Genomic DNA, 55,270 nt, shown 5'->3' with positions numbered 1-55,270 from the left:
GTGCCTGCTGGGACCTCCTGCGTACGGTTTCGGTTGGCCACCTCGCCGTGCTGGTGGACGGCCGTCCGGAAATCTTCCCCGTGAACTATAAGGTGGACCATGAATCGGTGGTCTTCCGCACCGGAGAAGGAACGAAACTTCACGCGGCCGCCGGGCCCGCCGCCGTCGCCCTGGAAGCCGACGGCACCGGCCAGGGAACGCGGACCGCGTGGAGCGTCGAGGTGAAGGGTCACGCGGAGGTCCTTGAACCGTCCCCGGACCTGATGACTGGCGTTGGCCTCACCCTTTTTCCCTGGCAGGCCGGGCACAAGGACTACTTCGTGCGGATTACTCCGACGGCGGTGACCGGCCGGCGCTTCAAGATCACCTCACCGCTGACGTGGTGGAGCCACCTGGATGACCCGGCGCGGGCGGGTCTTGCCTGAGGGAACGCCGGCCGCCGCGCCCGGCATGTCGCTGGGGTTTCGGCAGGCGACGGACCCCGAGGAGCCCCGCACGTCCCCGGCGGGCAGGGGCATCGGGTTTATCCGGCTGTACCCGCTTGTGGCACTGACGTGCTTGATGCTCGCTGTGACGGCGGTGCTGCTGCAGTCCGGCCTGGAGCAGCCGGCCCGGCTCGGTGCGTCAGCCTATGCCGCCGTCGTCGCCGCAGGCCGTGCAGTGTCAATGTTCCGGTCCCTGCGGGAGGGCCGCTGGGGAATCGACGTTCTTGCGCTGATGGCCATCGCCAGCACCGTGTGGGTTGGCGAGTATCTCGCCGCGCTGGTTGTTATCCTCATGCTTTCGGGCGGGGAAGCACTGGAAAGCTTCGCCCAGGGGCGCGCTGTGCGCGAACTGAGGTCCCTGCTGGACAGGGCTCCCCAATCCGCGCACCGGGAGGCCACCGGATCGGTTCTCGAGGACATTCCGGTTGGCGAGGTGGTACCGGGGGACGTGCTGGTGGTGCGCCCCTCCGAGCTGGTCCCCGTGGACGGGGAGCTCCTGTCCACTGCTGCCAGCATGGATGAGTCCTCACTGACGGGCGAGAGCCTGCCGGTGGAGCGGGTCCGGGGCGACCTCCTGCTCAGCGGCTCCGTCAACGGCGAGTCGGCCATCAGGATGCGGGCCTCCGCCACCGCAGGCGATTCACAGTACAGCCGCATCATCGCCCTGGTGGAGGAGGCGGCGTCCAGCCGTGCCCCGGTGGTCCGCCTGGCGGACCGCTACGCCGTACCGTTTACCGCGCTCGCGGTCCTCATGGCCGCAACCGCGTGGCTCCTTTCAGGGGATCCCGTGCGGATCGCCCAGGTCCTGGTGGTGGCAACTCCGTGCCCGCTCCTGATCGCCGCGCCGGTGGCCTTCCTGGCCGGTACCAGCCAGGCCGCCCACAAGGGCATCATCATCAAGAACAGCGGGACCCTCGAGCAGCTGGCCAAGGCCAGGACCGCGGTGTTCGACAAGACAGGGACGCTGACATCCGGACGCCCCGTCCTGGACACGGTCCAGGCTGCACCGGGAGGGGAGGAGGGCGGGCCGATGAATCCTGCCCGGATCCTGCAGCTCGCCGCTTCGGCTGAGCAATACTCTTCCCATGTCCTGGCGGCCTCCGTCATAGAGGCTGCCGCCCTGCGCGGCCTTGACCTTCTGCCGGTTTCCCAGGCCACGGAACATGCCACCCAGGGCGTGGAAGCCCTCTGCGGCGGGGACAAGGTGGTGGTGGGAAAAGCGGGATTGGTCAGGAGTTCATCCACGGGCTTCCGGGAAGCCGTCCTGCGCAGCGGCCAACTGGCGGTCTACGTGGGTGTCAATGGCACCTACGCAGGCGCCCTCATCATGAAGGACCCGCTGCGCGCCGACGCGGGTGAGACGCTTGCCCGGCTGCACCGCCTGGGAATCCGGCACACCATGCTGCTGACCGGTGATGCCCGGGGGACCGCGGCGCACATTGCCGAGGAGGCAGGCATCCGGCACGTGCAGGCCGACTGCCTCCCCGAGGACAAGGTCAACGCGGTGGCCCGCGTGCGCGAGCGTCCGGTGCTGATGGTGGGCGACGGCGTCAATGACGCCCCTGTGCTCGCGGCGGCGGACGTCGGGATAGCCATGGGAGCCAAAGGCGCTACAGCCGCGAGTGAGTCGGCGGATGTCGTGATCATGCTGGACGACCTGTCCAAAGTTGCAGCGGCAGTCGACATCGGGAAGCGCACCGTAGCTGTTGCCTTGGTGAGTATCTGGACAGGAATCGGCCTCAGCATCGGGCTCATGGCTGTTGCCATGACCGGGTACATCCCGGCCGTCACCGGAGCCCTGCTGCAGGAACTCGTGGACCTGGCCACGATCTTGAACGGGCTAAGGGCGCTGCACGGACCTAAACCGAAAAGCCCATGGCCGAGGCTGATAGCGCAAAGGGCGGCGTGACCTTCGGCCCTTCCCACGGCCTGCACCAGTAGGGAACGTGGTGGATATGAAAGCAGAAACAGTGTCCAAGCCCGTGATTGTGGGTGTCGACGGATCGGAATTCTCTTCGGCTGCCCTGAGATACGCGGGTACCCTCGCGGCACGCCTGGGCGCCCGGCTGGAGGTCATCACCTGCATCGGCATGCCGGACTACCTGGTGCTGCCCCATCTTGAAGGCGCCGACCGCCAGTTTACGGCGAGGCTGGAGGATGCTGCCCGCCGCCTGGTGGAGGAAGCCCTTGGACGGGCATTCTCCGGCGACCGGCCCGAAGATATCGAGGTAACAGTGAAGTTTGGGCCGCCGGGCAAGGTCCTCGTGGAGGAGAGCCGGCGGGCACAACTGCTGGTGATCGGCCGGCACGGGGAGGGAGGATTCCTCGGAACCGCCATGGGCTCGGTCAGTAAGGCGTGCGCCGCGCGCTCCGTGTGCCCGGTGGTCCTGGTGGGCCAGGAGGCGGACGTCGTGTGATGACCGCGGCTGGCCTGACCTCGGTCCAGGCCGCGGACCTCCTGAAGCAGGCAGGACCCAACCTCCTTCCGACCGAAAAACCCGTACCGCAGTGGCGGAAACTCTGGGGGGAGCTGACCCACTTCTTCGCCATCATGCTGTGGTGCGCGGCGGCCCTGGCCTTCTTCGCGGACATGCCGCAACTGGGCGTGGCGATTATCGTCGTCGTGATTGTCAACGGCGTTTTCGCCCACATCCAGCAGGAACGCGCCCAGCACGCGGCGGCAAAACTGCGGGCGCTGCTCCCGGCCGACGTACTGGTGCGGCGGGACGGACGTGTCCGGAAAGTCCATGCCAGTGAACTGGTGGTCAACGACGTCGTGCTGCTGGCCGCCGGAGACCGCGTTCCCGCCGACGTCGTGCTGGTCACAGCAGCGTCCTGCACCGTGGACGAATCGATGCTGACGGGGGAAAGCGAGCCGGTGCCGAAAGCCGGCGGCGATCCTGCCTGGGGAGGAACGTTCCTGGTCAACGGCAATGCGGAGGCCGCCGTTGCCGCCACGGGCCTCGGAACCCGCCTGGCAGGGATCGCGCTCCTGACCAGCGGAGCCGTCTCCCCACCCACTCCGCTGTCCCTGGAACTGCGCCGGATTGTCCGGGTGGTGGCGTCCGTTGCCCTGGCTATCGCCGCCCTCTTCTTCCTGGTATCGCTGCTGGTGGGCATCCAATGGCGTGATTCCTTCCTCTTCGCCATCGGCGTTGCCGTCGCCCTGGTTCCGGAGGGCCTGCTGCCCACGGTGACGCTGTCCCTCGCAATGGGCGCCCAGCGCATGGCCGCCCGCAATGCGCTGGTCCGCAACCTCGAAGCCGTTGAGACCCTCGGGTCCACCACGTTCATCTGCACCGACAAGACCGGGACCCTCACACAGAACAGGATGAACGCCGTCGAGGTCTTCACCTCCCACGGACACGTCCACATAGCGGGCGACGGCTACAGCCCCGAGGGCACAGTCCAGGGGGAGGGAAAGGACAAAGCCGCCGAAACTGCGCTCGCGGCCCTGGCCGCCTCACAAGGCCGCGCCGAACTGCACGAAGGACAGTGGCGGGCCTCCGGCGACCCGATGGAAGCGGCCATCGACGTGCTGGCACGGCGGCTGACAGGGGCAGCAGGTGACGGAAGGGTGCCTTCACGCAGGCTCCCCTTCGATCCCGTACGACGGCGGGAATCGGCGATCGTCGGACAGGACCTGTTCTGCAAGGGCGCCCCGGAAGCGGTTCTTCCGCTCTGCGGCGCCGTGCCCGAACCGGTAGGGGAACAGGTCCAGCTGATGGCCTCCCGGGGGCTGCGTGTCATCGCAGTGGCGCGGCGCAGGCTGGAACGCGCCCCGGCCCGCTGGGAATCCCTCCCGGCGGAGGAGATCGAAGACGGCCTGGAACTGCTCGGACTGATCGGCCTTCATGATCCGCCCAGGCCGGACGTGGGCGAGGTCATCCGTACCGCCCGCAATGCAGGGCTCAAACTCGCCATGATCACCGGTGACCATCCGGGTACGGCTGCGGCGATCGCGCGTGAGATCGGGTTGATGGGGGTCCCGGAGCGCGTGCTGGAAGGCTCGGAGCTCCCGGACGATGAGCAGTTGCTGGGCGCGCTCCTGGACCGCGACGGGGTGGTGGTGAGCAGGGTTTCCCCGGAGCAGAAGCTGCGGGTTGCCAGGGCGCTGCAGTCCCGGGGACACGTGGTGGCCATGACCGGAGACGGTGTGAACGACGGCCCGGCCCTGCGCGAAGCGGACATCGGGGTGGCCATGGGCCTAAGCGGCACCGATGTTGCACGCGAAGCGGCCGACCTGGTCCTCCTCGATGACCACTTCGGAACCATCGTGGCCGCCATCGAACAGGGCAGGGCCACCTACGCCAACATCCACAGATTCCTTACCTACCACCTCACGGACAACGTGGCGGAGCTGACCCCGTTTGTTGTCTGGGCGCTCTCCGGCGGCCAGTTTCCCCTGGCCCTCGGCGTGCTGCAGATCCTTGCCCTGGACATCGGAACCGACCTGCTGCCGGCCCTCGCCCTGGGCGCTGAACAGCCGGGCAAACGCGTGCTGGCCGGGCCGCCGGAACGCCGGCACCTCATGGACCGGAAACTGATGGTGCGGGTCTTCTGTGTACTGGGACCGGTGGAGGCGGCCTTCGAAATGGCCGCGTTCTCCGCAGTGCTCTTCGGCGGCGGCTGGGCGCGTGGCGAAACTCCGGAGCCCGGGCTGCTCATGGCTGCATCAGGTGCCGCTTTCACAGCTGTGGTGCTGGGCCAGCTGGCTAACGCCTTTGCGTGCCGAAGTGCAACCCTGCCGCCCTGGCGGCTGGGCTGGGGCACAAACAGGCTCCTGGCATGGGCAGTCCTGGCTGAACTGGCTGTGCTTGCGGCCTGCCTGTTCATTCCACAGCTCGCCGCCGTGCTGGGGCAGGCCCCGCCGACGCCTGATGGGCTGCTCGTTGCCGTGCTGGCAGTGCCTGCCGTCCTGGCCGCGGACTGGGCCTACAAGCGCATCAGGGGCCGCTCAAGCCACAGGTGACAGGGACATGCCCTGGTGCGGGCCGGCATGGGCTTTTCCAGGGGCAGGGGAGGGGCTCGGGACCAAAGACTCTGCCCGGTATCTTCCGCCACGGCCCAGAATCAAGGCATGGCTCCTCCCGCAAACCCCCTTGCCGATGTCCACGTCATATGGATCGAAGACACCGGGATGGGGGACATAGCGTCCGTGGGGGGAAAGAACGCCTCCCTCGGCGAGTTGAGCCGGACCCTTCGCTCGGCCGGCGTGAGGGTCCCGGAAGGGTTCGCCACCACCGCTGCTGCCTACCGCGCTTTCCTGGAAGCCAACGCCCTGGAGCCGCGCATCCGGGCCTACATCGGGGAGTACCGCGCGGGGCGGGCCACCCTGCGCCAGGCCGGGGCGGCCATCAGGGAACTTTTCCTGTCAGCTACTTTTCCGGAGAACACCGGGCAGGCAATCGACGAACACTACCGCCTCCTTTGCCGCCGCGCCGGCCAGCCCAAGGTTGCGGTTGCGGTCCGCAGCAGTGCCACGGCGGAGGACCTGCCGGACGCCAGTTTCGCGGGCCAGCAGGAGACGTTCCTCAATGTGGCGGGGGAGCGCGCCGTCCTCGACGCCTGCCGGAACTGCTACGCCTCGCTGTTCACCGATCGCGCCATCAGCTACCGGGAAATGAAGGGCTACGATCACCTCGAGGTGGCATTGTCCGTGGGTGTCCAGCGCATGGTCCGCTCGCATGTCGGCGCTTCGGGGGTCATGTTCTCGATCGACACGGAGTCCGGCTTTCCGCAGGCCGTGCTTATCAGCGCCGCCTGGGGGCTCGGTGAGACGGTAGTGCAGGGCACTATCAACCCGGACAAATACCAGGTGTTCAAACCGCTGCTTGCCGATGCCCGCTTCAGCCCCGTGATTGACAGGGAACGTGGCGCAAAGGAACGCAAGATGGTCTACAGCCTCGGGGGAAACGCCAGGACCCGGATGGTGGAAACGAGCCAACGGGAGCAGGAGACCCTGGTACTGAACGACCAGGACGTTGTCCTGCTGGCGCGTTGGGCCGTTGCCGTGGAGGAACACTACGGGCGGCCCATGGACATGGAATGGGCCAAAGACGGGGTAACGGGCGAACTGTTCATGGTGCAGGCCAGGCCGGAGACAGTCCAGGCCCAGCGCAGCAGCTCGACGTTCCGCATGTACCACCTTCGGCAGCCGGGGCGCGTGCTGGCGTCAGGGGCAGCCATCGGTGATGCCATCGCCAACGGGCAGGCCTGCGTCATCCAGGACGCGAAGGACATCGAATCGTTCGTTGACGGCTCGGTGCTGGTGACCCGGATGACGGATCCGGACTGGGTTCCGGTGATGCAGCGCGCAGCGGGCATCGTCACGGACCACGGCGGACCCACCAGCCACGCGGCGATCGTGAGCCGGGAACTGGGCGTGCCCGCCGTCGTCGGAACACGCAACGCAACCGAAACCCTGCCTGACGGTGACCCGATCACCCTGTCCTGCGCGGAAGGCGAAGAAGGCCGCGTGTACGAAGGACTCCTGGCGTATGCCGTGGAGGACGTGGACATGGAAGCGCTTCCCGCCACCGGCACGGACGTCATGGTCAATATCGGCAGTCCTGCCGCAGCCTTCAAATGGTGGCGCCTGCCGGCCGCGGGAGTGGGGCTGGCCAGGATGGAATTCATCATCAACAACCTCATCCGCATCCATCCCATGGCGCTGGTGCATCCTGAGCGGGTGGCAGACCCGGAGGAAGCTGGGCTCATCCGGAAACTGACCAGCGGCTACGCTGACCCCAAGGATTACTTCATTGACGTGCTGGCCACCGGCATCGCCAAGATAGCAGCGCCCTTCCACCCCAAACCGGTGATAGTCCGGCTCAGTGATTTCAAGAGCAACGAATACAGCCACCTGATTGGTGGCAGCTCCTTTGAGCTTCCGGAAGAAAACCCGATGCTGGGTTTCCGGGGTGCTTCGCGCTACTACAGCGAGCACTATCGCGAAGGCTTTGCCCTGGAATGCAAGGCACTCAAGCGCGTGCGGGAAGAGGTGGGCTTCTCCAATGTCATCGTCATGGTCCCCTTCTGCCGCACCGTGGGGGAAGCGGACCTGGTCATCGCTGCGATGGCGGAGCACGGCCTGGTGCGGGGCAGTGCCGGCCTGCAGCTTTACATGATGTGCGAGATCCCTTCAAATGTGGTCCTCGCGGATCAGTTCGCCCAGCGGTTCGACGGCTTCTCTATCGGCTCCAACGACCTCACCCAGCTGGTCCTGGGCGTAGACCGCGACTCGGAACAGCTGGCCGGACTGTTCGACGAAAGGGACCCCGCCGTCAGCTCCATGATTGCCCAGGCCATCGAGAAGGCACATGCCGCCGGCATCAAGATAGGTATCTGCGGCCAGGGCCCCAGCAACCACCCGGACCTGGCCGAGTTCCTGATAGGCCGCGGCATTGATTCCATCTCGCTGAACCCGGACACGTTCCTGAAGGCCCTGCCCGTCATCGCCGCAGCCGAGCAGCGGCTGGGCAGACAGGCCTAACGGCACTGTCCCGGGGGGACGGCCGGCTGATAGCACTGTCATATGACCGCGTCGCCCACCGCAGCTGCCGCCAAGCCGCCCTTTGACGCCGTCATCTTCGACCTGGACGGCGTGGTCACCAACACGGCGCTGGTCCATCAGTCCGCCTGGAAAGAGGCCTTCGACCAGATCCTGCTGGATCCCCGGGTGCCCGCTGCTGCGGACCGGTCCCCCCTCACCAAAGCCGACTACCGCACCTACATTGACGGCCTTCCCCGGGAGGAAGGCGTGCTGAAATTCCTTGCGTCCAGGGGCGTGCGGGTTGAACGCGGCTCCGAGCGGGACGAACCAGGGGCCTGGACAGCCTTCGGCCTGGGGGCCCTGAAGAACCGCCTTTTCCTGGAGCACCTGAGGCACGACGGGGTCCAGGCTTACCCCGGAACCATGCAATTACTCCGGACATTGTCCGACGCCGGCATCCTCATGGGCGTGGTCACATCCAGCCGCAATGCCAGTTCCGTGCTGGAGGCAGCGGGCATCCCGGGTTCCTTCGGCGTCATCCTGGACGGGTCTGCTGCAGCTAGCCTTGGATTGCGGGGAAAGCCCGCTCCTGACGTCTTCCTGGCCGCTGCGTTCCGCCTCGGTGTCTCGCCGTCGCACGCCGTGGTCATAGAGGACTCGGTGGCAGGGGTCCTCGCCGCACGACGGGGCGGGTTCGGCCTTGTGGTGGGCATTGACCGGAGCGGCACCAGGCGGGAACTCGAAGCTGCCGGTGCAGGCACGGTCCTCAACGACGTCGGCGAACTGGACCTGGGCCTCGTCCTGGGCGATCCCTGGCAACTCGTCTACGAGGGCTTCGATGCCGGGCACGAGGGGCATCGCGAAGCGCTGACCACCCTGGGCAACGGCTACCTGGCCGTCAGGGGTGCCGCCCCGGAGGGCGGCGGCAGCGCCCGGTATGCCGGTATGTACCTGGCGGGCGTCTTCAACCGTGTTGCGGCCAAAGTCGCCGACGAAGTCCTCGTGGAAGAACACATGGTTAACGCCCCCGATTGCCTTCCCCTTGACCTGCGGCCGGCGGACGGACAATGGTGGTCGGCGGGAGGCATGGTTGTTCTCCGCGAACGCCGCAGCCTGGATCTTCAACGGGCGGTTTTGGAGCGGCGGCTCCTGCTGGAAACGGGGGACAAGCGGCGCATGGAAGTCGTCCAGACCAGGTTCGTGTCCATGGCCGAGCCCCACCTGCTGGCCCTCGAAACGAAGATCACGCCTTTGGGCTGGAGCGGCGCCATGGAAGTGCGCAGCGGGGTTGATGCCGGTGTCAGGAACGCAAATATCCCGGAACCGGCGTCCAGCCCCGGCATCCACCTTGTTGACCGGACCCCGGCCGGCAGAGGCCTGCAGCATCGGCCGGACGATATATCCGTTGTCGAGGCTGAAACAACCCAGAGCCTGATCCGGATCGCAGCGGCCTACCGCACCAGCGTGTCCGGGGAACCGGTCGCCGGACAACGGGGCAGCATGGGCGCCTTTCACTTCCACATGTTCCCGGTAAACCTTTCGGACGGAGTTCCAACAAGGATCAGCAAGACCGTGGCCGTGGTGACCTCGCGGGACCGCGCGATTTCCTCCACGGCCTCCGCAGCAGAGGCGGTGCTGGTCCGCAGCGGCGGAAACCTTGACTCCCTTCTAACCGCCCACGAGCAAGCATGGAGGCACGAACTCCGTCCGTTCCTGGTGGACATAGAGGCTCCGGTGCAGGTGCGGCTGGTCCTCAACCTGCACATTTTCCATCTGCTGCAGACCCTCACCCGCCATACAGCAGAACTCGATGCGGGTGTCACCGCCCGGGGGCTCCATGGCGAGGGATACCGGGGCCATGTCTTTTGGGACGAGTTGTTTGTGCTGCCCCTCCTGACAACCAGGACCCCGGATGTTGCCCGCGCCCTCATCGAATACCGTTGGAGGAGACTTCCTGCCGCCCGCCACTCAGCTGCCGTCCTGGGCCTGGCCGGCGCGAAGTTCCCTTGGCAAAGCGGGAGTGACGGTACGGAAGAAACGCCTAAGTGGCTGTACAACGACAGATCCGGCAGATGGGTTAAGGACCATTCACATATGCAGCTGCATGCAGGACTCGCCGTGGCCTTCAACGTCTGGCAGTACTTCCAGGCCACCAGCGACAAAGCCTGGCTTCTGCGGAAGGGCGCCGAACTCGTGATCGACATAGCCCGGTTCTTCACCTCGCGGGCAGAGTACAGCCAGGACACCGGCCGGTACCACGTCCGTGGCGTCGTCGGACCGGATGAGTACCACACGGGGTATCCGGGCAACGATGAACCCGGGGTAGACGACAATGCCTACACCAACGCAATGGGTGCCTGGGTCTGCCTTCGGGCTGCGGAGATTATCGGCACCTTCCACCCAAACGAACTCGCCGACCTTACGGAAAGACTGGGCATCACCGGCGGGGAAGCGGCTGGATGGGAACAGGTGGGCCGGGCCATGTTCATCCCTTTCCACTCTGACGGCGTCATCAGCCAGTTTGCCGGATATGAAAAGCTCGAAGAACTCGATTGGGAAAGATACCGCGAAACCTATGAAAGCATCGAGCGGCTCGACCTGATCCTGGAAGCAGAAGCGGACAATATCAATCGGTACAAGCTTGCCAAGCAGGCTGATGTCCTGATGCTGCCCTACCTGCTGGGCCAGGAAGGACTCATCAGCCTTCTTTCCGAACTTGGATACGCCTTCACCGCGGGCCAGCTGAACCGGACCATCGAGTACTACCTCGCCCGCACTGCCCATGGATCCACGCTGAGCCGGGTTGCCCACGCTTCCGTCCTTGCAGCGCTGGACGCCGACCGTGCATGGGACAGCTTCCGCGAAGCGCTCGACGCCGACCTCGACGACACCCAGCATGGCACCACGCGGGCGGGCATCCACTTGGGCGCCATGGCCGGCAGCATCGATGTCATCCAGCGCAGTTTCGCCGGCCTGCGGCTGAGTGGCGACACCATCGTTTTCGCCCCCAACCTGCCCACTGGCCTGCGGTCCGTCGCCTTCAGGGTCCACTACAGGGGTCATCAGTTGAACATCGAACTCAAGGACGGGCGCATGCGCATTGCGTCGGCGGCCGGAGACGCCGCGCCCATCAGCGTGCGGGTGAACGGCAGGAAAGCGGCACTCATGCCAGGCCAGGCCAGGACCTTTCGGCTTCCCCTTCCGGTGCACGGTTCAGCCGCATCATGAAGCGGATCGGGATCCTGACAAGTGGCGGCGACTGCCCTGGGGTGAACGCCGTGATCCGCGGCGCCGTACTGGCAGGGGAGATTGTCCACGGTTATGGGTTCCTGGGGTTCCGGGACGGCTGGCGGGGTGTCCTGGAACAGGACGTGGTTCCTTTGCCGCGGCGCAGCGTCCGGGGGATTTCGCGGCTGGGCGGGACCATCCTGGGAACTTCACGCACAAATCCGCTGAATGGCGAGGGAAGCGATGCAGTGCGTGAGAGCTTGCGGCGCAACAATCTGCAGGGCCTGATCGCCATCGGGGGCGAGGGAACCCTGGCGGCGGCAAGGGCACTGTCCGATCAGGGCATCAACGTGGTGGGTGTACCCAAAACGATCGACAACGATCTCGGCGCAACGGACTATACCTTCGGGTTTGATTCAGCCGTCCAAACAGCAACACAGGCCATCGACAGGCTGCGGACCACGGGGGAGTCCCACCACGGCTGCATGATCGCGGAGGTCATGGGCAGGAACGCGGGATGGATCGCGCTGCATGCAGGGATGGCATCAGGTGCCCACGCGATCCTGATTCCCGAGCATCAGGTCTCCCTGGAGCAAATCGCCGCCTGGGTCCTGTCGGCACGGGACCGGGGTAGGGCGCCGCTGGTGGTAGTGGCTGAAGCGTTCACACCGGAAGGCCATGAAGCGCCTTACGCACCCCGCGGACTTGATACTTTCGGGCGGCCCCGGCTTGGCGGCATCGGCCGCCTGCTGGAAGAACAGTTGCAGCAAGCAACCGGCATAGAAACAAGGGCTACCGTTCTGGGCCACATCCAGCGCGGCGGCGAACCGACCGCCTATGACCGGGTACTGGCCACGCGGCTGGGGATGGCCGCCGTCGAAGCAACAGCGAACGGTAGCTGGGGGACCATGGTGTCCCTGCGCGGCACTGACATTGTCACCGTGGGCCTCGAGCTCGCGCTTGGAACCCTGAAGGTGGTTCCCGAACAACGGTACCGGGAGGCGGCAGTCCTTTTCGGCTGACCGGCTCGAAGCTTCGGCCGCCGGCTCGAGAGCCTGTGCCTGGCCCTGCCCGGGGCCAGGCACCAAGCAGTCAGGCCCTGGTGATCGGAATCTTCTTGGCAGAGGACACCTGCCCCTGGTCAGGGATGGGGGCGCGGACTTCCAGGACGCCGTCCTTGTAGGAAGCAGTGACGTCGCCCTGGTGCACATCCCGGGGCAACGGGAGCCGCCGGACGAAGGAACCGTAGCGGAATTCGGACCTGTAGCTGTCCTTGTCCTTCTGCTCCTTCTTTTCCTGCCGCTCCGCCTTGATGGACAGCACGCCGTCGGCAACCGTTACATCCACGTCCTTCTCCGGGTCGATCCCGGGCAACTCCGCCCGCACCACCAAGGTGTTGCCGTCCACCATCTCTTCCACCCGGATGGCGGAAGCGCCCGCATCCCCTTCGAACAGTCTCTCGATCACATCAATGGGGGAGCGGCGCGACTCAAACCACTTCATTAGCTCGCTCATGCTTGTCTCCTGCTCATACTGGTCCGGGGCATCTGGTTACCCGGCACTACCACCATCCGCTTTATGCCGGGAAGGTTCCAGAGTCCAAGGTCCCACCCTGGCGTGCTGGGGTTTCCGGGCGGACCCGGAGAACGGCGGAACCGGTGATCCTGTCCGCAGCGAGATCATCCAGCGCGGTGCCGGCTGCATCAAACGGGTAGACGGTGGTGGCCGGCACGAGCGGAATTTCGGCTGCGAGCGCCAGGAATTCCAGCCCGTCTGCGCGGGTATTGGCGGTCACGCTGCACACTTGGCGCTCGAAGAACAGATGGTCGTGGTAATTCAGGGCCGGTATTTCACTGACGTAGATGCCCGCAATCGCAAGTGTTCCTCCGCGGTCAAGGGCCCGGAGGGCCACGGGCACGAGGTCGCCCACGGGAGCAAAGAGGATGGCGGAATCAAGCGGCACCGGCGGGTCGTCGTAGGCATCGCCGACATACTCGGCGCCGAGGTCCCGGGCAAGTGCGCGCGCCTTCGCGGTGCGGGTCATGACGAAGACGGAGGCGCCTTGGTGCATGGCCAGCTGCGCCGTCAGGTGGGCGGAACTGCCGAACCCGTAGATGCCAAGGCGCCCGCCAGCCGGCACACGGGCCCGCTTCAGCGCGCGGTAGCCGATGATGCCCGAGCACAGCAGGGGTGCGGCCTCTTCATCCTTAAACACGTCCGGAATGGTGTAGGCGAAGTCCTGGGAGACCGTGAGCTGCTGGGCGTAGCCGCCGTCCTTGTCCCAGCCGGTGAAGACGGGAGCCGTGCACAGGTTTTCGTCCCCGCGGAGGCAGTAGGCACAGGTACCGCAGACCCCGCCAAGCCAGGCGATGCCAACCCTGTCACCCCGCGCGAACAGGGAATTGCCCGGCCCGCTCCCCACCACAACGCCCACTGCCTCATGCCCCGGGACAATTCCGGGACGGCGCGGCTGGAGGTCCCCTTCGGCGAGATGCAGGTCAGTGCGGCAGATGCCGCACACACTCACATCCACCAGGAGTTCATTGGTCCCGGGCTTCGGGTTTTCGCGGGTGCCCTTGACCAGGGGACGGGTAGAGACGGGGCCGGGCCGGCCCACCCACCAAGCGAGCACCGGTTCCTCCTCTTGCCGTCCGGCCTAAGACATGCATGGCTTCATACTTCACGCCGTCAGCAGGTTCCGCCCGTCATTACTCGCGCCGGGCCTTCTTCAGGCGTGTGATCACAGTGGGGCAGGGCGGCTGGGTCAGGACGCCATGCGCCGTCGATCCGAGGAGCAGCCTTCCAAAGCCGCCCCTGCCCCGGCTGCCCAGAACCAGCATCCGTGCGTTGGCGGCTGCCTGGACCAGGGCATCGGCAGGTTCCAGCACTGTTTCGAGGACTCCGTGCACCACGAGGCCGGGGTAGTCCTGGCGGAGCCCGGCCACTGTCTCTGACAGGACGATCTGTTCCTCCTGCACCACGTGCTCCGCGAAACTGCTGGACGGCAGTCCTGCCTTGATCCAGCGGTTGGGGCCAGTGAAGGCGTAGATGACGGTAAGTTCTTCGCCCAGAGCGTCAGCCTCGGATGCCGCGAAGGCCACGGCTTGGGTGGACTCCCTGGATCCGTCCACGCCCACCACGACGCCTTGCCCGCCGTCCTGGCCTGCGCCGACGACCGCCACCGGGCATTCTGCGTGGGCAGCCGCCTGGAGCGCCCGGTCCGTCAGTGCAGCACGTGAGTGGCCGCTGCTGCCCAGGACCAGCATGGATGCTTTCGTTGAATAGTCGCCAAGAGATCCCCCGACGCTTCCTTCCAACAGTTCAGTTGTTACCTGAAGGTCCGGTTCTGCTGCGCGGACGCGTTCTCCGGCCTCCTTCAGCATGCCCAGCGCGGAATTCCGCAATGCGTCGATATAGGGGAGCGCATCCAGCGCCTCGCCTCCCATCCAGCGGTCATCCAGGACATGGAGGATGGCCAGCGGCAGCCTGAGCCGGCGGGCACGGGAGGCCGCCCATAGCAGGGCGGCGTTCGAGGGGGAGGAGTCGACGATGCCGACGGCGATGGGCTTGTTTGCATCCATGGGGTACCTTCCTTGGTTCTGTCAGTCCGGCGGTGCAGATGCGCCTCAGGCTGTGTCCGCCGGTTCCTGCGGGGCCCACCACCGGGTAGGCGGAGCAATCACGAACCGCCGCCCGGTGATCTCCTCCGGTGTCACGCGGATTAGGCTGTTCTTTGGTCCCGCCTGCCAGGGGGAGAGCCCCGCGTCGGCGGCGTCCTCGAATTCCTCGGCGTCGGTAACGACGGCGGCGCGGCCTTTCACCACCACGCTCCAGGCGATAGTGCCGTACTGGTTCAGTCCGTCGGCCTCCAGCGCCACCACCTTCCCTTCGGCCAGCGCATCGGTCTTCGTTCCCTCGCCCGTACGCACCAGCAGGGTGCCGTTGCTGGGCACGTAATTAAGCGGGAAAATCTCCACTGTGTTCCCCCGGGTAAAGGCCATCCTGCACACGGACGTCGACCGCAGGTATCTCCAGCACTCGTGTACACCGAGGCGTTGGGCTTCCGGTTCTGCAGCAGCTGTGTCCATGGCCGTAGCCTAAGGCCGAGAATTCCATCGGGCTAGGGAAGAAGGTCCCGCGGCATTTTCCGGAATGCCGCGGGCATTAATAAGTGCTGCAAATCGGGCATTTCAGGCCTTGACTTTGTCTTCTAGACTGGTCCCAAGGCATGTCTTCGTGCCAGGCAAAGGCGATGTTTCCGGGGGAACAAACCGGCCCGGAGGAACGGAATGCCGGTAGGCCCGCAGAGTCGCGGGCCACTGCCACAGGAGGTCGGACGTGAGCACTGAACCTTGGCGCCCTCCCTTGGAGGAAAGGGCAGAAGACCTCCTGCAGGATTTTGTTGCCCGTGCGGATGAATTGCTGCAAACCCAGGAGCGGATGAACGGACTGCTCGCCGCAGTCGTCGCCCTCGCCGAGGATCTTAGCCTTGAAGCCGTTCTGGACCGCCTGGTGCGGTCAGCCTGTGGACTCGTCGGTGCGAAATATGGTGCACTCGGGGTTATCGCCGAGGACCGCAGCCTCAGCCACTTCATCACCGTAGGAATAGACGGCGACGGAATCCGGTCAATCGGGAACCTGCCGACAGGACACGGCGTCCTGGGACTTCTGATCCGCGAGCCGCGGCCGTTGCGGCTGCACGACCTCGGCCAGCATCCCATTGCTTCAGGTTTTCCACGGAACCATCCCCCCATGAAAACTTTCCTGGGCGTACCGGTCCGCGTCCGGGACGAGGTGTTCGGGAATCTCTATCTGACGGAAAAGGACGGCGGGCAGGACTTCACACCGGAGGATGAGGACCTCGCCGTCGCTTTGGCCGCTGCTGCCGGCGTGGCCATCCAGAATGCCCGCCTCTTCGAAGACAGCAAGCGGCGCCAGAAATGGCTGGAGGCAGGCATGGAGCTGAGCAGCCGGCTGATCATGACGCCCCACCCGGGGAATGTGGAGAACCTCGACCTCGTTGCCGAAACGGCATTGAGGGTGTCAGATTCAGCGCTGGCCGTGATTGCTGTTCCCGCCGGGGACGGCGTCCTGAGGTGCAGGGCCTGCCTTGGGGTGCAGGGCCTGCAGGCGGGGCAGGAAATCAACGCGTCGGACGTGGTTTTCCGGGTCATCGAAACAGGCGAGTCCCTGGTGGCGCGGGATCCCCGCCAGGTGTTCGAGGACGGGATAGCGGAGAAACTGGGTCCGGTGCTCGTATGTGCCCTTGGCCACGGCAACAGTGAAAACGGTGTACTGATGCTGGCCCGTCCGCACGGCTCGGCTGCCTACAGCCAGGCCGAAGTGGAGTCCAGCTCCCTTTTCGGCAGCAGGATTGGCCTGGCACTGGACCTGGCCCGCGTCCATGCCTTGCGTGAACAGAATCTTCTGTTCACGGACCGGGAACGGATCGCCCGTGACCTGCACGACCTCGTCATCCAGAGGCTCTTCGCTTCGGGGCTGAGTATCCAGAGCCTGCGCCGTTACACCCTGGACCCCGTGGCGCACGACCGAATTGCCGCCGTCACGTCCGAACTTGACGACACCATCCGGAAGTTGAGGGACACGATCTACTCCCTGCGGACGGGCGAGCAGGAGCATGAGCCACTCACCGGCCGCATCCTGAGGGTGGTCCAGGAAACGTCGCGCAGCTATGCCGTGGCGCCAAAAGTCGCTTTTGCGGGGCCGGTGGACGATTCAGTCAGGGAGAACATTGCCGGCCACCTGCTCTCCGTCCTCTCCGAAGGGCTGAGCAATGCGGCACGGCATTCCGGGGCGGAGGAGATCCGGGTTACCGTCTCAGTTACCCAAAGCCGGGTCGAGCTGGTCATCGAGGACAACGGCTGCGGTTTTGACGAACCGGCGAAGGTGAGCGGCCTGGCAAACATGCGGCATCGGGCAGAGCTGCTGGACGGCACGTGCACCATCCAGAGCCCGCCGGGGCAAGGGACCCGGATTACGTGGTCCGTTCATCGTAAATGATGGCGACGGGACGCAAGCTAGTGCGCGTCCTGGGCGTTGCGGGTGACATACACGGCAGCCTGTGTCCGTCTTTCGAATCCCAGCTTCGCCAGGATGGAAGAGACGTAGTTCTTCACAGTTTTCTCGGCAAGGAAGAGCTCCTCTCCGATTTGGCGGTTCGTCAGTCCCTGCCCGATAAGCGCCAGGACCTTCTTCTCCTGCGCACTGAGCGCCTCCATCCGCGGGTCTGTCGGGGCTTTGGAAAGGCCGGCGATAATCCGCTCCTTGACTCCGGGCTCGAACAGCGATTCGCCCTTGGCAGCCTTGCGGATGCCCTGAAGCAGGTCGTCACTCCTGATCTGCTTCAGGATGTACCCCGACGCTCCGGCCAGGACTGCCCCGCGGATCGCCTGCTCGTCGTCGTAGCTGGTCAGGATCAGGCAGTGCAGGCGGGGGTCGAACGAACGCACGTCGCGGCAGACCTCGATTCCGGTGCCGTCCGGGAGCCGTCCGTCCAAGATGGAAATGTCCGGCCGCAGTGCCGGAATACGCCGGGTGGCTTCCGCCGCGGACCCGCTTTCCCCGACCACAGCAAACCCCTCGCCCTCAAGCAGGTCCTTCAGTCCCTGCCTTACAAGTTCATGGTCATCGAGGATGAAGACGCGCAGCGGCTCCCGCGGATCTGCAGCTTCCCCCGAGCCTGATTCACTCATCTGCACCAAATGCTCCCGTTTTCATAAGGACCAGACCTTCACCACCGTGTGAGGCAGCCCCTGCGAAGGGCCTAGGCCCATTCTTCCTTCCGCGCAGATCATCCGGAAGGGACCAAAGTCTGGAGTCATGGTCATTCCGTACACCCTGTTGTCCTCCGGCAGTACTTCCTCCGGCCGGTCCCGCAGTCGGACCCGCTGCCCGGAGGGTGACTTTGGGCCCTATCCCGCAGGCCCGCACCTTGTCCAGTCTTGGAGCATGCCAAAGAGAATGGAGCCCGCACCATGGATGCCCTCAATCGGCCCCCCAAAATAATTGTGGGCGTAGACGGTTCCGACGCCTCTGTTGCGGCCCTCCGGACGGCCGCAACCCTGGCCGGGCCGCTCGAAGCAACGGTGGAGGCGTGGGCATGCTGGGATGTCCCGGCCGGCTTCGGGCTTTACCTGGTAGTGGGAATTGAAGGTTTCAAGTCCGCTGCGGAGCAGTCGCTGGAGCGGGCGCTCACAGCCGCGTTCGGCCCGGAGCGGCCGCCAGATGTCCATACCCGCCTGATGCGTGGAAAACCCGGCGAGCTCCTGGTTGAGGGGAGCCGCAACGCCTCGCTCCTCATTGTTGGACGCCGCGGGCATAGCGGTTTTGTACTGGGCTCGGTCAGTTCTGCGTGCATCAGCCACGCCCACTGCCCCGTCCTGGTGGTCCATGCCCCGGACGAAGAACGTGCCCGCGCGAAAGACCGCGGCGGGAAAGTCGGCGACGGCGGTAAGTAGCTACGCGGGCAGGTCACCGCTGGTGCGCGCCGCCGTCGTGCGTTTCCGCGTGGTGCCCTGCCTTCCCCGGTGATTGGACCCGGTAAGGGCGTCAGCCTTTCTTCAGTTTCTCGGCGAGCATCACGAGGATTCCGCTGGGACCGCGGAGGTAAGTGAGTTTGTAGGCTTCGCCATAGGTCGCCACGCCGCGGAGCGGATGGCATCCGTGCCTCGCGGCTATTTCGAGGGTTTTGTCGATGTCGTCCACCGAGAAGGCCACACGGTGCATCCCGATGTCGTTGGGACGGGTCGGGTTCGATTCGATCGCTTCGGGGTGGATGTATTCGAAGAGCTCAAGTTGACCCTGGCCGTCCGGGGTCTGGAGGAGCGCAATCCTGGCATGGTTGCCATCAAGCCCCACGGCAGTGTCCGCCCACTCGCCGCTGACAGTGTCACGGCCGACGAGCATTAGCCCAAGGTCGGTGAAAAAGGCGATTGTCGCTTCGAGGTCGCGGACCGCAATACCGACGTTCTCAAGTTTGATGGCCATGCGTTGAAGCTACCAAGGCGGACCGGCCAGCTCCAGTGCCACCGCAGGGCCATTGGAACTGGTGTTCCGCCGCTGCCCGGGCCCACTCTGGGGAAGACACCAGAAGGAGGACAGCGGCCGGTGGCTGAGGGACCTGTTGTGGACGGTAGGACTGGGCGTCTTCATGGCGGTGGCCACGCCCGTGTGGCAGCCCGGCCAGGTTGTGTGGCTGGTTGCCGCCAGGCACAGCGGGCCCGGCGTTGTCCGCATCGTCGAAACGGCACCTAGAACTCACTGCGCCGGAAGCGCTTTTCCACTGCCACAACCAGGGACGCGAGCAGTGCGATGCCCAGGATGCGCAGCCAGGCTTCTGCCGTGATCGGGGCCGTATGGAAAAGCTCGTTCATCAGCGGCAGGTACGTGATGGCCAGTTGGCCGGCCGCTTGGACCAGGACACCAAGGATGACCCAGCGGTTGCTGAAGAAGCCGATCCGCCAGACTGACCGGGTGAGGGAACGGCAGCTGAACAGGTAGAACAGTTCCACGGCAACAAAAAGGTTGACGGCCGCCGTTCGGGCCTCTGCGAGGGACGCGCCGCCTGCGAGCTCGAGTTCGAAGATCCACCAGGTGCCCGCCACGAGGAGGGTGGAGACCAGCAGGATCCGAATGATGAGTGTCCAGGTCAGGAGCGGACGGCCGGGGGCCCGGGGCGGGCGGGACATAAGGCCGGTTTCCTTCGGCTCGAAGGCAAGCATCAGCCCCAGGGCCACAGCGGTGGTCATGTTGATCCACAGGATCTGGGTGGGCAGGACGGGGAGCGTTGCCCCGATCAAAATTGCCACCAGGATCACCAGGCCTTCCCCCATGTTCGTGGGCAGGGTCCAGACGATGAACTTGGTCAGGTTGTCGAAGACGTTCCGGCCCTCCTCGACGGCAGCCTCAATGGTGGCAAAGTCGTCGTCGGTGAGGACGATGTCCGAGGCCTCCTTGGCCACTTCCGTCCCGGAGCGGCCCATGGCTATGCCCACGTTCGCCTGCCTCAGGGCCGGTGCGTCGTTGACCCCGTCACCTGTCATGGCGACGACGTTTCCCCGGGACTGCAGGGCGCCGACCAGGCGAAGCTTCTGTTCGGGGGACACCCGCGCGAAGACCGTAGCCCGCTCGACGGCCTCGGGCAGTCCGTCCGCGGGTATCGCGTCAAGTTCAGTCCCGGTCAATGCCTTTCCGTCCGCCCCGTCCGCGGTCAGGCCCACTGCCCTGGCAATGGTGGAGGCTGTTCCCACATGGTCTCCGGTGATCATTTTCACTGCCACGCCCGCCTGGCGGCAGGCCCGCACCGATGCCGCCGCGCCCTCCCGCGGCGGATCGAACATGGCCTGCAGCCCGGTCAGTGTCAGCTGCCCGTGCAGGCTTGACTCGGCCAGGGCGTCCCCGGCAGGAAGGCGCATCATCGCCGTGGCAAGAACCCTCAGGCCGGTGGCGGCGAACCGGTGGGCCTCATCGAGCACCGGCTGCCGGGCCAGCGGAATGGCGCGGCCCTGGTGATCCATCTGCGCCGCGCACAGCTCCAGCACGCGTTCCACCGCGCCCTTGACCAGCACGATGCCCGAGTCCTTGCCGCTGCCGTCCGGCACGGCGGAGGTGTGGAGGGTTGCCATGTATTGGTGCTCGGAGGCGAAGGGCAGCGTGCCGGTCCGCGGATGCGAGGAAAGGAACTCGCCGGCGTCCACGCCGCCCTTCACCGCCGCCACCACCATGGCCGCCTCCGTGGGGTCCCCCCGGGCCTGCCAGTGCTGTCCCTCCCGGATGATCCTGGCGTCATTGCAGGCGCCTCCCGCCAGGAGGGACCAGTACAGGCCCTCGTCCTGCGCCGCGGCCGTCGTCCGGCCGGCGGCTCCGGCCTCCCGGATGGCGGCCCCGGTGCGAAGGACATGCCCCTCCGGGCCGTAACCGGAGCCTGTCACCTCGTACCGCGCGGACGGTGTCCAAAGCGCACGCACCGTCATCTGGTTTTCCGTGAAGGTGCCGGTCTTGTCCGAGCAGATGACGGTGGTGCTGCCCAATGTCTCAACCACCGGCAAACGCCGTACCACGGCGCGGCGCCGGGCCATGCGGCGGACACCGATGGCAAGGGTTACAGTGACCGCTGCCGGCAGGCCTTCGGGAATCGCCCCCACAGCCAGTGCGACGGCGGCGGTGAACATCTGCGCGGGCGCCTGGCCGCGTGCCACGCCGGCGAGGAAAGCCACGGCGGCCAGGGCAAGGATGGCCACCGTCAGGGTCATGCTGAAGCGTGCCAGTTTTTGGGTCAGCGGTGTGGCCACCGGCTGCACCGCACCCATGAGCCGATGGATCTCGCCGAGTTCTGTTTCGCCGCCGATTGCGACGACGACGCCTGCCCCGCTGCCCGCGGTCACCAGGGTGCCGCTGTAGACCATGTTCCGGCGGTCCGCGACGGGGGTGGTCGGGGGCAGTACTACCTCGTCCTTGGCGACGGCGTCGGATTCTCCCGTCAGTGCTGACTCATCCGCGCGCAGGCCGGACAACCTGACCAGCCGGAGGTCCGCCGGCACTTTATCGCCGGCTTCGAGCAGGACGAGGTCGCCGGGCACGAGGTCCTCTGAGGGCACCTCCTGCCTCTGCCCGCCCCTGGTCACCACCGCGCGCGTACGGACGAGGGAGTGGAGCGCGTCCAAGGCTGCCTCGGCCCGCACTTCCTGGACGAAGCCGATCGCCGTGTTCACCAGGACGACGGCGAGGATGACGCCCGAGTCCAGGTACTCGCCCAGGGCGAGAGTGACGGCGGCCGCAGCCAGCAGGACGTAAACCAGCGGGTTGTTGAACTGCCGCGCCAGTTTCCGGAGAATTCCCGCTCCCCGTGAGCGCGGCAGGACATTGGCTCCGAACTGTTCCTGCCGGCGGGCCACCTCCGCGGAAGCGAGCCCCCGCACGTGGTCTGTTTCAAGCAGGAGGACCACCTCGTGCAAGGGAAGGCCGTGGTGGGCCCGGTCAGGCGTACGGTTCGCGGCCGGACCGGACTTTCTGCCGCCGGATCCTGGCTGCCGGGCCTTAGGCATGGGTCTGGCCTTCCTTGCCTACGGGGCCAGCAGCGCGTCGAGGGTGACGAAGCCATACCCCGCGGCTCTGATCCGGTCGATGATCTGCGGCAGGGCATCGGCGTCCAGGGTAGTGCCGTCGTTGGGGTTGGAGCCGATGTGCATCAGGACGATTTCGCCCGGCTGCAGCCCCGCCAGTGTGCGGTCGGCAACAATCTGCGTATTAATCCCGCCGCTGGTGCCTTTCCAGCCGAGGGTGTCCACAGTCCACCGGACTGCAACATAGCCCAGGTCGTTGACAGCCGCAATGGTCCGGGCATCGCGTTCCCCGAAGGGAAAGCGGAACAGCGGCGTCGGGTCGGCGCCGGCGGCCAGGATGGCCTGTTCCGCCCCGCGCACCTGCTGGGTAATCTCAGTGCCGGAGAGGCCGATGAAACCGGGATGGGTCATGGAGTGGTTGGCTACCCGGTGCCCGGCGGAAACGATCTGCCCCGCCCCGCCGGGGTTGGCATCCGCCCAGTTCCCGGTCAGGAAGAACGTGGCGGCAACCCCTTTTGCGGACAGGGTGGAGAGGATTTTCGGCAGCCCCGCAGCGTTGGCTCCCGCGTCGAAAGTCAGCGCCACGACCTGCCCGGCGCCAGGGATGACCGTGAGGTCCTGTTTGCGGAGCGAGGCCGGGAACGGCGCTGCGGGCGGAACCGGACCAGGGCTGGCAACTGGTTCGGACGGCGGGGCAGCAGGGACGGGCGGTACGGTTACCGGCGGCTGGACGGGATTTTGGCCGGCCTCGGGTGTCTCCGTCGAGGCGTCCGCAGGCTGTGCCGCCGGGGGAGACCCGCTCGATGCGTCGGGGCTGGGGGTGGGGCTTGACGCTTCCGGGCTTGCGGAGGGGCCCGCAGAGCCTGAGGGCCCTGCCGCCGGCGGGCCACCCGCCGGCGCCGTCAGCAAGAGGGCCAGGACTATGGCGAGGGCCAGCAGGGCGAGGGCGGCTGCCACGGCCGCCACCCGCCGTCGTCCGCCCTGCAGCACTGTTGTCAACGGTCCGTACCTGCTGCGCGCCAGCCCAAGCCGCCCTGCCTAGGACGACGCCGTGCGGTTTTCCGGTGTGTGGACCACCAGCACGGGACAATGGGCATGGGCCACCAGGGCGGAACTGACTGAGCCCAGCAGCAGCCCGCCAAAGCCGCCGTGGCCGCGCCTCCCCACCACGACCATGTCCGCGTCGCGGCTGGCGTCGATCAGTGATTCCCGCGGATGGCCGCGGACCAGGGTGGAAATGACGTTCGACGGCGTTTCGTCACCGAAGGCGGTTTTGACGGCCTCAGCCAGGATTTCCCCGGCGCGTTCTTCGAAGCCCTCAATGCCCATCATCACGTAGCCCGTGTAGACCTGCGGATAATCCCAGTAGGCGTTGGCCAGGACCTTCGCCCCGAGGGGTACCGCCAGCCGCTGGGCCTGCCGCAGGGCTTCAATGGAAGCCTCCGATCCGTCGACCCCAACAAGTATCCGTGCGAACGGTGCTCCGGAAGTGTTCATCTCAGCTCCTCACGCGGCCAGTGCTGCCACACTGGCAATCGTGTCCCGGCGGGTTCCCGCAAAGGTAGGGCCGAAAGTCACTGCAGGCGGCGGCGCCGAGGAGTGGGAAGGCCCATGCTAATCAGTGTGCCGGCCCTCTTTCAGCCACAACGTATCGCCCTCGACCCGGTCCAGCTCATCCGATGCGAAGTAGGCGTGACCCGCCAACAAGCCGGACCTGTCTACTTTCACATAGCCGATCCGCAGCAGCCTCTCTGCGGCGTGGTGGGGCAGCCTTGACTCCGCGGCAAACCCATCCACCGACGTATTGACGAGGCCCCCCGTTTCAGGGTCGGTCTGGCCGTCAGAGGTCACAGCCTCCGGATCACCCATTTTCAGGTCCTTGACCTTGCCGACCTTCTTCCCGTCCGACGCTACGACGTGCATTCCTTCGCGTACCTGCTCGATGACCGCCATGGCCTTCTCCCTCTTGTCCGCAAGCGCTGATTGCAGAACCAGTTTAGGACGGGCCTGTAGCCAGTCATAGAGGCGAACTTGTAGGCGGTACGACGCTCCCGCAGCATCAAATCAATGCAGGCCATCACCCGAGGGGCGGGCTGCTTCGTGGTACGGCGGTCCCGCCAAGGGCGGCGGTACTTCACGGGCTCCCTGGTCCAACCGGAACGGAGGGTATTCGTCCCGCATCAGGGCCGCGTAGGCCACGACGCGGTAGATCCATCGGTTGATGCCGAGTATCAGGTCGAACAGCGGAGGCTGGTAGCGGCCGGTAAAGAGCAGGGCCACTACTGCAACCAGGACCAGCAGGCCCAGCAGCGACAGGCCTACGCTCCGTTGATAGGTGGTTCCCACATCATCGGTCTCCGCCTGCCAGGTCCAGGTGGGGCCGGAGAAGGCTGCAACGATGAGCAGATGCGGGATGGCGAGGAGCCACGACTTGACCAGGACCAGCCCGCGGGAGAGGCGTTCCGGGTAGTCCACCTCGAAGTCGGCCGGATAATTGGTGCGTGCCAGGGTGAACGGCGGGTAGAGGTCCGTTCCTGCAGCGGCGTAAGCATAAAAAGCCACCCTCCAGTTCCAGCGCAGGACGCCCACGTTGAAGTCAAACAGGGACCGGGGATAGCGGCCGGTAAACAGGATCGCGAACCAGGCCACGATCGTGGTCACGACCAACGCAAACCACAGGAAAAACAGCACGACGAAATGCGGGATGGCAAGGAACCACTTGACCAGCCACATTGCCCGCGACAAGGCCGGGTCAAGGTCGCCGAAGAGCCGGGCCGGGTAGGGTGCACGGTCGGCCCGGTCGCCTTGACCGGGCTGTTGCAGGGGCGGGGTTACCGGTGAGCCGGGATTTCCGGGGTCTCCCGCCGTGCCCGGCGCTCCGCCCGCATATCCGGGTGGTGGCGCATATCCGGGGGGCGGCGCATATCCGGGGGATGGGCCGGATGGCTGCGCGGGAGAACCGCCGGAATGCGGTCCTGTGTGCCGGCCAAGCCCGACGGCTCCCAGGATTAGCAAGGGAATCCCGATTGCCAGCGCAACGGCACCTCCCACCAGCAGCCCGGTTGCCGCCGGCCGGATCAGGTCGGAGCGAAAGCCGGCCTGCACTTCGGCATTGATCCCGGGGCTGGCATCGGCGTTCATGATGACGATGGCCCAATTGCCGGCGGCAAGTTGCCACGTGAGATCCTGTTGGCCGGGCCCGGAGGCGGAGGCGCTCCAGAATGTTTGTTCTCCCGGGGGTTCGGGGGTGCTGGTGCCGGGAATGTCGCGGAATTCGGCCCGGAAGGGCCGGCTGTCGACTTTGAGCAGCTCCGAGCGATGGACGCCCGAGAGGTATTGCTCGACGTCGGCCTGCGGGGCGACGCCTATGAAGATTTCCTTGGCGGGGTCCAGGGAAGAGGCACGCAGCCTGAGCGTACCGACGTCGAAAGGAAGACGTGGCGGAACGCCCTCTCCTACCGCATCGAGCCTGGGCGAGGTCAGTGCATGGGATCCAACGGAAAGGCGTTCCGTGCGTGTGGTGAGGTATCCGTCGCCCTGGGCGGATCCAACCACTGATGCCACGGCTCCTGCGGCCAGGACGGCGGCCCCCACGATGGAGATGAGGATCCCGAGGATGAGCATGGCTACTGCAGCGGTCTTTTTCATGATGCCAACCCGGAACGTAGGGAATGGGACAGATTGTGCGGGGGCGCGGGAAGCCGGCACCGCCTAGGTTTTGTTCTTGATTGCCTGGATCCGGGTAATCACGGTGGGACACGGCAGGTGCTTGAGGACGCCATGGGCTGTGGAACCGAGAAGAAGCCGTTTGATTCCGCCCCTCCCACGGCTGCCCACTACGAGCATTCTGGCCCCGGAAGCAGCATCAACCAACGATTCCACCGGTCCCCTCTCGGTCTCCAGCACCCGGTTCACGCGCAGGCTTGGATAGTCCTCATTGAGCCCTGCCACTGTTTCGGACAGGACGATGCGTTCTTCCTCGGTGAAAAGGTCGGCCAGGCTGGTGGTCAGCAGGCCCGCATCGGTAACACGGTCCGGCGCATTGATGGCATAGACCACAGTGAGGTCGTCCCCCTCCCGGTCAGCCTCGGCGGCGGCGAAGGCCACAGCCTGGGTGGCTTCCCTGGAGCCGTCGACGCCCACCACCACGCCGGACCGGCCCCCGAGCTCCCGGGTACCCACCACGGCAACGGGAACCTTTGAAGAAGCCGCAACCTGCAGCGCCCGGTCTGCAAGGGATCCGCCGGGGTGGCCGGTGCCCGAGCCTACAACCACCATGGATGCTTTGCCGGAGTACTTCGCCAGCGAGCCGCCCACGCTTCCGGTGAGGAGCCGGGTGGTAACGCTGATGGGGAAGGTTCCCCGGATACGTCCGGCGGCAGTCTGCAGGAGCTTGTCGCCCGCCTCCTCGAGAACGCCGATCCACGGATACGGTTCAGCAATCCACCGGTCGTCCACGACGTGGAGGATCACCAGCGGCAGGCCCGAGCGTTCAGCCCGCCGGGCAGCCCAGAGCACAGCCGCCTGGCTCTGCGGGGAGTCGTTGGTGGCCACTGCGATGGGTTTACGGGTTGTCATGGCCGGGCTTCCTGTTTTCTTCTGGGGCGGGGTCCAGTTCAAGACTTGCCCGGTGCCTGCAGGAGGTATAGGGCCAAAGGTCATGGCACATCGTGCCGGAGGAAGTTAGCGCGGCCCCTGTTTCATCAGTACGCTTACTATTGTTCGCTTTACCTGTCCAAGTGACATTGGCTGTTCGAGAGAAAGGCATCACCATGACGGAACAGAACCTCCCCGACGACCTTGAGGTTGTCCAGGATGACGACGTGCTCCTTGATGAGACCCCCGGTGCGGCTGCCTCATTTGAACTTGACCCTGTGAGAGGCGAACCGGACAGCTATCCGGGAGCAGCCGAAAACAATCCGGATCGCTGGCAGGAGGACCCGCTACTCCAGGATGAAGAGGTCTCCGGGGAGGAAGAGGACTTCATCAGCGACCGGGCTTTCCGCGACGGATCAGCCCAGGCACGTAACGCAGCCGATGAATCCCAGGAGGCTCCCATCGCGCCCACTTTGGGTGAAGCCGTGGCCGATGTCGACTTCGGCGAGCATCCGGACGGGCCAGAGGCCGAGGGCAGTGACGACACGGAAAACTTTGGCGGGTCCCCGCTCAGCGAGTTCGAGCCTGACGATCTGGAGCGCTGAGGGGCTGCGGCTGTCCTGACCCGACCAGTCATCCTGGGGACGAAAGACTCTGGCACCGCACATGGGCCGGATGGATCATCGAAAAGGGAGCAGTGGCGGGGCCCCACGAGGGGAGGATGCAGGGATGATGTGGTGGGACGGGAACATGGGAGCCTGGGGCTACATCCTGATGGTGGTGAGTTTCATCCTCTTCTGGGGTGCCATCATCGCCGCCATCGTGGTTTTTGCCCGCTCGATGTCAGGCGGCAACCGCAGGGACGGCGGAGGCCACAGTACCGGCAGTGCGGAGCAGGTGCTGGCCGAACGGTTTGCCCGCGGTGAAATAGACGAGACGGAATACTCGGCCCGCCTCACCGCCCTCCGTCGCGCCCGCGGGGCCTGACCCGCCGCCGTGCCGGCTCTTCCAAGGCCGGATCGCATGGATGTGCGGCTCATAGCCCGGGTGCTCGTTCTTCGGGCGGCCTTGAACCGGCGGGACCGCTGGAGCCCTGCCCGGATTGCTGCCCACCAGGAACGTGCCCTACATGGATTGCGGACGGCAGCCTATGCCGGGTCTGAGTTCTACCGGCGCCGCCATTCAGGGCTCTACGGGGCTCCCCTTGCCCAGTTGCCGCCCGTGACCAAGGCCGATCTCATGGGCCACTTCGACGAGGTCCTTACTACGCGCGACCTGAGCCTGGCCGACCTGGAACAACGTCTCCGGACCCTCGCGGCCGAGGACGGTAATCCCGGCTTGCCGTGGAGGGGGCGCTGGTGGGCTGCGGCGACAGCCGGGACCGCCGGTCCGCGCGGAACCTTCGTGTGGAGCCGGCCGGAATGGGCACATGTGCTGGCCTCGTATGCCCGCGCCAACGACTGGGCTGGAATAGCGGCCGGCCTCAGCCGGCCGCTTAAAATGGCGCTGGTAAGCTCGCGCGTCCCCACCCACCAGTCCGCCGTCGTGGGCGCTTCGCTGCATTCGGGGCTTGTCCCCACGCTCCGGCTGGACGTGACCGCACCCATGCAGGAAACAGTGGCGGCGCTGAACGGGTTCCAGCCCCGGGTCCTGGTGGGTTACGCTTCCGTGCTTCGGCCACTGGCGGCCGAACAGCTGGCCGGGCGCCTGAAAATCTCGCCGCAGGCAGTGATGTCGGCCTCGGAGGTGCTCACCCCGCCGGCCGCCCGGGAACTGGAGAGGGCATGGGGGAGCGCGCCGTTCGATGTCTACGCCGCCACGGAGACGGCCGGCATCGCTTCACCGTGCGTCCACCGGAACCGGCATGTCTACGAGGACCTGCTCATCGTCGAACCAGTGGACAAGGAGGGGGTCCCGGTACCGCCCGGGTCAACGGGCGCGAAGCTTTTGGTCACGGTCCTGTTCTCGCGGACGTTGCCGCTGATCCGCTACGAACTGTCGGACAGCGTGACGTTGGGGCAGCGCGGTTGCCCCTGTGGCCGCTCGTTCATCCGCATGGAGGATATCGAAGGCAGGTTGGAGGATGTGCTTGAGCTGCCAGGCAAGGCAGGCCTTGTGAGCGTCCACCCCATCGTGTTCCATCACGTCCTGGACCAGGCTGCCGCCGCCGGCTGGCAGGTGGTCCAGGAACCCATGGGACTGCGGGTCCTCGTCGCAGGACTGGCGCCGGGAAGCACAACCTCCGGAATACAGGCCTCGGTGGCCGAAGCCCTCGCAGCTGCCGGCGTCGCGCGAACCCCGGTCTCCGTGTCCGTGGTGGACCGGCTGGAACGGACACCCTTGGGTAAGGCGCCCTTCGTTCGCCGGCTCAAGCCGTGAGCCGCCGGAACGGACCTGGCCGTTTCCGGCGAACTGTTCCGTGATGGCTTCCCTTACCGGAAGTCGGCCAGCCAGCAGGACGGAACGTGGCTCCTGCGCTGATCAAGCCAGATTCCGGGGAACTTCCGCTGTTTCCCCTAGCTGCAGGCAAACTACGCTAAAATCGTAAGCAGGCTGATGAATATCGGTTGGCAGGATCAATACTGAAGGAGTTTCACATGAACTTGGGAAGCATGATCAGGAATGCCGCTGGACGATTCTCCGGCAGGGCCGGCACCGCCGGAACAACGCGACGGACCGGACTGAACGCCACGGGGCGGGCACCCGGCACACCGGGCGCCCCAGGAGCCCGGACCGGTGGTTTGGCCGGCAAAATCATGGGAATGCTCCGGCGGCGCTAGGCCGTCCCGGCAGCCACAAAAGCAGGTCCCGGACTCTTCCGGAGCCTGCTTTTTGGCACCCATCGCCATGCGTGAGCTCACCATCCTCGGCACGGCCTCGCAAGTCCCCACCCGGACCAGGAACCACAACGGCTACCTGCTGCGCTGGGACGGCGAGGGCTTCCTCTTCGACCCCGGCGAGGGAACACAGCGCCAAATGATCCACGCAGGGGTCACCGCGAGCCAGATCACCCATATCTGCCTCACCCACGTACACGGAGACCACTGTTTCGGGTTGCCGGGGGTGTTGTCGCGCATGGCCCTCGACGCCGTGGCGCACCCGGTGCACCTTCACTACCCGGCATCCGGGGAGGATGTGGTGCGCGCCCTCGTGTCCGTCAGCTCGCCGGGGATCGATCTCAGGCTTCGCCCTCACGGCGGAAGCGGTGCGGTGGCCGAGGGCCTGGACGTCCGGCCACTGAAGCACCGCATTGAAACCTACGGCTACCGGCTGGTGGAACCGGACGGCCGCACCCTGCTGCCTGAGCGCCTGGCCGCAGCGGGTATATCGGGCCCATCGATCGGGCGCCTGCAGCATGATGGCAGCCTGGCCGGCGTCCGCCTCGATGACGTCAGCATTCCGCGGCCGGGCCAGCGCTTTGCTTTCGTGATGGACACGGCGCCCTGCCAGGGCGCTGAAGAGTTGGCCGACGGCGTCGACCTCCTCGTCGCGGAGTCCACCTTCAGCGATGACGACGCCGGCCTGGCGCGCCAGTACCGCCACCTCACCGCCGGGCAGGCAGGGGAACTGGCTGCGAGGGCAGGCGCCGGAACCCTCGTGCTGACGCACTTCTCCTCACGGTACGGCGACGACGCCGCGGCGCTGGCGCTCCAGGCCAGGGCCCGCGCGGCGGATACTGACGTCATCGCTGCACAGGACCTGCAGCGCGTCCCCCTGCCCCAGCGGCGCCGCTGGCCCCGGCTTGGCGTGACCGCACCAGGACGGTCCGCTGCACCAGAACGGTCCACTCCGCCAGGCCAGGCCAGCCATCGAGCCACGGAGGTAACCGGTGAGCTCATCAACCGCCGGACTAGCGACGGCGATAGGGTTAAACCATGACTGCTGCAGCAGAAACAACCGCCGTCTTCGAGGGCCGCTTTGCCCGTGAACTAGCGGAGCTGGCCGTTCCATGGCAGGCGGAGGAAGCGCCGGATCCTGAGCTTCTGGTACTTAACGACGCACTGGCGAACGAGCTGGGGCTGACACCCGACTACCTGCGGACGCCGGAAGGCGTGCGCCTCCTGCTGGGTAACTACCTCCCCCCGGGTGCAACCCCCGTAGCCCAGGCGTACGCCGGGCACCAGTTCGGCGGCTACTCACCGCTGCTCGGCGACGGCCGCGCGCTGCTGCTGGGCGAAATACTTGCCGACGGAGGGCGCTTGCGGGATGTGCACCTGAAGGGTTCCGGCCGTACACCTTTCGCCCGTGCCGGCGACGGCCGGGCCGTCATCGGCCCCATGCTGCGGGAGTACCTTGTGAGTGAGGCCATGCATGCCCTGAACATTCCCACCACGCGGGCCCTTGCCGTCGTAGCCACCGGGCGGCCGGTGCGCCGGGACACGATGCTGCCGGGTGCCGTCCTGGCCCGGGTGGCCAGCAGCCACCTGCGCGTGGGCAGCTTCCAGTACGCCCGGGCCACGGAGAACATGGACCTGCTGCGCCGCTTGGCGGACCACGCCATCAACAGGCACTACCCGGCGGCAGCCCGGTCCGAACACCCCTACCTGGCGCTGTTTGAAGCAGTGGTGGCTGCCCAGGCAGAGCTCGTGGCCAAGTGGATGCTAGTGGGTTTTGTGCACGGGGTCATGAACACGGACAACATGACCATCTCCGGGGAAACCATCGACTACGGGCCCTGCGCATTCATGGACGCGTTTGATCCCGCCGCCGTGTACAGCTCCATCGATGTAGGCGGCCGCTACGCCTACGCGAACCAGCCCGTGGTTGCCGAGTGGAACCTGGCCCGGCTCGCTGAGGCCATGCTGCCGCTCTTCAACGAAGACCAGGAGCAGGCTGTCGGCCCCGCCGTGGAGGCACTCGGCACATTCCGCGGCCGGTACAGTGACGCCTGGTTTGGGGGCATGAAGGCCAAGCTCGGTGTGGCGGCCAGCCCGGAACATGACGAAGCGTCGGACCTCGTGGATGGCGTGATCGGCCTGCTGAAGGACGGACCCGTTGACTACACGCAATTCTTCCGGAGCCTTGGCCAGGCCGCCCGGGGCAACTCCGGGCCTGCCCGCGGTATGGTGCTGGACCTCCGGGCTTTCGATGCCTGGGCTGAACGCTGGGCCGCGCTGAAGCCCGACGCTGAACTCATGGACAGCGTGAACCCCGCGTACATTCCCAGGAACCACCTTGTGGAGGAAGCACTGGCTGCGGCTACCGCGGGTGATCTTGACGCGTTTCACCGGCTCCTCGAGGTTGTCAGGTCCCCGTGCCAGGAGCGCCAGGGGCTGGAACGCTACACGGAGGGACCGCCGGAGGACTTCGGCAAATACCGGACCTTCTGCGGCACATAGCTGTCATTCCAGCGGGAACAGGGGAAGCCCGGAGGACCAGGACCGTTGGGAACGTGGAAGGGGCGGCAGCCGGTAAAACCGGCTGCCGCCCCTTCCGCGGGGTGGGCCCGCCCGCTAAGAGCGGCCTATCCCGTTGCCGCTGGCTAGGCCACGCGGACGAAGGAAGCGCCGCTCAGCCAGCTGATGGAGTGCACGGCAGTCTGGTTGCCGTTCACGCCGCCGCTGACAACCTGGCCGTCACCGGCGTAAACGCCCACGTGGCCGGCGGTGATCACGAGGTCACCGGGAGCAGGGGAGCTTACGGTGGAGCCGTACTGGTAGAACTGGGTGGGAGCCAGGTCGCCCACGGACATGCCAACAGACCGCAAGGCCTTTTCCACCATGGCGGTGCAGTCCTGGATCTGGCCCACCTGGCCATAGGCGTTAGCCAGGATGGCTGCCCCCGTACCCGTGCCGGTGCTGGCGGAGGCGTAGGACAGGTTCATCCCGGTGTTGGCCGGCGTGGTGGCGGCAGCGGTCTGGACAGGTGCCGGTGCCGGCGCGGCGGAGGGAACTGCCGGGGCGTAGCCTGCAGCCGGGATCTGAATCTGGTCGCCCGGGTAGATGACCGCGGAGATCGCCAGGCCGTTGGCAGCCAGGACATCGTTCAGGGCTACGCCGTGGGCGGCCGAGATGGCGCCCAGCGTGTCGCCGGATACAACCGTATGGACGGTGCCCGCGGCCGCGGCGGGGGCTGCAACTGCTGCGGCCGGGGCGGCGGAGGCCTGGACGTTAGCGGTCTCGGTGGTGTCCGGCCCTGTCACACCGGCGTGCGCCGGGGCTCCGACGCCGAAGGCAATGCCGGATGCGGCTGCGACGGCGAGTGCCGGACGGCCCAGGGTCCTGGCCTGGGACTTGGCCGAAACAGCCAGCCCATCCAGGATGATGGAACGGGCCGGAGTTGCGCGGTGACGGGCGGTGGTGGAATTTTTTGACACGGTTGATCGCCTCTCCCATGCCTGCGGGGTGAGCTGTCGGGTTCGGGCTGGAGATGCCCGGCCGGAAGCAACTCCGAACGGAACGGAGGCGCTAGCGACTTAACCCCAAGGCCTCTTGAGAGGCCGTGGAAACTTGGTTCCCCCGTCCCTGCCAGCTGGAAGCGATTGGTTCCCGGATCAGCGGCAGGGCTCGGCAAGCTGAGGGGAATGTCCCGTCTGGGAGGGACACCTGAAGACCATAACCCGCTCCGGCACCAATTGTCACATTTGGGTAACATGCGAGGTTCTCCTCTCGCTTTACGCAAACGATTCGACTCTTTTTCGCCGGGGTGCTGACCTCGGAAGATACCTCCGTCGGGACGGTTGAAGATGGGAAGCGTCACGAAGTCATAAACGGCGAGGTTTGTGCGGGTGTGCACGGCCTCGATTCGGCCTTGACCATTCCGCCGACAATCAGGCTTTCCGTGTTGAAATTCGAGGGCCTGTTTCTGCTGTATAACGATGCAGGCCCCTCATCCTTAAAGTGAAGGTTGAAGCCGGTAAGCTTCCGAGCTATGGCCCGTTTCGCTGCAAATGTCCGCCACCGCCTGCCCGGGATACTGCTGGCCGCTGCCCTCGCCGGCAGTGTGTGGCTGCCTCCGGCCGGGGCGGCCGAAAGCGTTCCGCCTGGCGGCTACCCTTCGTGGGAGGACGTGGAGCGGGCCAAGCTGACCGAGGCCGGCACGGCCAAAGAGATCACGTTGATCGCAGGCCTTTTGGACGGGCTGCAATCGCAGTCGGAGGCCTTGGGCAACGCCGCGGTGGCGTCCGCCGCTGAGTCTGCAGCGGCAGATGCCGCGTTGGCAGCATCCACTGCAAAGGTAGAGTCGCTGGCGGAACGAGCCGGGACGGCCAAGGCCGAACTCATCCGCCACAGGAAGGACATCGGAGCGCTGGCCGCCCAGTCCTACAAAACGGGCGGTACGAACATGGGGTTCTTCGTGGCGTTGGACGCGATCGAGAACAACAACGTCCACGGGCTCAACGTGGTGCACCTGGTGGGCGGCAAAACGGCGGGCCTTGTGGACAAAGCCGCCGCCGCGGGGAAAATCACGGCTTCACTGGCTGATCAGGAGAAATCCGCCCGGACCGAGCGCGAACGGCTGTCCCGCGAGGCGGCGGAAAAGCTTGCAGCGGCCCGATCGGCCCAGGAAGCCATGGCGCGCCAGCTTACGGAAGAACGGCAGCGCAGCCGGGAGCTGACCGGGCAGTTGGCGTCCCTGAAGGGCACGACGGCGGCGGTTGAGGGCGAATTCCGGCGTGGACAGGCGGCACTGGCCGCTTATGAAGCAGCGCAGGAGGCGAAACGGGCCGCGGCCGGGGAGGAAGCCCGACGACGTGCGGCCGCAGCGGCAGCGGCGGCAAAGGTGCAGCCCCCTGCTGTTCCCGCCCCCATGCGTCCGGCTCCCGCCGATCCGGCACCTGAGAATCCTCCAGCCGGCAACCCTGTGCCGGCAAATCCTGCTCCGCCTGTCCCCGCCCCGGCGCCTGCCGCACCGCCCAGCCCGCCCGCCGTCGTCGTTCCCTCTGCTCCTGCGGGTGCGGTCAACGATCCTGCCGGTGCCAAGAGCTACGCCTCGGGCAGGCTGGGGGCCTACGGGTGGGGATCGGACCAGTTCCTCTGCCTCGCCCAGCTTTGGACCAAGGAATCGAACTGGCTGACCACGGCCACCAACCCGTATTCCGGTGCCTACGGCATTCCGCAGGCACTTCCGCCGGGCAAGTATTCCAGCGCGGGCAGCGACTGGCTGACCAACTACCGGACGCAGATCGAGTGGGGCCTTGGCTACATCCGTGAGCGGTATGGCTCACCATGCTCGGCATGGAACCACTCCGTGGCCAGGAATTGGTACTGACACCGCGTTAGGCTTTTCCCATGCCTGATGTGGAAAGGTTCCGCATCCTCCTCGAGGAGGAGCGGAAGCGGAAGCTGGCACTGCTCCCCGCGCTCCGCGCCGACATTGCCTCGGCAAACTCCGCGCGCCAGGATTCGAACGTCGACGACGAACACGATCCGGAGGGTTCCACCATTGCGTTCGAGCTGTCCCAGGCAGCTGCCCTGCTCAAGCAAAGCACCGCCGGCCTTGACCAGGTGGATGCCGCACTGGCCCGGATCGCTGCCGGCACGTACGGCATCTGCGCGGTCTGCGGGGAATCCATAGCGGAGGGAAGGCTGGAGGCCAGGCCCTGGACGCCGTTCTGCATCCGGCACGCGTCCGCTGGACGTGGCCGATGAACGGCGGGCCCGACTATGTGGCAGCGGCCGCGGCGTTCATCGACCGCACCCTGCAGAATGAGGGCGCCTGGTACCGCGCGGACGACGTCGAGTCCCGGCTGGGCGGGGTGCTTGCCTCCTACGGCTCCTCGGTGGGCGCCGTCCGTGGAACGGTCCGGGACGCCCTGAGGAAGTTCAAGGACCTGGACCACGATGCCGTGGTCCTGCTGGCGTCCGGGCTGTGGGCCCAACCGAAACCCGGTGGCAGGCCGGTTTTTGAGCGCCGACAGGCCGCCGTGGTGCTGCTTCAGTCAAGGGCCAGTCTCCTGCTGCACTCGGACCTGACCCGGATCGAGGGCTTCCTTCGTTCCGCGGGAAGCCGCGAGTTGGTGGAGCCCCTGCTGTCCGACGTAGTGTTGCCGCTACTGGCTGGACTGGCAGGACGCGACCGGCAGCGCGCAGGTGTTGTCCTTGCCAGGTGGAGCCAGGACCCGGACGGGCGGCTGCGCAGGGCTGCGGCCTTCATCGAGCAGCAGTCCGGCCCTGAGACCCCGCACAAAGGAGACAGCTATGAACGATCCCTATGACCTGGACCGCTTCGTGTCAGCCCAGGACAGCGGCGCAGGGGAGGGCGGGACCTTCGGACAGGCCTTGGCTGAGCTGCAGCTCGGCAACAAGACCGGCCACTGGATGTGGTTCATCTTCCCGCAGCTCGCCGGCCTGGGGCAAAGCCCCACCTCCCGGAAATACGCCATCACTTCGCTTGCCGAAGCCCGGGCGTACCTCGAGCACGAGGTCCTCGGCCCGCGGCTCCTCGAGTGCGCCCAGGCGCTCACCAACCACGCCGGGCGCACTGCAGAGGACATCCTGGGCGGCATCGATGCCCGGAAGCTGCACTCGTCCATGACCCTGTTCCTCCGCGCCGCGCCCGGCGAAACGGTGTTCAAGACAGTCCTTGCCCAGTTCTTTGACGGCCAGCCGGACGAGGCCACCGACGCGCTGCTCGCGGAGCAGGACCAGGACTGAAAAGCTAAGCATCTTTGCTGTTCCAACACAGGCAGTTATGCGGGCGCCGTCAACCCCGTCCCTTCCAGCCTCCCGTCAGCCGCGGGGAACCTCCACCAGGCGGACGTCGGCCAGCCGGCCGGCGTCCACGACGGCGGTCATGTAGGTGCACACAGGCTGGCGGCGGCGGTCGGTGGGTGAACCCGGGTTGAGCAGCCGCAGCCCGCGCGGGGTGGTGGTGTCCCACGGAATGTGGCTATGGCCGAAGACCAGGACGTCCGCCTCCGGATACAGCGCTTCGCAGCGTGCCTCGCGTCCCTTTGCCTGGCCGGTTTCGTGGACCATCGCAAAGCGGACGCCCTCAAGGGTGGCCGTGGCAATTTCCGGCAACCGCCGGCGCAGCTCCGGCCCGTCGTTGTTTCCGTAGACGCCCAGCAGCGAGCGGCTCCGCTCTTCGAATTCCGCCAAGAGGGACGCCTCCACCCAGTCCCCGGCGTGAAAGACCAGGTCGGCGTTTTCGACGGCGGACCACACCTGTGCGGGGAGCGCCCTGGCGCGCTTCGGGACATGGGTATCGGCGACCAGCACCAGATTCAAAGGCATGGCCAAAATCCTGCCATGGCACGGCCTTTTCCCCACCTCGCTTCCATGCCCCCATTTCCCTCCGCACTTTCTCCTTCGCCCTTTCCCCGCTGCGGAGGCAGTCGTACTCTTGGGCTTGGAGGTGATTGCCATGGAGGCAACGCAAGGCGACCGCATCATCGTCCATGGAAGGACCGTTGGGGCCACAGACCGGCATGGAGTGATTCTGGAGGTGCGGGGCCAGGGCGGGACGCCGCCCTACCTGGTCCGCTTTGATGACGGACACGAAACCATCATGTATCCCGGCGGTGATTTCGCCGTCGAACGCGGCCACGCGAACCAGGCCTGACTGACGGAACGGCCAGGCAGGTGCACCGATCCATGGCACCTGCCAGACTGGAGCGATGGATCACTTGTCGGCTTCCACCGCGTCCACAGCCCCACCCGTCCGCACCGGTCCCCGGGACCCCGGCGACGCCTGGGTCGAAGGGGACCGGGGCCGCTACTGGGGGCGGTTCGGTGCAGCCGGAGTGCTGGCCTACGATCCGGAAAAAGGCGTGCTGCTGCAGCACCGGGCTGTCTGGAGCCATAACGGGGGGACATGGGGCCTGCCCGGCGGGGCCCTCCATCATGGCGAGGAGCCCATCACGGGCGCGCTCCGGGAAGCCTTCGAGGAAGCGGCCGTCCCCGCCGGCAACGTGGAGCTGCTCTTCACGTCCCTGTTTGACGTGGGCTACTGGTCCTACACCACGGTGGTGGTCCTGGTCAGGGAGCCCTTTGATCCGGTGATCAGTGATCCCGAAAGCCTCGAACTGCGGTGGGTGCCGATGGCCGATGTGGCCTGCCTGGAACTGCACCCGGGATTCGCGGCATCGTGGCCCGCCCTGCGTGAACGGCTTGGGCCTAGTAGTCCGGACCGTACTCGGCGGTGACCAGGATCGGGAGGTGGTCCGAGTTCCCGCGTGGAAGCGTTTCGACGCTTTCGATGTCCAGGCCCAGTGACGTTGCAAAATCGAAATGGCCCTTAAACACCTTGTACCGGGTGTAGGTGCGCCTGTTGCTGAGCGACAGGGCATAGCCGGAATTCTTCATGTGCATGTCCAGGTTCTTGGTGAAGAACGGATAGTTGAAGTCGCCCACCATCAGGGTCATCAGGCCTTTGCCCATGCTGAGCAGCTCGGCGTGGGCGGCATGGATCTGCTTCCGCCGCAGCGAGTTCGACGCCGTGAGGGGCGCGGCGTGGAAGGAGCCGATGACCAGCTCATGCTGGGTCTCATTGTCCATCACCCGGGTGCCGATCAGCCGCTCATGGGCCGGGGCCAGGACCCGGTCATGCATTGATTTCTTGAGTGCGAAGGACTGGGTGTCCAAAGCGGTGAAGCGGCTCATCCGGTAATAGATGGCCAGCCCCAGCCGGTTGCCCTTGGTGGCATCCGCGAGGTGCAGCGGCCCAAGCGTTTCGGGGAGGTCGCTGGAATCCACCTCCTGGAGGCAGAGCGCATCAATATCATGGTTCCGCGCCAGGGCGAGGAGTTCACCGCTAGCCTTGTGCTTGCGGAGGTTGTAGCTGATGACACGCATGGAACACCTCTTCCGAGGGTTGCTGACAGGACCAGTTCCTGAGTCTAGTCGGATGACTCCTGTCAGGCTCCAACATTTCGCCGCGTCCGGCCAAGTCCCCCTCGGCTGACCGCCTCTGCCAGCCACCTGGCGGATGGCAGATAGGGTTAAGGCCAATTCACTGAGTATCACCGGAGGGGCCCGCTTTGACCGCAGATTTGCCTGAACTGGCCGAGGGAAGCTTCTACTACCTGAACCTGGGCGGGGGACGTTTCCGTTCCACCATCCATGCCCAGGGCGCCTGGAACGTGCACGAGCAACACATGGCGCCCGCGTCGGGCCTGATGGCGGACAGCCTGGAACGGCATGAGCCGCGGGCGGACATGCGGATGGCGCGGATCAGCTACGAGATCCTGGGCCTTATTCCGGGCGGCGCCTTCCATATCGAAACCACTACCCTCCGGCCCGGGAAGACCATCGAACTCCTGCAGGCGGAACTGGTGGCCGGCGGGCGGACTGCCATTCGCGCCACTGCCTGGCGGCTGGTCACCAGCGATACCACCGAAGTGGCCGCCATCGAGGACAGCCCGATTCCCGGACCGGAGGACTGCAAGCCGTACGATGGCGCATCCGTCTGGCCGGGCGGCTACATCCGCTCCCTTGAAATGAGGGTGGCGGAAGGGCACCGGCCGGGCGCCGGAAAGGTCTGGCTCCGGACAGGCCACCCCTTGACGGACCGTGGCGACAGCGGCGACCTTGCCCGGCTCATGGGGCTGGTGGACACCGCCAACGGTATTGCGGCCAGGGTCCCCCCGGGCAAGGACAGTTATGCCTTTCCCAACCTGGACCTGCAGGTCCACATGTACCGCAGCCCCGAGGGGGAGTGGCTGGGCCTGGACAATGCTGTGTCGTTCGGCGGAGACGGGATTGGCCTGACATCCACCGTGCTGCACGACCTCCAGGGTCCGTTCGGGCGTGCCGAGCAGATCCTCACTATCCGCAGAACCTGACATTGCCCTCAGATTCGCCCGCGGGAAGCGAAGCCTCGCGTGGTTGAAATCTGCCCTGCCCCTAGATCCCGCCCTGTGTCGTTGAGTATCGTTGTATATCGTTCAAGATTCACAAGGGAGAACATCATGCGTGGTTCATATCCGTCCGGCGGATTCGGCGGGACCAACATCGATGGCATGTGGCAGGCCGTCGAGGAGCTGCGGTCCCGGTTTGAAAAGCGCGCAGGAACCCGCGCCGGCAAGGGCGAGGTCCGTGCAGCCGTGCTGGCCCTCTTGGCGGAGCGGCCAATGCACGGCTACCAGATCATCCGCGAGATCGAGGAGCGCAGCAACGGCAGCTGGAAGCCAAGCGCCGGCTCCGTCTACCCCACACTGCAGCTGCTCGCGGACGAGGGCACCATCCGTGCGGAGGAGTCCAACAGCCGCAAGATCTATTCGCTGACAGAGGCAGGCCGTGAGGAAGTGGCGAACGACCATGCCGCGGCGGCCCCCTGGGAATCAGCAGGTTCCCAGGCCGGCGGGTTTACGGCCCTGCCCAAGGCCGGTGTGGAACTAGCGCAGGCTGCGGCCCAGGTTGGCCGCACGGGTTCACCGGAGCAGGTGCGGCAGGCCGTGGCAGTGCTCGACGAGGCGCGGCGCCGGATCTACTCGATCCTCGCCCAGGACTGACGCGGGTGGCGTTCGTCCGCCGGGACCGCCCCGCCCCGGTACCCGGCGCCGGAGACACCCGTGCCCGCTACCGCCGCATCCTTCGCTTTGCCGCGTGGAACCTGGCCGTGACGTGGTGGTTTGAGCTGTTCCTCCCGCGGATCGGACTTGCCCGCATCGCCAGGCGGACACGTTCGAAGAGGATGCAGGGCTTCGCCCGGAACTTCCACCTGATGGCAGTGGAACTGGGCGGCCTGATGATCAAGGTGGGGCAGTTCCTGTCCTCCAGGCTCGACGTCCTTCCGCCCGAGATCACCAGGGAGCTGGAGGGGCTGCAGGACGAAGTCCCCCCGGTTCCGTTTCCCGCGATCCGCGCCCTTGCGGAGGAGGAACTGGGCGCCCGGCTTGAGCAGGTGTTCGCCTTCGTCGAGGAGGTACCGGTCGCCGCCGCCTCGCTGGGGCAGGCGCACCGTGCCCGCCTTCTGCCCGCCGACGCGGCCGACACCGGGCTCGCCAATGTTGTGCTGAAGGTGCAGCGCCCGGGCATTGACAGGATTGTCGACGTCGACCTGGCGGCCCTGCGCAAGGTGGGAGGATGGCTCAGCCGCATCCGCCTGGTTTCCAGCCGTGCGGACGTCCCGGCCCTGGTCGAGGAGTTCGCGCAGACGAGTTTCGAGGAGATCGACTACCTGCACGAGGCGGCAAATGCCGAGCGCTTCGAGGCCGGGTTTGCACATGATGACAGGGTCAGCGTGCCCCGCGTCGCGTGGGAGCGGACCACCCGGCGCCTCCTTACCCTTGAAGATGTCACGGCCGTCAAGATCACGGAGGCCGCAGCCCTTCGCGCCGCCGGCATCGATCCGGCCGAAGTGGCCCCGGTGTTCGCGTCCGTTATGTTCGACCAGTTGTTCACCACCGGCTTTTTCCACGCGGATCCGCACCCGGGGAACATTTTTGTCACTCCTGATTCCGCCGGCTCAGGGGGACATCCGTGGAAACTGACGTTCATCGACTTCGGCATGATGGGCGAGGTCACCGACTCCACGCGCAGCGGTCTAAGGAAGCTGCTGATTGCGGCCGCGGCGCGTGACGGCAAGGGGCTGGTGGCGGCGATCAACGACGTCGGCGTGCTGGCGCCGTCGGCGGACATCGTGGAGCTGGAAAGGGCCATGACGCACCTTTTCGCCCGCTTCGGGGGGATGGGGTTTGCCGAGCTCCGTGAAGTGGATCCCAAGGAATTCCGCGATTTCGCCGTGGAGTTCGGTGACGTTATCCGCTCTTTGCCGTTCCAGTTCCCGGAGAACTTCCTGCTGATCATCCGGGCGATGTCTCTGACGTCCGGCGTCTGCAGCTCGCTTGATGAACGCTTCAACCTGTGGGACTCGGTGGAACCGTATGCTGCCCGGCTGTTGCGCGACGAGCGCGGCAACCTCCTGCAGGACGTGGCCCAGCAGGCCCTCGACGCCGCGGCGATCGCCCTGCGGCTGCCGAAACGCCTGGAAGCACTGGCCAGCCGCCTCGAGGAGGGGTCGCTTGCGGTGGCCAATCCCCGCATTGAGCGCCAGCTCGCCCGGCTGGACCGCAGGGCCCGGCGGTCGGCGTCGGCCCTTGTTTTTGCGGCCCTGCTCATCGCCGGCGCCGTGGTGCGGGCAGACGACGTTGTCCTGGGCAGCGTCCTCATGGCCGGTTCCGTGGTCCCGCTGCTGCACGGGCTGTGGGCGGGCCGCCGCGGCCCGTGACCGCGTCAGGCGCGTCCCTGGAATACAAGCCAGCCGGCAAGCGTGGACAGCCCCGTGAGTAAGGCGCCCCACAGCATGTCCACCACGACCAGCTGCAGCGGCCACACCTTCAGGGTGGCGGCGTTGGTGAGGTCATACGTAGCGTAGGCGAAGGCGCCCACCGCCGCGCCGTAACCCAGGGCAGTGAGCCAGCTGCCGCCGTCGAGGGCAGGCCGAAGGGCGAAAAACACAATCCCGGCGATGTAAATGACATAGAAGGCGACGGCGTAACCTAGATGTGGTTTATCCGCCAGCAGCTCGCCGATATGGCTGCGGTAAAAGGGGTTCATCAGTTTGAGCCAGGCGGCGTCAATCGCGGCGAAGGCGGCGGCGACAACCAGGAACTGCAGTATGACCATAGGGGAGCTTAGCAACATGTACGACGACGGCCCCGGACCCCGCACGCTAACCGTTGTGCGGCAGGAACGGTCGCTGGGTGCGGGCCGTGACCTGGAGCTCGGCCTGGAACTCCTGGCGCGGGTGAAGACGGGGGACATTGGCCCCACGCTCCGGCTTTACCGGCCTGCGCCCACCGTGGCCTTCGGCCAGCGTGACACCCGCTTGCCGGGCTTTGAGGCGGCTGCCCAGGCGTGCAGGGCCAACGGCTTCGAGCCCCTGGTCCGCCGGGCAGGGGGGCGGGCGGCCGCCTACCACGAGGGGGCCCTGGTGGTGGACCACCTTCAACCGGATGCCGATGCGATCGCAGGGTCCAAAACCAGGTTCGGTTTCTTTGGGGAGCTGTTTGCCGAGGTACTGCGCAGCGTCGGCGTGCAGGCGGCCGTGGGCGAGATTCCGGGCGAATACTGCCCCGGTGAGTTCAGCGTGCACGGAACCGATCCGGCTGACGGCGGCCGCCGGGTGAAGCTGGTGGGCACGGCGCAACGCGTTGTGGCCGGCGGTTGGCTTTTCAGTTCCGTCATTGTGGTGGAAAACTCTGCGCCCATCCGCAAAGTGCTGACCGACAGCTATGCCGCCCTGGGGCTGGACTGGAATCCCGCCACGGCAGGTGCGGTGGACGATCTGGTCCCTGGCATGGACGTAGCCGCGGTGGAAAATGCCTTGCTTGCCACCTACGCGGGCCATGCCGTCCTGGAGGCCGCTTCCTTCAGCAGCCTGGGGGCATGACCCGCGCGGTGGCGTTAAAACCTAGGCTGCGAGACGGGTCTTGACCTCGGCTGCGGAAGGGTTCGTGGCTGCGGTGCCGTCCGGGAAGAGGACGGTGGGTACCGTGCGGTTGCCGCCGTTAAGCTGCTCCACGAGTTCGGCCGTGCCTTCCACTTCCTCAATGTTGATCTCGGTGTAGCCGATGCCCTGGGCATCCAGCTGCTTCTTCAGCCGGTTGCAGTAGCCGCACCAGGTAGTGGAAAACATGGTGATGGTGCCGGAGTCGGGAGTGAAGTCCACGGAGCTCTCCTCTGTGTCGATGACGGTTTCGTTCCTGACAACGGTAACGTGGCGGCCTCTATTCCCAGGCAAACCCCGGCCGCAGGCCCTTCATATGTCGCCAATGGCGGTTCAGCAGGAGACGGTGGCGCCTGGAAGGGGTTGCCCGGTCCAGGTGTTCCCTCCCCCGGTGGTGTAGAGTCCCCGGATGTTATAGGGCCTTGCGAACCTTACGCCTGACAGCCTGACGGTGACCGGAGTGAGGTCGTTTTGGGCCCTGTCCACCACGAGCAGCGGCGTCATGCCGTTGGCATCCTGGAAGATTTCGATCCGGAATGCATTGGCGCGGGGAACGTAGCCATAGTTCGTGAAGGTGAGCGTCAGGTCCCTGCCGGTGCAACTCGACGTGGCCGCCGTGCCGACCGGCTGCGCCAGGTAGACAGTTGCTGCGCTCATCTTTCCCGCTGCCTCGGAAGTAAACGCTGCCTGGGCGATTCCTGGCGCGAAGAGCAGTACCGCGGCCGCTGTCAGGACCGCCGCGGACCGGGCGACACCGGAGGGCCTGGCCGCCTCGGTGTCTCGGATGGTGCGCACGGCCTAATCTCCTTTTCAGTGTCCGGGATGGTCTATTCCTGCTTGTACTCGCCGCCGCTCCGGAAGGATGTGGAGCAGCCACAGGCAAGAGCAGGATGTGCGTAACAGCCCTGTTGGTCCAGGCTGCCGTGCCCTCTGCCATTTTTCCGCAGCCGACGGTCATCGAGCACCGTGGGCCGGATCCCCGGCGGCAAGATGTCCATCAGCCGTGCTCTGCGACGGGGAGGAGCTGTTGGCACTGGGTTCCGTCTTCCAGATCGAGAGCAGGACCATGGCGACCAGGACCGCCGGTGCGCCGTACACCAGGCTTTGCAGGAGCACCGGTTCCCGGAGGGCCCGGATGGCCGACCCGAGGTACGGGATGGTGGCGGAGTGGACATGGACCGTGCCGCCCTGCAGGGCGGCGGTCCACGGATCGGCACCGTTGTTTGCGTCGCCCTTGGTGCGGACGGACGTGGTCCCGTCGCCTTTCCTGACAATTTCGATGATGCGGTGGGTTTCTACGCGGTGGTCCTCGACCGGTATCCCATAGGTGATGATGTCCCCGGTTTTGAGGCTGCTGACCGGTTTCGGTACTGATACCACGACGTCACCGGCGTTGATCAGCGGGGCCATGGATCCGGTGAGCATGGTGCTGGTCTGGTACCCCAGGACCCTGGGCCCGACGGCCAGGAACAGGAACGCTGCCACGGCGCCGAGCATCATCAGCGTCGATGCAGCCCTGGCCGTGGGCCGGAGCGCTTTGGCCCAGCGGCCTACGGCCGGTGCAGCGGCGGAGGATGCCGCCGTGGTGGCACAAGGGGGGTCTTGGGTGAAAGCTGCCGTCATGGCGGTGTCCGTTCCAGGTGGTGCCCTCCGCCGCCCACGTCTCAGCAGGCGGCGGAGGACCAGGTTGGTTAGTTGCTGGCGCCGGAGCGCTGCGTTCCGGTGAAGGACAGGTCGATGGCGCTGCTCTTGGCCTGGAAGGTGTTGTCCGCTGCGCCGGGCAGGGACAGGGTTACGCGCAGGTTATCGGTGTTGCCGGCCGCAGTGGAGGTGAGACCGGTCAGCGGGAGGTTGGCACCGATGACCGCGCGGGGGGCCAGGACTTGGGTGATGGTCCCGCCCGCGCAGGTGTAGGTGTAGGCGGGGGCGGTGCCGGCTTCGGTCCACGGAACGGAGCAATTGTCGATCGCGAGCTGCAGGCCCAGGGCCGGGTCGGTGTCCAGCTTGGAGGTGGTGGTGGCCAGCGTTGTCAGTGTGATGCCGGCCAGTGCCTGGTTGCCGGTGGCATTGGTGAGCGTCACGGCGCGCTGCACGGTATCGCCCGGGACCAGGCCGGTGGCGGCGACGCTGAGGCGGTTGGCTGCGCCTGATGCGCCCAGTGTGATTGCAACGGTGCCCGAGGAGACCTCGGTGGAGGCGGAGGTGCTGGAGGTGAATGCACCGTACGTGCCCAGGCCTGCGACGCCGGCGGCGGTGCCGACCAGGGCCAGGGAGGCGACGACTTTACCTGTGGTGGTGTTGAGGCTGAGACCCATGATGACAAACTTCCATTTCTTTGAGGACGGCCCGCCTTCTGCGGTCCGATTGGCTGCCGGCTTCCCCTTCCGACAACGCCAACAATGCCCGCCCCGTATCAAGAAACCTGGTCGGTGATAGTCAAAGTCCCATCAAAAACAAGACCTAACGCTCAAGATTGAATCAAGGCCAGCGTAGCCAGCCCCTTGGCCACATCCACTCCCTTGAGAGAATCCCTGGCATCAATCCGGATGACACCACCTGGCGCCGGTGGCATGCTGGAGCCATGTGTGGACGCTACGTGATGGCCCGTGCCGTGGGGGACCTTTTGGCCGAGTTCGACGCCGAGCTTGAGGGCGAGGTGAGCATTCCGCCGTCGTGGAATGTGGCGCCGACGGATGACGTTCCCATTGTCCTGGAACGCCTGGTGGATGACGGGAGGGCTGCCAGGCAGGTGCGCCAGCTCCATGTTGCCCGGTGGGGGCTGGTCCCGTCCTGGGCCAAGGACCCGGGCATCGGCTCAAGGATGATCAACGCGCGCAGTGAGTCCGTGCTTGAGAAGCCGGCGTTCCGCAAGGCCGCGCAGTCGCGCCGCTGTGCAGTCCCGGCAGATGGATACTACGAATGGAAGCAGGGTCCGGGAAAATCCAAGCAGCCGTACTATGTGCACCCGGGCGGGGGGACGGGCCTGGTCTTCGCAGGGCTCTATGAGTGGTGGAAGGATCCCGCGTGGCCGGCAGGGGAGCCCGGCGGCTGGATGCTCTCCACGTCCATCCTGACCACTGACACGCCGCCGCCGGGCAGTGAGTCGACGGTGTTCGGAAAACTCACCGCCTTGCATGACCGCGTGCCGCTGCCCATGGACAAAGCCACGATGCGGGCATGGCTCGACCCGGCCGCGGACGACGCCGCAGGCCTGGTTGACCTGGTGCGGGCGGGGGTCAAGGACGTGGCGGCGGACTGGCGCGTGGACTCAGTCGGGAAAGAAGTCGGCAACGTCCGGAACAACGGGCCGGAACTCATCCGGCCCGTTGAAGCACTCTTCTAGCAGTCCGGCGCGGACCCGCGGCAAGCGCTAAACGGTGACCGCGCCGTCGTCGTCCACTCTCCAGGTGGGATTGTAGGCAACCTCCCACCGGAAGCCGTCCGGATCGGCGAAGTATCCGCTGTACCCGCCCCACGGCTGGGTGATGGGTTCCGCGATAATGACGGCCCCCGCAGCGGCCGCTTCTTCCATGACACGGTCCACGTCCTCAGTGGACGGAAGGTTGTGGCTAAGCGTGATGCAGGGAACCGGGCCGGGCGGACTGACGCCGGCGTCAGCCTGCATCTGGCGCACGTCCCACAGGGACAGCACCAAACCGTGGTTCACCTGGATGAACACAACATCCTCCGCAAGTTCACGGTGGACCGGCCAGCCAAGGCCGTCCACATAGAACGCGCGGGAGGCGGAAACGCTGCGGACACCTAGTGAGATGAAGTCGACTCTGGGCTGCATGCTTCGATACTGTCAGACGATGGCGACAATTCAAGGAAATGATCGAGATGCTTTGGCCGACAAGGAACAGCTCGCTGCGGTCCGCATTGCTGTTGACGAGGTTGATGACCAGATTGTCACCCTCATCGCCCGCCGGGAACGGCTGATCCGGATTGCCGGAACCCTCAAGGGCGATGACGCCGAAGTCCGTGCGCCCGGGCGCGTGGAACGGATCATTGAGCATGTCCGCTCGGCGGCGGAGAAAAAAGACATCGACCCGGACATCGTGGAGTCCACGTACCGGGCAATGATCTCCGGCTTCATCGAACTGGAAATGCGGGTCCACAAAGGGAACAGCTGAGCTGCCCGCAAGCCCTTGTTCAGAGGTGTTCCTCCACGGGGACGCCGTGCTGGAATTCCCTGCCTTCGGCCTCGCTGAAGGCTGACATGACATGCCCCTTGCCAAGGCCGTTCAAGGCCGCCATGGGGAAGCTGCCCGTAATGGTGCTATCGGAGTGGGTCACGCCGGACAGGTCGTAGTCTTCTTCGACTCCCTGTTCACGGTTGAATGAGTAAAAGGCAATCGCCTCCCCGTTCATGAACTCAATGCATAACCGCCGTTGTGTTGAATAGTCCGGCGTAGCACCTACCAGCCCAACCACGTAAGCACCGGACGCCGGGATGGTGCCGTCTATATTGAACGTGGCCACCACGGTGGAGTCCTGGGTTGAAATGCTTGCCTGCTTTAGAAGTGCGTCTTGGGTGCTCATGGCACCATCCTGCTCCCTGTCGATCGGTCCGTCCACCCTTGCGCGCCATTCTCCTTGTCCTTCCCCGTACCCTTCTTTGCGCACGTTCAGGGCAGGGGTAGACTGGATGTATTCGAACAGGTATTCGAATAAACCAGTTTGGATCCAGGAGGCGCCATGGGCATGTTCAGCCAATCCGTGGACGTCGAGTGCGGCGCTTACGGCGAACCCCTGCGCCTGCTGTGGGCAGGACGTTCCTATGCTGTTTGTGCTGAACCGGTGCGCTGGTACGAACGCCGGCAATGGTGGGCGGAAGAAAGCCGCGCTCCGCTTGGCAGTGGACCCGGACTGGTGGACCACGAAATCTGGCGGGTCCAGGTGCGGCCTGACCCCCCTGTCCTTGGAGCCCTTGAGCCGGAAGAAACTTTGACGCTTGACCTCACCAGGCATATCCAAAGCGGCCGCTGGCGGCTGCTGCGCATCCATGACGCACTCCGGCCAAGGACAGCATGAGCTTCACCCATCTTCACGTCTCCACTGCCTTCAGTGCGCACTACGGCGTCTCCTGGCCTGAGGAACTGGCACAGGCCGCCGCCGCTGACGGTGCAACAGCCCTTGCCTGCACTGACCGTGACGGTTTGTACGGAACCATCAAACACCTCAAGGCATGCATGGGAGCGGGCATTGATCCCATTGTGGGTGTTGACCTTGCGGTATTTGACGACGACGATCACCGCACCCAGCTTGCCGGCAGGGTGGTGGTGCTGGCTCGGGGCAACAACAACGGGGCGGGCTACCGCGCGCTCTGCAGGCTGATATCAGATGCCCATGCCCGTACCTCCGGGAAATCCGGGGGAACGGTTCCAGTTGCCGTGACCAGGGCGGAACTTGCTTCCCGAACCCTCGATCCCCAAACCCTGAAACCGGTGTTGACTGTCCTGATCGGGCCAGATTCCGACGTCGGCCGGGCCATGGGCGGGCGGCGCTACCTTCGCCCGCGCACCTTGTTCATGCAATGGCTGGACGCAATGCCCGCAGGCACTTTGGTTGCCGAGATAGTCTCCCAGCTCAGCGCACCCGGAAAGCCCTTGAGTACAGCCCATGCTGTCCGCATGCTCAAGCTGGCAGAAGAGCATCATGTTCCTGCAATCCTGACAAACGCCGTCCGGTACTGCGCTGCAGACGGAGCACCCACCGCGGATGTGCTCGACTCAGCACGCACCCTGAAATCCCTGCCGGAACTCGCGGAAGAGCCCCTGCTGCAGCCAACAGGCCAAGGCTGGCTTAAATCCTCCGCGGAGATGCTCCGCCTGGGCAAGGAGATCATTTCTGCGGCAGGCTATGGCGCAGCGGACCTCAAGCAACTGATGAAGCAGACCGAGGCGCTGGCGGACCTTTGCAGGATTGATCCGGTCACGGACATGGGGTGGAAGCAGCCCGTGGTGCCGGAAGCTTCAGTGATCGGGATCAGCCAGGATCCGCATCTTGAACTCGTCCAGCGGTGCCAGGCTGGAATCACCAGGCGGTTCCCGGGAATTACTGGTACTGCCGGACAAAGGATGCGCTCCCGGCTCGATCACGAACTGGGCATCATCCGCAACCTTGGCTTCTCCTCCTATTTCCTGACGGTTGCCGAGGTGTCCCGCATGATCCAGGAAATGGGAGTGCGGGCAGCAGCCCGTGGATCCGGCGCCTCAAGCCTGGTCAATTACCTGATCGACGTCAGCCAGGTGAACCCCCTGCAGCATGACCTGATTTTCGAACGCTTCCTGTCGCAGGACCGGGCAACACTTCCGGATATTGATATCGACGTTGAAAGCGCGGAGCGGCACAACGTCTACCACCGGATTTTTCAGCGCTTTGGTACCGAGCGGGTCACCCTGATGAGCATGCAGAATGGCTACCGGGCCAGGGGTGCAGTGCGGGACGCCGGCATGGCGCTGGGCATGGACGACGACGAGGTGGGGGAGATTGCAAAGCAGCTGTGGCGCTTTTCTGCCCGCAACTTCCGTGAAGCACTCCAGGAAAAACCTGAACTTCGGGAGTTCGCCGGCCGGGTGGAACAGCGGGACCTGGATGGAAACCAGCAACTTGATCTGTTGGTGGACCTGACGGAACGCCTTGACAGGCTGCCCCGGCATATCTCCATGCATCCCTGCGGCGTGATCCTTGGCGACGCAACCCTGCTTGACCGCACTCCTGTGCAGCCCAGCGGACTTGGCCTCCCCATGAGCCAGTTCGATAAACACGACATGGATCCCATGGGCATGCTCAAGCTTGATGTCCTTGGGGTCCGGATGCAAAGCGCCATGGCTTTTGCCGTGCGGGAAGTCATCCGTATCCACCCCTCCAAGGAAGAAGTGGTGGCAGCCGGAAAGCATTCACCTGGTCCGGACGGTGCCGGTCCCGACTACATTGCGGACAACGGACGCATCGACCTCAATGCCGTCCCGCTGGATGATGAAGCCACCTTTGAACTGATCAGGAGCACCCACACCCTGGGCTGCTTCCAGATTGAATCGCCCGGGCAGCGTGAGCTCATCGGCAAGATGGCACCCCGGGAATTCAACGACCTCATCATCGATATCTCACTGTTCCGCCCCGGCCCCATGAAATCGGACATGGTTCGGCCCTTCCTTGAGCACCGGCATGGTTTCGCCCCCGAGGTGTACCCCCATCCGGACCTGAAACCGGTCCTCGCGGAGACCCACGGCGTCACCGTTTTCCACGAACAGATCCTGAAGACCTTCGACGTCATGACAGGCTGCGGACTTGCACGGGCGGACGAGTTCCGCCGTGCATTGGGCAACGACGCCCTTGAGCCGGGCGTGGAGGAGTTCTTCCGCAAAGCGGCTAGGGAAAGGGGCTACGCACCCGCTGTGGTGGACAACGTCTGGGGGACCTTGAAAGCCTTCGGAAGCTTCGGATTCTGCAAGGCGCATGGTGCTGCCTTTGCCGTCCCCACATACCAGTCTGCCTGGCTGAAAGCTCACCATCCCGAAGCATTCCTTGCCGGGCTGTGGGAACACGATCCCGGGATGTACCCCAAAAGGCTGCTGGTAGCGGAAGCCCGGCGCCTGGGGATCCCGATCCTCCCGTTGGACATCAACCGAAGCAAGGCGGAGTACCGGGTGGAACGGGTAGGGCAAGGCCCGGATGAAGGAAAACTGGGAATCAGGCTAAGCCTGAACGGCATTTACGGATTGTCCGCAACAGAACTTAAGCGGATCGTCGCCGGCCAGCCCTTCGACTCCCTCGCTGACCTGAGGGCACGGTCAAGGATCAGCAAGCCCGGCATCAAAAGGCTGGCCCAGCTGGGCGCTTTTGATTCCCTTCACCGGGAGGCAGGCGGCAATGCAAACCGTGCGGACCTTGTCCAACATCTGCAAAAACTCCAAGGTTCCGGCAGTGGACGGAAAGGAGTGGAGGTTATCGAGGGGCAGCTCTCCCTGCCTTTGGGGGATGTTGAGCTGCGCAACGTCAAGCCGGGGCTGCCGGCGCCAACCTTGGTGGAGAATGTGCGGGCCGAACTCGACCTTATGGCTGTTGATGTCAGCAGCCACCTGATGGACAGCCACCGGCCGATGCTCAACAGGCTGGGAGTCACCACGGCGGATAAGCTCCTCGGACTGCGGAACGGGACGGAAGTGCTGGTGGCCGGGGTTCGCGTGGCAACCCAGACGCCGCCCATGCGGGGCGGCCGGCGGGTAGTTTTCATCAGCATCGACGACGGCACCGGCTGCATAGATTCGGTCTTCTTCCATGAAGCCCAGGAAAAGGCAGGAATGCTCCTCTTTGGAACCCGGCTGCTCCTGATCCGTGGCACCACCAGGCGGACCGGCCCGCGGGGAATAAGCCTGAGCGCGAGCATGGCCTGGGACCTGAGCCGCACCGAAACCTTGCCGTTCCAGGGTTCCCAGGCGCAGGAACCGGAGGCCCGGCACCCCCTGGACGGAATCACCCGCACCCTCGCCATCACGGGATTCAGCGGCTGATCCTCGGGTGCGCCGCGTTGGTCGGGCCTGAGCGGAACCGATAGCATTGACGATGGCTGGCTGTGGTCCCCGTATGCCACAAGCTATGAAGCCTTAACTTTGAATAGGAGACACCCGTGTCAGATGCCCAGCAGATCACCCTTCTCGTCGATGGCGAAGAGACCAAGGTGACTACCGGGACAACCGGTGCGGAACTCTTCTTTGAGCGCCGTGATGTTGTTGTTGCCCGCGTCAATGGCGAGCTTAAGGACCTGGACCAGGAGCTGCCTGAAGGCGCTGACGTCGAGGGCGTAACCATCGATTCCCCGGACGGGCTCAACGTCCTCCGCCACTCCACCGCCCACGTCATGGCACAGGCCGTCCAGCAGTTGCGGCCGGACGCCAAACTGGGCATCGGCCCGTACATCACCGACGGCTTCTACTTCGATTTCGATGTTGCCGAGCCGTTCACTCCCGAGGACCTCAAGACCCTCGAAAAGATGATGCAGAAGATCATCAACCAGAACCAGAAGTTCGTCCGCCGCGTGGTCAACGAGGACGAGGCCCGCGAAGCGATGAAGGACGAGCCCTACAAGCTTGAACTCCTTGGCAAGAAGAATGAAGCCGCAGAGGCCGGCGAGGGCGTCAACGTTGAGGTCGGCGCCGGCGACATCACCATCTACGACAATGTGGAGCGCAAGGACGGGACCACCGTCTGGTGCGACCTTTGCCGCGGGCCGCACCTGCCCAACACCAAGCTGATCTCCAATGCCTTCGCCCTCACCCGTTCGTCCTCCGCCTACTGGCTGGGCAACCAGAAGAACCAGCAGCTGCAGCGGATCTACGGCACTGCGTGGCCCACCAAGGACGCGCTCAAGGCCTACCAGGAGCGCATCGCCGAGGCCGAACGCCGGGACCACCGCAAGCTCGGCTCTGAACTGGACCTGTTCTCCTTCCCGGACGAACTCGGCTCGGGCCTTCCGGTCTTCCACCCCAAGGGCGGCATCATCCGCAAGGAGATGGAGGACTACTCCCGGCAGCGCCATGTTGAGGCCGGCTATGAGTTCGTGTACACGCCGCATATCACCAAGGGCCACCTGTACGAGGTCTCGGGCCACCTGGACTGGTACAAGGACGGCATGTTCCCGGCCATGCATGTGGACGCCGAACTCAATGAAGACGGCACCGTCCGCAAACCCGGCCAGGACTACTACCTCAAGCCGATGAACTGCCCCATGCACAACCTGGTCTTCCGGTCCCGCGGCCGCTCCTACCGTGAGCTGCCCCTGCGGCTGTTCGAATTCGGGTCCGTGTACCGGTACGAGAAGTCCGGCGTGGTGCACGGGCTGACCCGGGTCCGCGGCATGACACAGGACGACGCCCACATCTACTGCACCCGCGAGCAGATGAAGGGTGAGCTCACCAAGACCCTGACGTTCGTGCTCGACCTGCTCAAGGACTACGGCCTGAACGACTTCTACCTGGAGCTTTCCACCAAGGATCCGGAGAAGTTCGTCGGTGACGACGCCGCCTGGGAGGAAGCCACCCGGACCCTCGCCGAAGTGGCCGAGGAATCAGGCCTGGAACTTGTCGCTGATCCGGGCGGGGCCGCGTTCTACGGCCCCAAGATCTCCGTGCAGGCGAAGGACGCCCTGGGCCGGACCTGGCAGATGTCCACCATCCAGCTGGACTTCAACCTGCCGGAACGGTTCGAACTGGAATTCCAGGCGGCAGACGGCACGCGCCAGCGGCCCGTTATGATCCACCGCGCCCTGTTCGGATCGATTGAGCGGTTCATGGGAGTGCTCACCGAGCATTACGCCGGCGCCTTCCCCGCCTGGCTGGCCCCGGTGCAGGTGGTGGGCATCCCGGTGGCGGAAACGTTCAACGAATACATGTTCGACGTCGTCGACCAGCTCAAGGCCGCAGGCATCCGTGCCGAGGTGGACACCTCCTCGGACCGGTTCCCGAAGAAGATCCGCACCGCCAGCAAGGACAAGATCCCGTTCGTGCTGATCGCCGGCGGGGATGACGCCGAGGCAGGCGCAGTCTCGTTCCGCTTCCGGGACGGAAGCCAGGACAACGGCGTGCCCGTGGCAGAGGCAGTCAAGCGGATCACGGAAGCCGTCCGTAACCGGACCAGCTAGCGGAAACGGAACAGCACGGTGCAGGAGAACACAGGCGCAGGGTATCCAGGCGATGCCGGCGTTACCGACGACTTTGACCTCGCCGGTGTCCCGGACGCCTTCCAGCGCCTGTGGACTCCGCACCGCATGGCCTACATCAAAGGCGGGCAGCACCAGTTCAAGAATGAGAACGACTGCCCGTTCTGCATTGGCCCCGGCCGGACAGACGAGGAAGCCCTCATCGTCCACCGCGGAAAGACGTGCTACGTGGTGCTGAACCTTTTTCCCTATAACCCCGGCCATCTCCTGGTGTGCCCCTACCGCCACATTCCGGACTACACCGACCTGACCCTCGACGAGACCGCCGAGTTCGCGGAGCTCACCCAGACCGCCATGAAAGTCCTGCGGAAAGTGGCCAACCCGGGAGGATTCAACCTCGGCATGAACCAGGGCGTCGTGGGCGGCGCCGGAATCGCGGCGCACCTCCACCAGCACATCGTTCCCCGCTGGGGCGGTGACGGGAATTTCTTCCCGATCATCGCCCAGACCAAGGCCATCACGCAGACCCTCGACGAGGTCCGCCAGCAGGTGGCCGACGCCTGGCCCGGGGAGACGGATGCTGAATAGGCACGCCCGCGGTTTCTTCACCGCGCTGTTCACCCCGCTTGCCCGCTGGCTCCTCAAGATCGGTGTTTCGCCGGACGCCGTAACCGTCATCGGCACCGCCGGTGTCGTGGTGGGTGCCCTGGTCTTTTATCCGCTCGGCCAGCTTTGGTGGGGGACCTTGTTCATCACCGCGTTTATCTTCTCCGATGTCCTGGACGGCATCATGGCCAGGATGCGGGAGGTGGGCAGCCGGTGGGGCAACTTCCTCGACTCCACGCTCGACCGGATAGCCGACGGCGCCCTGTTCGCCGGCCTGGCCGTGTGGTTTTTCACCGGCGGGGCGAACATTCCCATTGCAGTGGCAGCCACGGTCTGCCTGGTCCTTGGCATGGTGGTTTCGTATGCCAGGGCGAAAGCCGAATCGCTGGGCTTCACGGCCAACACCGGGATCGCGGAGCGGGCCGAGCGCCTGGTATCGGTGCTGGTTGTCACCGGCTTCACGGGCCTGGGGCTTCCGGAGGTGGTGCTGCTGGTGACGCTCCTTCTGCTGGCCATCGCGAGTTTCATCACGGTGGTGCAGCGAGTACTATCCGTCCGGCGCCAGTCCCTCGCCGAGCCGTCGCCTGCTGATTAAGGCGAATTAAGCCTGCTGGCTGCGGTGAGACTAGTATTAGGACTGCCCGGTCAATGGATCCGGCAACCCGGTGAGTGTACATCGGCATCTCCGTGCCGCCCTGCACCCCGGCGAAGGTCATCTATCTACCCATAGGGGTTTTTGTGTCTACACCTGATGTAAGCAGCGAAGCCGGTTCGTCCGCGAACA

Annotated in this window: 53 protein-coding genes and 1 riboswitch (1 of these 54 cut by a window edge); of the genes, 31 read left to right on the top strand and 22 right to left on the bottom strand. The window is 65.6% G+C overall.

Annotated elements, in window-relative coordinates; all coding sequences use genetic code 11:
* The 7 genes from Q9R30_RS01620 to Q9R30_RS01590 all read left to right on the top strand — a co-directional run.
* Window positions 1-425, top strand: partial view of a pyridoxamine 5'-phosphate oxidase family protein gene (locus Q9R30_RS01620; protein WP_311216575.1) — the 3' portion only. 52 nt of this gene lie to the left of the window's left edge; 425 of the gene's 477 nt are visible here — the last part of the coding sequence; its start codon lies beyond the left edge, outside the window; its stop codon occupies window positions 423-425.
* 136 nt (window positions 426-561) lie between these two features.
* The gene (locus Q9R30_RS01615; RefSeq protein WP_396136685.1) at window positions 562-2,394 is read left to right on the top strand and encodes a heavy metal translocating P-type ATPase; all 1,833 of its coding nucleotides are present in this window, start codon (window positions 562-564) and stop codon (window positions 2,392-2,394) included.
* Window positions 2,395-2,440: 46 nt separating this feature from the next.
* Window positions 2,441-2,902, top strand: a complete 462-nt coding sequence (locus Q9R30_RS01610; protein ID WP_104998137.1) for a universal stress protein — start codon at window positions 2,441-2,443, stop codon at window positions 2,900-2,902.
* Window positions 2,902-5,457 carry a cation-transporting P-type ATPase gene (locus Q9R30_RS01605; protein WP_311216573.1) on the top strand — a complete coding sequence of 852 codons (2,556 nt, stop codon included), beginning with the start codon at window positions 2,902-2,904 and terminating at the stop codon, window positions 5,455-5,457. Before Q9R30_RS01610 ends, Q9R30_RS01605 begins: the two co-directional genes overlap by 1 nt.
* 108 nt (window positions 5,458-5,565) lie before the next feature.
* Window positions 5,566-7,980 (top strand): phosphoenolpyruvate synthase, encoded by a 2,415-nt coding sequence (gene ppsA, locus Q9R30_RS01600; protein WP_311216572.1) that lies wholly within the window; start codon window positions 5,566-5,568, stop codon window positions 7,978-7,980.
* A gap of 42 nt (window positions 7,981-8,022) precedes the next feature.
* Window positions 8,023-11,208: an HAD-IA family hydrolase gene (locus Q9R30_RS01595; protein ID WP_311216571.1), complete on the top strand. Its 3,186-nt coding sequence runs from the start codon at window positions 8,023-8,025 to the stop codon at window positions 11,206-11,208.
* Complete coding sequence (locus Q9R30_RS01590; protein ID WP_311216570.1) at window positions 11,205-12,230, top strand: ATP-dependent 6-phosphofructokinase; 1,026 nt, start codon at window positions 11,205-11,207, stop codon at window positions 12,228-12,230. Before Q9R30_RS01595 ends, Q9R30_RS01590 begins: the two co-directional genes overlap by 4 nt.
* A gap of 70 nt (window positions 12,231-12,300) precedes the next feature.
* On the opposite strand, the gene Q9R30_RS01585 is transcribed toward Q9R30_RS01590, so the two are convergent.
* The 4 genes from Q9R30_RS01585 to Q9R30_RS01570 form a co-directional block, all read right to left on the bottom strand.
* Window positions 12,301-12,723, bottom strand: a complete 423-nt coding sequence (locus Q9R30_RS01585; protein ID WP_104998132.1) for an Hsp20/alpha crystallin family protein — start codon at window positions 12,721-12,723, stop codon at window positions 12,301-12,303.
* A gap of 61 nt (window positions 12,724-12,784) precedes the next feature.
* Window positions 12,785-13,840: a zinc-dependent alcohol dehydrogenase family protein gene (locus Q9R30_RS01580; RefSeq protein ID WP_311216569.1), complete on the bottom strand. Its 1,056-nt coding sequence runs from the start codon at window positions 13,838-13,840 to the stop codon at window positions 12,785-12,787.
* 76 nt (window positions 13,841-13,916) lie between these two features.
* Window positions 13,917-14,789 carry a universal stress protein gene (locus tag Q9R30_RS01575; RefSeq protein ID WP_311216568.1) on the bottom strand — a complete coding sequence of 291 codons (873 nt, stop codon included), beginning with the start codon at window positions 14,787-14,789 and terminating at the stop codon, window positions 13,917-13,919.
* Window positions 14,790-14,834: 45 nt separating this feature from the next.
* The gene (locus Q9R30_RS01570; RefSeq protein ID WP_104998129.1) at window positions 14,835-15,296 is read right to left on the bottom strand and encodes a pyridoxamine 5'-phosphate oxidase family protein; all 462 of its coding nucleotides are present in this window, start codon (window positions 15,294-15,296) and stop codon (window positions 14,835-14,837) included.
* Window positions 15,297-15,546: 250 nt separating this feature from the next.
* Here Q9R30_RS01570 and Q9R30_RS01565 point away from each other — a divergent pair, with 250 nt between their 5' ends.
* Window positions 15,547-17,229 (top strand): GAF domain-containing protein, encoded by a 1,683-nt coding sequence (locus Q9R30_RS01565; RefSeq protein WP_311216567.1) that lies wholly within the window; start codon window positions 15,547-15,549, stop codon window positions 17,227-17,229.
* 17 nt (window positions 17,230-17,246) lie between these two features.
* On the opposite strand, the gene Q9R30_RS01560 is transcribed toward Q9R30_RS01565, so the two are convergent.
* A complete protein-coding gene (locus Q9R30_RS01560; RefSeq protein ID WP_311216566.1) occupies window positions 17,247-17,921 on the bottom strand; it encodes a response regulator transcription factor in 675 nt (224 codons plus the stop codon).
* A 282-nt stretch (window positions 17,922-18,203) separates the two neighbouring features.
* Between Q9R30_RS01560 and Q9R30_RS01555 the strand changes: the two genes are divergently transcribed.
* Window positions 18,204-18,686: a universal stress protein gene (locus Q9R30_RS01555; protein ID WP_311216565.1), complete on the top strand. Its 483-nt coding sequence runs from the start codon at window positions 18,204-18,206 to the stop codon at window positions 18,684-18,686.
* Between the two features lie 91 nt (window positions 18,687-18,777).
* Here the strand turns inward: Q9R30_RS01555 and Q9R30_RS01550 are convergent, their stop codons facing one another.
* The 7 genes from Q9R30_RS01550 to Q9R30_RS01520 form a co-directional block, all read right to left on the bottom strand.
* Window positions 18,778-19,215, bottom strand: a complete 438-nt coding sequence (locus Q9R30_RS01550) for a VOC family protein (protein ID WP_311216564.1) — start codon at window positions 19,213-19,215, stop codon at window positions 18,778-18,780.
* A 263-nt stretch (window positions 19,216-19,478) separates the two neighbouring features.
* On the bottom strand, window positions 19,479-22,271 hold the full coding sequence (locus tag Q9R30_RS01545) for an HAD-IC family P-type ATPase (protein WP_311216563.1): 2,793 nt from the start codon (window positions 22,269-22,271) through the stop codon (window positions 19,479-19,481).
* An 18-nt stretch (window positions 22,272-22,289) separates the two neighbouring features.
* On the bottom strand, window positions 22,290-23,279 hold the full coding sequence (locus tag Q9R30_RS01540) for a polysaccharide deacetylase family protein (RefSeq protein ID WP_234005595.1): 990 nt from the start codon (window positions 23,277-23,279) through the stop codon (window positions 22,290-22,292).
* Between the two features lie 48 nt (window positions 23,280-23,327).
* Window positions 23,328-23,786, bottom strand: coding sequence for a universal stress protein (locus Q9R30_RS01535; protein WP_104998122.1), 459 nt, complete (start codon window positions 23,784-23,786; stop codon window positions 23,328-23,330).
* A 117-nt stretch (window positions 23,787-23,903) separates the two neighbouring features.
* Window positions 23,904-24,242, bottom strand: a complete 339-nt coding sequence (locus Q9R30_RS01530) for a hypothetical protein (RefSeq protein ID WP_104998121.1) — start codon at window positions 24,240-24,242, stop codon at window positions 23,904-23,906.
* Between the two features lie 111 nt (window positions 24,243-24,353).
* The gene (locus tag Q9R30_RS01525) at window positions 24,354-25,937 is read right to left on the bottom strand and encodes a DUF4389 domain-containing protein (protein ID WP_311216562.1); all 1,584 of its coding nucleotides are present in this window, start codon (window positions 25,935-25,937) and stop codon (window positions 24,354-24,356) included.
* A gap of 63 nt (window positions 25,938-26,000) precedes the next feature.
* Window positions 26,001-26,867: a universal stress protein gene (locus Q9R30_RS01520; RefSeq protein WP_311216561.1), complete on the bottom strand. Its 867-nt coding sequence runs from the start codon at window positions 26,865-26,867 to the stop codon at window positions 26,001-26,003.
* Window positions 26,868-27,061: 194 nt separating this feature from the next.
* Here Q9R30_RS01520 and Q9R30_RS01515 point away from each other — a divergent pair, with 194 nt between their 5' ends.
* The 5 genes from Q9R30_RS01515 (at window position 27,062) to Q9R30_RS01495 (ending at window position 32,224) form a co-directional block, all read left to right on the top strand.
* Window positions 27,062-27,490 carry a hypothetical protein gene (locus tag Q9R30_RS01515; protein ID WP_311216560.1) on the top strand — a complete coding sequence of 143 codons (429 nt, stop codon included), beginning with the start codon at window positions 27,062-27,064 and terminating at the stop codon, window positions 27,488-27,490.
* Between the two features lie 124 nt (window positions 27,491-27,614).
* On the top strand, window positions 27,615-27,872 hold the full coding sequence (locus tag Q9R30_RS01510; RefSeq protein ID WP_311216559.1) for a hypothetical protein: 258 nt from the start codon (window positions 27,615-27,617) through the stop codon (window positions 27,870-27,872).
* A gap of 36 nt (window positions 27,873-27,908) precedes the next feature.
* Window positions 27,909-29,264 carry a phenylacetate--CoA ligase family protein gene (locus tag Q9R30_RS01505; protein ID WP_311216558.1) on the top strand — a complete coding sequence of 452 codons (1,356 nt, stop codon included), beginning with the start codon at window positions 27,909-27,911 and terminating at the stop codon, window positions 29,262-29,264.
* A 468-nt stretch (window positions 29,265-29,732) separates the two neighbouring features.
* On the top strand, window positions 29,733-30,764 hold the full coding sequence (locus Q9R30_RS01500) for a ribonuclease Z (protein WP_311216680.1): 1,032 nt from the start codon (window positions 29,733-29,735) through the stop codon (window positions 30,762-30,764).
* Window positions 30,761-32,224: a protein adenylyltransferase SelO family protein gene (locus Q9R30_RS01495; RefSeq protein ID WP_311216557.1), complete on the top strand. Its 1,464-nt coding sequence runs from the start codon at window positions 30,761-30,763 to the stop codon at window positions 32,222-32,224. Before Q9R30_RS01500 ends, Q9R30_RS01495 begins: the two co-directional genes overlap by 4 nt.
* A gap of 143 nt (window positions 32,225-32,367) precedes the next feature.
* Here Q9R30_RS01495 and Q9R30_RS01490 read toward each other — a convergent pair whose 3' ends face one another.
* The gene (locus tag Q9R30_RS01490; protein WP_311216556.1) at window positions 32,368-33,201 is read right to left on the bottom strand and encodes a LysM peptidoglycan-binding domain-containing protein; all 834 of its coding nucleotides are present in this window, start codon (window positions 33,199-33,201) and stop codon (window positions 32,368-32,370) included.
* 3 nt (window positions 33,202-33,204) lie between these two features.
* Window positions 33,205-33,403, bottom strand: a riboswitch (cyclic di-AMP (ydaO/yuaA leader).
* Window positions 33,404-33,755: 352 nt separating this feature from the next.
* On the opposite strand from Q9R30_RS01490, the gene Q9R30_RS01485 reads away from it, so the two are divergent.
* The 4 genes from Q9R30_RS01485 to Q9R30_RS01470 are packed head-to-tail and all read left to right on the top strand — an operon-like array spanning window position 33,756 to window position 36,481.
* Window positions 33,756-35,096 (top strand): lytic transglycosylase domain-containing protein, encoded by a 1,341-nt coding sequence (locus tag Q9R30_RS01485; protein ID WP_311216555.1) that lies wholly within the window; start codon window positions 33,756-33,758, stop codon window positions 35,094-35,096.
* A 20-nt stretch (window positions 35,097-35,116) separates the two neighbouring features.
* The gene (locus Q9R30_RS01480) at window positions 35,117-35,476 is read left to right on the top strand and encodes a TraR/DksA C4-type zinc finger protein (RefSeq protein WP_104998111.1); all 360 of its coding nucleotides are present in this window, start codon (window positions 35,117-35,119) and stop codon (window positions 35,474-35,476) included.
* Window positions 35,473-36,042, top strand: a complete 570-nt coding sequence (locus Q9R30_RS01475) for a DNA alkylation repair protein (protein ID WP_104998110.1) — start codon at window positions 35,473-35,475, stop codon at window positions 36,040-36,042. Before Q9R30_RS01480 ends, Q9R30_RS01475 begins: the two co-directional genes overlap by 4 nt.
* On the top strand, window positions 36,026-36,481 hold the full coding sequence (locus Q9R30_RS01470; protein ID WP_311216554.1) for a DUF1810 domain-containing protein: 456 nt from the start codon (window positions 36,026-36,028) through the stop codon (window positions 36,479-36,481). The genes Q9R30_RS01475 and Q9R30_RS01470 overlap by 17 nt, the downstream gene beginning before the upstream one ends.
* A gap of 75 nt (window positions 36,482-36,556) precedes the next feature.
* On the opposite strand, the gene Q9R30_RS01465 is transcribed toward Q9R30_RS01470, so the two are convergent.
* Window positions 36,557-37,063, bottom strand: coding sequence for a metallophosphoesterase (locus tag Q9R30_RS01465; protein ID WP_104998108.1), 507 nt, complete (start codon window positions 37,061-37,063; stop codon window positions 36,557-36,559).
* Window positions 37,064-37,193: 130 nt separating this feature from the next.
* On the opposite strand from Q9R30_RS01465, the gene Q9R30_RS01460 reads away from it, so the two are divergent.
* Both Q9R30_RS01460 and Q9R30_RS01455 read left to right on the top strand, forming a co-directional pair.
* A complete protein-coding gene (locus Q9R30_RS01460) occupies window positions 37,194-37,391 on the top strand; it encodes a DUF1918 domain-containing protein (protein ID WP_104999751.1) in 198 nt (65 codons plus the stop codon).
* Between the two features lie 55 nt (window positions 37,392-37,446).
* Complete coding sequence (locus Q9R30_RS01455) at window positions 37,447-37,974, top strand: NUDIX domain-containing protein (RefSeq protein ID WP_104998107.1); 528 nt, start codon at window positions 37,447-37,449, stop codon at window positions 37,972-37,974.
* On the opposite strand, the gene Q9R30_RS01450 is transcribed toward Q9R30_RS01455, so the two are convergent.
* On the bottom strand, window positions 37,946-38,623 hold the full coding sequence (locus Q9R30_RS01450) for an endonuclease/exonuclease/phosphatase family protein (protein WP_104998106.1): 678 nt from the start codon (window positions 38,621-38,623) through the stop codon (window positions 37,946-37,948). The genes Q9R30_RS01455 and Q9R30_RS01450 overlap by 29 nt on opposite strands.
* A gap of 185 nt (window positions 38,624-38,808) precedes the next feature.
* Here Q9R30_RS01450 and Q9R30_RS01445 point away from each other — a divergent pair, with 185 nt between their 5' ends.
* The 3 genes from Q9R30_RS01445 (at window position 38,809) to Q9R30_RS01435 (ending at window position 41,999) form a co-directional block, all read left to right on the top strand.
* A complete protein-coding gene (locus Q9R30_RS01445; RefSeq protein WP_104998105.1) occupies window positions 38,809-39,612 on the top strand; it encodes a thioesterase family protein in 804 nt (267 codons plus the stop codon).
* Window positions 39,613-39,738: 126 nt separating this feature from the next.
* Window positions 39,739-40,281: a PadR family transcriptional regulator gene (locus tag Q9R30_RS01440; RefSeq protein WP_104998104.1), complete on the top strand. Its 543-nt coding sequence runs from the start codon at window positions 39,739-39,741 to the stop codon at window positions 40,279-40,281.
* A gap of 5 nt (window positions 40,282-40,286) precedes the next feature.
* Complete coding sequence (locus tag Q9R30_RS01435) at window positions 40,287-41,999, top strand: AarF/UbiB family protein (RefSeq protein ID WP_311216553.1); 1,713 nt, start codon at window positions 40,287-40,289, stop codon at window positions 41,997-41,999.
* A gap of 5 nt (window positions 42,000-42,004) precedes the next feature.
* On the opposite strand, the gene Q9R30_RS01430 is transcribed toward Q9R30_RS01435, so the two are convergent.
* On the bottom strand, window positions 42,005-42,397 hold the full coding sequence (locus Q9R30_RS01430; protein WP_104998102.1) for a DUF2177 family protein: 393 nt from the start codon (window positions 42,395-42,397) through the stop codon (window positions 42,005-42,007).
* Between Q9R30_RS01430 and Q9R30_RS01425 the strand changes: the two genes are divergently transcribed.
* On the top strand, window positions 42,390-43,163 hold the full coding sequence (locus Q9R30_RS01425; protein WP_396136682.1) for a biotin/lipoate A/B protein ligase family protein: 774 nt from the start codon (window positions 42,390-42,392) through the stop codon (window positions 43,161-43,163). The genes Q9R30_RS01430 and Q9R30_RS01425 overlap by 8 nt on opposite strands.
* A gap of 21 nt (window positions 43,164-43,184) precedes the next feature.
* Here the strand turns inward: Q9R30_RS01425 and Q9R30_RS01420 are convergent, their stop codons facing one another.
* The 4 genes from Q9R30_RS01420 to Q9R30_RS01405 all read right to left on the bottom strand — a co-directional run bounded on the left by Q9R30_RS01420 (window position 43,185) and on the right by Q9R30_RS01405 (window position 45,535).
* The gene (locus tag Q9R30_RS01420; protein ID WP_104998100.1) at window positions 43,185-43,442 is read right to left on the bottom strand and encodes a mycoredoxin; all 258 of its coding nucleotides are present in this window, start codon (window positions 43,440-43,442) and stop codon (window positions 43,185-43,187) included.
* Window positions 43,443-43,553: 111 nt separating this feature from the next.
* The gene (locus Q9R30_RS01415; protein WP_104998099.1) at window positions 43,554-44,015 is read right to left on the bottom strand and encodes a hypothetical protein; all 462 of its coding nucleotides are present in this window, start codon (window positions 44,013-44,015) and stop codon (window positions 43,554-43,556) included.
* A gap of 159 nt (window positions 44,016-44,174) precedes the next feature.
* Window positions 44,175-44,843: a signal peptidase I gene (locus Q9R30_RS01410; protein WP_311216552.1), complete on the bottom strand. Its 669-nt coding sequence runs from the start codon at window positions 44,841-44,843 to the stop codon at window positions 44,175-44,177.
* 68 nt (window positions 44,844-44,911) lie between these two features.
* A complete protein-coding gene (locus tag Q9R30_RS01405; RefSeq protein ID WP_311216551.1) occupies window positions 44,912-45,535 on the bottom strand; it encodes a hypothetical protein in 624 nt (207 codons plus the stop codon).
* Between the two features lie 266 nt (window positions 45,536-45,801).
* Between Q9R30_RS01405 and Q9R30_RS01400 the strand changes: the two genes are divergently transcribed.
* The gene (locus Q9R30_RS01400; protein ID WP_104998096.1) at window positions 45,802-46,563 is read left to right on the top strand and encodes an SOS response-associated peptidase; all 762 of its coding nucleotides are present in this window, start codon (window positions 45,802-45,804) and stop codon (window positions 46,561-46,563) included.
* 27 nt (window positions 46,564-46,590) lie between these two features.
* On the opposite strand, the gene Q9R30_RS01395 is transcribed toward Q9R30_RS01400, so the two are convergent.
* On the bottom strand, window positions 46,591-47,013 hold the full coding sequence (locus Q9R30_RS01395) for a VOC family protein (RefSeq protein ID WP_104998095.1): 423 nt from the start codon (window positions 47,011-47,013) through the stop codon (window positions 46,591-46,593).
* Window positions 47,014-47,032: 19 nt separating this feature from the next.
* On the opposite strand from Q9R30_RS01395, the gene Q9R30_RS01390 reads away from it, so the two are divergent.
* Complete coding sequence (locus Q9R30_RS01390) at window positions 47,033-47,353, top strand: chorismate mutase (RefSeq protein ID WP_104998094.1); 321 nt, start codon at window positions 47,033-47,035, stop codon at window positions 47,351-47,353.
* A gap of 19 nt (window positions 47,354-47,372) precedes the next feature.
* Here the strand turns inward: Q9R30_RS01390 and Q9R30_RS01385 are convergent, their stop codons facing one another.
* Window positions 47,373-47,762 (bottom strand): hypothetical protein, encoded by a 390-nt coding sequence (locus Q9R30_RS01385; protein WP_311216550.1) that lies wholly within the window; start codon window positions 47,760-47,762, stop codon window positions 47,373-47,375.
* Between the two features lie 156 nt (window positions 47,763-47,918).
* Here Q9R30_RS01385 and Q9R30_RS01380 point away from each other — a divergent pair, with 156 nt between their 5' ends.
* The 5 genes from Q9R30_RS01380 (at window position 47,919) to pgsA (ending at window position 55,081) form a co-directional block, all read left to right on the top strand.
* Window positions 47,919-48,254, top strand: a complete 336-nt coding sequence (locus tag Q9R30_RS01380) for a DUF6504 family protein (protein WP_104998092.1) — start codon at window positions 47,919-47,921, stop codon at window positions 48,252-48,254.
* Window positions 48,251-51,736 (top strand): DNA polymerase III subunit alpha, encoded by a 3,486-nt coding sequence (locus tag Q9R30_RS01375; protein ID WP_311216549.1) that lies wholly within the window; start codon window positions 48,251-48,253, stop codon window positions 51,734-51,736. Before Q9R30_RS01380 ends, Q9R30_RS01375 begins: the two co-directional genes overlap by 4 nt.
* A 116-nt stretch (window positions 51,737-51,852) precedes the next feature.
* Window positions 51,853-53,862 carry a threonine--tRNA ligase gene (gene thrS, locus Q9R30_RS01370; RefSeq protein WP_104998090.1) on the top strand — a complete coding sequence of 670 codons (2,010 nt, stop codon included), beginning with the start codon at window positions 51,853-51,855 and terminating at the stop codon, window positions 53,860-53,862.
* Between the two features lie 18 nt (window positions 53,863-53,880).
* A complete protein-coding gene (locus Q9R30_RS01365) occupies window positions 53,881-54,468 on the top strand; it encodes an HIT domain-containing protein (RefSeq protein ID WP_104998089.1) in 588 nt (195 codons plus the stop codon).
* Window positions 54,458-55,081 (top strand): phosphatidylinositol phosphate synthase, encoded by a 624-nt coding sequence (gene pgsA, locus Q9R30_RS01360; RefSeq protein WP_104998088.1) that lies wholly within the window; start codon window positions 54,458-54,460, stop codon window positions 55,079-55,081. Before Q9R30_RS01365 ends, pgsA begins: the two co-directional genes overlap by 11 nt.
* The last annotated feature ends 189 nt before the right edge of the window (window positions 55,082-55,270 follow it).

This window comes from Arthrobacter sp. AB6 (genome assembly GCF_031844545.1).
Lineage (GTDB): Bacteria > Actinomycetota > Actinomycetes > Actinomycetales > Micrococcaceae > Arthrobacter.
The sequence above is the reverse complement of the archived record's forward strand: the minus strand, read 5'-3'. Positions and strand labels throughout refer to the sequence as shown.

Bases quoted from the DNA above. Each gene is read 5' to 3' on its own strand.
- Q9R30_RS01615 (WP_396136685.1), top strand. From the start codon at position 562: ATGCTCGCTGTGACGGCGGTGCTGCTGCAGTCCGGCCTGGAGCAGCCG.
- Q9R30_RS01610 (WP_104998137.1), top strand. From the start codon at position 2,441: ATGAAAGCAGAAACAGTGTCCAAGCCCGTGATTGTGGGTGTCGACGGA.
- Q9R30_RS01605 (WP_311216573.1), top strand. From the start codon at position 2,902: ATGACCGCGGCTGGCCTGACCTCGGTCCAGGCCGCGGACCTCCTGAAG.
- ppsA (WP_311216572.1), top strand. From the start codon at position 5,566: ATGGCTCCTCCCGCAAACCCCCTTGCCGATGTCCACGTCATATGGATC.
- Q9R30_RS01595 (WP_311216571.1), top strand. From the start codon at position 8,023: ATGACCGCGTCGCCCACCGCAGCTGCCGCCAAGCCGCCCTTTGACGCC.
- Q9R30_RS01590 (WP_311216570.1), top strand. From the start codon at position 11,205: ATGAAGCGGATCGGGATCCTGACAAGTGGCGGCGACTGCCCTGGGGTG.
- Q9R30_RS01585 (WP_104998132.1), bottom strand. From the start codon at position 12,723: ATGAGCGAGCTAATGAAGTGGTTTGAGTCGCGCCGCTCCCCCATTGAT.
- Q9R30_RS01575 (WP_311216568.1), bottom strand. From the start codon at position 14,789: ATGGATGCAAACAAGCCCATCGCCGTCGGCATCGTCGACTCCTCCCCC.
- Q9R30_RS01570 (WP_104998129.1), bottom strand. From the start codon at position 15,296: ATGGACACAGCTGCTGCAGAACCGGAAGCCCAACGCCTCGGTGTACAC.
- Q9R30_RS01560 (WP_311216566.1), bottom strand. From the start codon at position 17,921: ATGAGTGAATCAGGCTCGGGGGAAGCTGCAGATCCGCGGGAGCCGCTG.
- Q9R30_RS01555 (WP_311216565.1), top strand. From the start codon at position 18,204: ATGGATGCCCTCAATCGGCCCCCCAAAATAATTGTGGGCGTAGACGGT.
- Q9R30_RS01550 (WP_311216564.1), bottom strand. From the start codon at position 19,215: ATGGCCATCAAACTTGAGAACGTCGGTATTGCGGTCCGCGACCTCGAA.
- Q9R30_RS01545 (WP_311216563.1), bottom strand. From the start codon at position 22,271: ATGCCTAAGGCCCGGCAGCCAGGATCCGGCGGCAGAAAGTCCGGTCCG.
- Q9R30_RS01535 (WP_104998122.1), bottom strand. From the start codon at position 23,786: ATGAACACTTCCGGAGCACCGTTCGCACGGATACTTGTTGGGGTCGAC.
- Q9R30_RS01530 (WP_104998121.1), bottom strand. From the start codon at position 24,242: ATGGCGGTCATCGAGCAGGTACGCGAAGGAATGCACGTCGTAGCGTCG.
- Q9R30_RS01525 (WP_311216562.1), bottom strand. From the start codon at position 25,937: ATGAAAAAGACCGCTGCAGTAGCCATGCTCATCCTCGGGATCCTCATC.
- Q9R30_RS01520 (WP_311216561.1), bottom strand. From the start codon at position 26,867: ATGACAACCCGTAAACCCATCGCAGTGGCCACCAACGACTCCCCGCAG.
- Q9R30_RS01515 (WP_311216560.1), top strand. From the start codon at position 27,062: ATGACGGAACAGAACCTCCCCGACGACCTTGAGGTTGTCCAGGATGAC.
- Q9R30_RS01510 (WP_311216559.1), top strand. From the start codon at position 27,615: ATGATGTGGTGGGACGGGAACATGGGAGCCTGGGGCTACATCCTGATG.
- Q9R30_RS01505 (WP_311216558.1), top strand. From the start codon at position 27,909: ATGGATGTGCGGCTCATAGCCCGGGTGCTCGTTCTTCGGGCGGCCTTG.
- Q9R30_RS01500 (WP_311216680.1), top strand. From the start codon at position 29,733: ATGCGTGAGCTCACCATCCTCGGCACGGCCTCGCAAGTCCCCACCCGG.
- Q9R30_RS01495 (WP_311216557.1), top strand. From the start codon at position 30,761: ATGACTGCTGCAGCAGAAACAACCGCCGTCTTCGAGGGCCGCTTTGCC.
- Q9R30_RS01485 (WP_311216555.1), top strand. From the start codon at position 33,756: ATGGCCCGTTTCGCTGCAAATGTCCGCCACCGCCTGCCCGGGATACTG.
- Q9R30_RS01480 (WP_104998111.1), top strand. From the start codon at position 35,117: ATGCCTGATGTGGAAAGGTTCCGCATCCTCCTCGAGGAGGAGCGGAAG.
- Q9R30_RS01475 (WP_104998110.1), top strand. From the start codon at position 35,473: ATGAACGGCGGGCCCGACTATGTGGCAGCGGCCGCGGCGTTCATCGAC.
- Q9R30_RS01470 (WP_311216554.1), top strand. From the start codon at position 36,026: ATGAACGATCCCTATGACCTGGACCGCTTCGTGTCAGCCCAGGACAGC.
- Q9R30_RS01465 (WP_104998108.1), bottom strand. From the start codon at position 37,063: ATGCCTTTGAATCTGGTGCTGGTCGCCGATACCCATGTCCCGAAGCGC.
- Q9R30_RS01460 (WP_104999751.1), top strand. From the start codon at position 37,194: ATGGAGGCAACGCAAGGCGACCGCATCATCGTCCATGGAAGGACCGTT.
- Q9R30_RS01455 (WP_104998107.1), top strand. From the start codon at position 37,447: ATGGATCACTTGTCGGCTTCCACCGCGTCCACAGCCCCACCCGTCCGC.
- Q9R30_RS01450 (WP_104998106.1), bottom strand. From the start codon at position 38,623: ATGCGTGTCATCAGCTACAACCTCCGCAAGCACAAGGCTAGCGGTGAA.
- Q9R30_RS01440 (WP_104998104.1), top strand. From the start codon at position 39,739: ATGCGTGGTTCATATCCGTCCGGCGGATTCGGCGGGACCAACATCGAT.
- Q9R30_RS01425 (WP_396136682.1), top strand. From the start codon at position 42,390: ATGACCATAGGGGAGCTTAGCAACATGTACGACGACGGCCCCGGACCC.
- Q9R30_RS01430 (WP_104998102.1), bottom strand. From the start codon at position 42,397: ATGGTCATACTGCAGTTCCTGGTTGTCGCCGCCGCCTTCGCCGCGATT.
- Q9R30_RS01410 (WP_311216552.1), bottom strand. From the start codon at position 44,843: ATGACGGCAGCTTTCACCCAAGACCCCCCTTGTGCCACCACGGCGGCA.
- Q9R30_RS01405 (WP_311216551.1), bottom strand. From the start codon at position 45,535: ATGGGTCTCAGCCTCAACACCACCACAGGTAAAGTCGTCGCCTCCCTG.
- Q9R30_RS01400 (WP_104998096.1), top strand. From the start codon at position 45,802: ATGTGTGGACGCTACGTGATGGCCCGTGCCGTGGGGGACCTTTTGGCC.
- Q9R30_RS01395 (WP_104998095.1), bottom strand. From the start codon at position 47,013: ATGCAGCCCAGAGTCGACTTCATCTCACTAGGTGTCCGCAGCGTTTCC.
- Q9R30_RS01390 (WP_104998094.1), top strand. From the start codon at position 47,033: ATGGCGACAATTCAAGGAAATGATCGAGATGCTTTGGCCGACAAGGAA.
- Q9R30_RS01385 (WP_311216550.1), bottom strand. From the start codon at position 47,762: ATGAGCACCCAAGACGCACTTCTAAAGCAGGCAAGCATTTCAACCCAG.
- Q9R30_RS01380 (WP_104998092.1), top strand. From the start codon at position 47,919: ATGGGCATGTTCAGCCAATCCGTGGACGTCGAGTGCGGCGCTTACGGC.
- Q9R30_RS01375 (WP_311216549.1), top strand. From the start codon at position 48,251: ATGAGCTTCACCCATCTTCACGTCTCCACTGCCTTCAGTGCGCACTAC.
- pgsA (WP_104998088.1), top strand. From the start codon at position 54,458: ATGCTGAATAGGCACGCCCGCGGTTTCTTCACCGCGCTGTTCACCCCG.